The sequence below is a fragment of the Curtobacterium sp. Curtsp22 genome (assembly GCF_059492135.1).
This window is the reverse complement of the sequence record NZ_CP168519.1, coordinates 3,209,975-3,266,565: the sequence shown is the minus strand read 5'-3', so window position 1 is coordinate 3,266,565 and position 56,591 is coordinate 3,209,975. Positions and strand designations below refer to the sequence as shown.

The following is a 56,591-nucleotide window of genomic DNA, read 5'->3' as shown; positions in this document are numbered from 1 at the left end:
CCCTGGCTCCCGTCCGGGAGGCCCCCGCCACGCGTCCGACCGACGCGCTCGGCGTGCACCGAACCGCCGTCCGACGCCGGGCCCTGGTGATCGTCGCGCTCGTCGTGGTGCTCGCCCTGGTGGCGGTCGCGAGCCTGCTCCTCGGCAGCAACCGGATCGGCGCCGACCGCGTCCTCGACGGGCTCATGCGCACCGGCAGCAGCACGGACGAGGCGATCGTCTGGGGTTCCCGCATCCCCCGCACCCTCATCGGTGCCGCGGTCGGAGCGGCGCTCGGGATCGCGGGCCTGCTCATGCAGGGGCACACCCGGAACCCGCTCGCCGACCCCGGCCTGTTCGGTGTCTCGTCCGGTGCCGGCCTCGCGGTCGTGATCGGCGTCTACGTGTTCGGCATCACGAGCACGGGCGCCACGGTGTGGTTCGCGCTCGTCGGGGCCCTCGTGGCGAGCGTGGTCGTGTTCTCGGTGACGATCGCGGGCAGCGGGACCGCGAGCCCGGTGCCCCTCGCCCTCGCCGGCGCCGCGGTCTCGGCGCTGCTCGGTGCCCTGACGTCGTTCGTGGTGCTCACCGACCAGGACTCGCTCGACGCGTACCGGCTGTGGGTCGTCGGGTCGCTCGCGGCACGGCAGCTCGACGTGCTCGGAGCCGTCTGGCCGTTCCTCGTCGCCGGACTCGTGCTCGCCGTGCTGAACGTCCGGGCGCTCGACGCGCTCGGGCTCGGGACGGACCTGGCGAAGGGCCTCGGCGAGAACGTGCTCGTCGCGCGGCTCGTCGGACTCGGCGGCATCACGCTGCTCGCCGCCGGGGCGACCGCCGCCGCGGGGCCGATCGGGTTCGTCGGCCTCACGGTGCCGCACGTCGCCCGGGCGCTCGTCGGCACGGGGCACCGCTGGACCCTGCCGGTGTCCGCGCTCGTGGGTGCGGCGCTCGTCGTGCTCGCGGACGTGGTCGGTCGCCTGATCGGCGGCTTCGCCGAGGTGGAGGTCGGCATCGTCCTGGCCGTCATCGGCGGGCCCGTGTTCGTCGCGGTCGCACGTCGCCGATCGCTGGTGTCGCTGTGAGCGCGGCGGAGCAGGCGCGAACGCGCACGGAGGCGCAGGCGCGCACGGGAGCACACCCCCGTGCGCACGCCGCTGCCGGCCGTCGCGGCGTCGTGGTGGGTCCCGTCGGGCTCGCCTGGCGCCCCCGCGTCTTCTGGTACACGGTCGCAGCGCTCGGTGCCGTCGGCGTCCTGATCGTCCTCGGTGTCGCGATCGGCTCGACCTGGATCGCCCCGGTCACGGTCCTCCGCTCGCTGTTCGGGCTCGAGACGGGACCGGACGCCTTCATCGTCTCCACCCTGCGCCTCCCCCGCGTCCTCACCGGCGCACTCGTCGGCCTGACCCTCGGCGTCGCCGGCGCCCTCACCCAGACCTTCACGCGGAACCCCCTCGGGACGCCCGACATCATCGGGGTGACCTCTGGCGCGAGCGTCGGAGCGGTGGCCGCGATCGTGCTCGGCGGCGGGTCGTACTCGGTCTCGGCGATCGTCCTCGGCGGTGGCATCCCGGTGGCCGCGACGATCGGTGCGCTCCTCGCGGCCGCGGCGGTGTACGGGTTCGGGTGGCGCGGCGGCGTGCAGAGCTACCGGCTTATCCTCGTCGGCATCGGGGTGAGCGCCACGCTCGACGCCGTCACGAGCTACCTGCTCGTCCGCGCGAAGATCACGGCGGCAGCGGCGGCCTCGCAGTGGCTCGTCGGCAGCCTGTCGAGCACCTCGTGGTCGAGCGTCTGGCCGCTGCTCGTGGTCGCCGCGATCGCCGTCCCCCTGGCCCTGGCCACGAGCGCCGCCCTCGGCATCGGGCAGCTCGGCGACGAGGTCGCGACCGGGGTCGGCCTGGCCGTGCAGCGACACCGACTCGTCGTGATCGCGCTCGCGGTCGTCCTGACCGCCGCCGCCGTCGCCGCGGCCGGCCCGGTCGGCTTCGTCGCGTTCGTCGTCCCGCAGGTCGGGCTCCGGCTCGCCGGCACGAACCGTCCACCCCTGCTGCTCGCCGGAGCGCTCGGTGCCGCCCTCGTCCTCGCCGCGGACCTGCTCGCCCGATCGGCGTTCCCGTGGCAGGTGCCGGTCGGCATCATCACGACCGTGATCGGCGCCCCGTACCTGATCTGGCTCCTCATCCGTCACCGCAAGGAGATGTCCCGATGACCCCCACCCCGGACACCACGACCGCCGCCACCGTCCCCGTGCTCGAGGCCCGCGGGCTCGCGGTCGGCTACGACCGGCACCCCGTCCTCTCCGACCTCGACCTGCGGATCGAGCGGGGCACCGTCACGACGTTCCTCGGCGCGAACGGCTGCGGGAAGTCCACGCTCCTCAAGGCCTTCGGCCGGGTGCTCAAGCCCCAGGCCGGCGAGGTCCACCTCGACGGGACCCCGATCCGCCGGGAGTCGAACCGAGCGGTCGCGAAGAAGCTCGCGATCCTGCCGCAGTCCCCCGTGGCCCCGGCCGGCACGAGCGTCCTCGACCTGGTGATGCGCGGCCGGAACCCGCACCAGTCGTGGGCGAAGCCGTGGACCGCCGACGACGCCGACGTCGCCGAACAGGCCATCGCGGCGACCGGTCTGACCGAGGTCGCCCACCGGGACGTCGCGAGCCTGTCGGGCGGGCAGCGGCAGCGCGCGTGGATCGCGCTCGTGGTCGCGCAGCAGGCCGAGACGCTCCTGCTCGACGAACCGACGACCTACCTCGACCTGGCGCACCAGCTCGAGGTCCTCCGGCTCGTCCGGCGCCTCAACCGCGAACAGGGATCGACCGTGGTCATGGTCCTGCACGACCTGACGCTGGCGGCCCGGTACTCGGACCGGCTCGTGGTCCTGCACGAGGGCGGTGTCGCAGCGGACGGCACCCCGGCGGACGTCCTCACACCGGAGCTGCTGGAACGCGCGTTCGGGCTGCACGCCCGCGTCGTCGCCGACCCGGTGACCGGGGCCCCGATGATCGTCCCCGAAGCCGACGAGCACGACGTGGTCCGCCACGACGAACTGGCGGGCGCGCTCAACTTAGGTTAGCCTCTCCTAACGTGAAGACCTTCCGCCGCGGCTCCTTCCGCGCCGCCCTCGTGACCTCCGTGGCCGTCTCGGCCCTTCTCCTCGCCGGCTGCTCCAGCACGAACAGCTCCGACGACAGCGCCGGCAGCGGCAGCAGCGCCGCGGCCGACGGCGCCTGGTCGTACAAGGACGCCACCGGCACGACCGTCAAGGTCGACCACACCCCGAAGCGCGTCGTCGTGCTCAACGACATCGCGATCTCGTTCATCGAGTACGGGCTCAAGCCGGTCGGCACCTTCGGGCAGCTCACCATGGCGAAGGACGCCCGCTTCGACGACCTCGACACCGACGGCATCACGCAGCTCGGCGAGGCCTACGGCGACATCGACCTCGAGCAGCTCGCCGCGCTGAAGCCCGACCTCGTCGTCACCTCGGTCTACCCGACGGACGAGAAGGGCACGCTCGACACCACCCAGCCGGGCTACGGTTTCAAGGACAAGGAACAGCAGAAGCAGGTCCAGGCGATCGCTCCGGTCGTCCAGGTCAAGTGGGGCGGCAAGGGCGAGGACGTCATCACGACGATCGCCGACCTCGCCGAGTCGCTCGGTGCGAAGGAGTCCACGGTCGACGCGGCCGAGGACCGCTTCGAGACCGCAGCGGACGACCTCGAGAAGGCCGCGAAGGAGTCCGACCTCTCGGTCGTCTCGATGTACGCCGACGGCGACGGCGCCTACGTCACCCGCCCGAGCGACGAGCCGACGCTGCAGATGTACACGTCCTTCGGCGTCGACTTCGTGAACCCGAAGCCCAAGGGCTTCTACTGGGGCGTCTACTCGTGGGAGAACGCCGGGCAGATCACCGGTGACGTGATCCTGCTGTCACAGCAGGGCTACCAGGTCGCCGACCTCGAGAAGCAGCCGACGTTCGCCGACAACGCGGCGCTCGACGCCGGCCAGGTCCACAGCTGGACCTTCCCGGCGCTCGACTACGCGTCGCAGGCCGGCTACATGACGAAGCTCGCGGGCTGGCTCGAGGACAGCAAGAAGCTGTCCTAGTCGCCACCAGGTGGATGACGGGAGGCGCGGTGCCAGCTGGCACCGCGCCTCCCGTCCGTCACGCGTCGGCCCGGATGCGACCGAGCACCGCGCCCGCCGCCACCAGACGCTCGTCGTCCACGCCCGCCGTCGCGCGCGCGAGCACCTCGTGCTGCGCGTCCAGCGCTAGCGCGAGTGCTCCCGCTCCCCGCGGGGTGACCTCGATCAGCGACGAGCGCCGGTCGTCCGGGTTGGGGACACGACGGACGAACCCGTCGCGCTCCAGCCGGTCGACGATCTTGCTCGCCGCGCCGACTGTGATGACCACCGTGTCGGCGACGTCCTGCACCCGCGCCGCCCCGGCCAGCTCGTCGACCACTCGCAGTGCCGTCGCGAGCCCGAGCGACATGCCGCTCGCCGCGGTGACGGAACGGTCGACGGCGTTCCACAGCTCGATCTGGCTCCGCACCAGGGTGTCGAAGAAGCCGAGGCGGTCCGCCGGGGTCATCGCTGTGCCCCGTCGACGCGGACGACCAGCTTGCCGCGGACGGCTCCGGTCTCCATGTCGCGGTGCGCCTGGACGACGCCGTCCTCGGTGAAGTCGTGGACGCGCCCGATCGGGAACGACAGGGTCCCCACGGCCACGGCGTCCACCACGCGCTGCAGGACGGCCGCCGGCAGGTCCGCCGCGTCGCCCGAGTACGCCGTGAGCCGGACGCCGTTCGGGATGAAGTCGTTCGGGTAGAAGTCCGGAACGGTCCACTCGTCCGAGAGCATGCCCGTGAAGCACACGGTGCCGTGCACGGCGACGGACCGCAGCGTGTCCCGGAGCGCACCGGTGCCGACGAGTTCGACCGCGCCGTCCACACCGCCAGGCCGCACCGCGCGGACCTGGTCGGCCACGCTGCCGTCGTCGATGAGCACGTGGTCGACGCCGGCGGCGTGCAGGACGTCCGCGTTGGCCGCCGACCGCGTCGTCGAGAAGACCGTCGCACCGCGCTCCTTCGCGAGCACCGCGACCGCGAGCCCGACGGACGACGTGCCACCCCGGACGAGGAGCGACCCGCGGTCACGCAGGTCGACGCCCGTGGTGAGGGACCCGTACGCGGTCTGCACCATCTCGGGCAGCGCACCGAGCACCGCGGGGTCGAGGTCGCTGCGGAACGGGACGACGCTCGACACCGGGACGCAGGTGTACTCCGCGTAGCCGCCGTCGATCGTGCGCCCCATGCCGCCCATGAGCGCGGCGACCTGCTGCCCTTCGGCGAACTCGCCACCGGGTGCCCGGACGACCCGACCGACGGCTTCGATGCCGGGCACCCGCGGGAAGGAACCGAACGATCCGAGCCCCTGCCGGAAGTGCTGCTCCGACCGGTTCAGGCCGAACGCCTCGACCCGGACGAGGACCCAGCCCCGCTCGGGGTCAGGGATCGGCAGGGTCCGCATCCGCAGTGCCTCGGGCGAGCCGGGGGCGTCGAGGACGATCGCGCGCATCGTGTCTTCCATGCATCGAGATTAGCATTTCCTGGAAGATACTTCTAGCGATTCCTTCGGGTCATCCGGCGGGTACCGCCGCGTTGACCGCCGTCTGCACCTGCCGCCACACTGCCGCCCGGGTGCTCGCGTACGTGCCCTCGACGTTGTCGAAGTGCCGCAGGTTCGCCTTCCCGCCGTCGGTGTTCCCCTGCCAGTAGGCCGTCACCGCGCGGGTCGTCCCGCCGATGAGCCAGATCTGGTCGGCGTCGTCGGTGGTGCCGGTCTTGCCGAACAGGGTCGCACCGTCCGGGGTCTGGCCGCCGCTCGCGGTGCCGCCGCGGAACGCGCCCTGCATGACCTCGAACGCGGTGGTCGCGACGGCGGTCGGGACCGCCTGCCTGCACGAGCGCTGCTGGCCGCCGAGCTGCTCGCCGTCCCGCGAGGTCACCTGGTCGATGACGACCGGCGCGCAGTACACGCCGCCGTTCGCGACGCCGGCGTACGCGGCCGCCATGGTGAGCGGCGCGATGCTCGTCGTGCCGAGCACGGCTGCGGGGTTCGCCGGCAGGGCTCCCCCGGTCGCCGGGTGCACGCCGAGCGCCGCCGCGGTGTCGCGGATGTCGCACAGGTCGAGCTGCTCGGCCATCGATGCGTAGGCGGCGTTCACCGACTGCGCCGTCGCTGCGCGGACGGTGAAGGGGCCGGTCTGCCCCGTTGAGTCGTTCTTCGGGTTCCAGTACCGGTCGATCGGCTGCCCGCACTGCGTCCACGTGCTCCGTCCGTGCCGGGTACCGTCGACGACCGCGTCCGGGCTCTTGCCGGCGGCCAGCCACTGCAGGAGCGTGAACATCTTGTAGGTCGAGCCGACCTGGAACCCGGTCGAGTCGCCGTTCGCCTCGTCGGTCGCGTAGTTCAGCGAGGTCGCGCTCGCGGGCGCGTTCGACGAGCGGTCGTAGTCCTTGTTCTGCGCCATCGTCAGGACCCGACCGGTCCCGGCCTCGACCGTGTCCAGCGTGGCGCCGAGGGCGAACCGGGACTCAGTGGCCGGGTCGTAGCGGTCGAGCAGCGCCTTCTGCTGCCCGTTCAGGTCGAGGTCGAGGGTCGTCTGCACGCGGTAGCCGCCCTTCCGCCAGGCGTCGTCGCGGCGGTCCTGCGTCGGGCCGAGCTGCGGTAGTTCCCGCGCGGCCTCGACCGCGTACTGGCAGAAGAACTCGGCGCCGCGGGCGACGGCCTCGCACCCCTGCTGCGGGGGCGTCAGTCGGACGTACTCGGCCGGCTTCGACGCCAGTGCCTCGGTGAGCTCGGCACGGCTCAGGTGCCCCTGGTCGTGCATCGACCGGAGGATGACGTCGCGGCGGGCGACGTTGTCGGCGTAGTGGCTCGGGCGCGACAGGTCCCGCCGCTCCGGCCACTGCACGATCGCGATGAGCGACGCGGCCTCGGCCGGGGACAGGTCGGTGGCGTCCCTGCCGTAGTAGCGCTGCGCGGCGGCCTGCACCCCGTACGTCTGGTCGCCGAAGTACGCGATGTTGAGGTACGCCGACAGGATCTCCTGCTTCGAGTACTCCTTCGCGAGGCCGATCGCCAGCTTCATCTCGGCGAGCTTGCGCTGCGCGGAACGCTTCGTCGCCTCCTTGTAGGCGGCGTCGCGCTCCTCGGCCGTCGGGAGCTCGCTCGCCTGCTGGATCTTGATGTTCCGCACCAGCTGCATCGTGATGGTCGACCCGCCGGAGCCGCCCTTGCCGCCCGCGGCGACCACGCTCACGAGGGACCGGACCATGCTCGTCGCGTCGACGCCGCCGGTCTCGTAGAAGCGCTTGTCCTCGCCGTCGACGGCCGCGTGCTCGAGGGTGTCGCTGATCTGGTCGAGGCTGAGCTCCTGCCGGTTCTGCGCCCAGACGTTCGCCAGGTGCACCGGCTTCCCGCCGCGGTACGCCCAGACCTCGTTGCGCTGCGGCAGCTCGCCGATCTCGATGTACTCGGGCATCGAGTCGAAGACCCCGATCGCCGAGGTCGTCCCCACCCCGGCCACCGCCAGCACCGGCGTCACGCCGACCCCGACCAGCAACCCGGCGAGCACACTCCCGCCGACGAAGCCGAGCGCGGCTCCTCCTGCACGTCTGAACGTCATCCCCTGGGCCTCCCCCTCGTGTGGATCACCGCTGCTGCGGTTCCCGGAGCGTCCCAGCCGAGGTCGGACGACAGCCGGGACTTCCCCGGGGAAGTCCGTCACGGCGGCTGGGAAGGTCCCGAGGCGGTACGGATCGTTACAGGAGGCCGTGCTCGTACGCGAAGATGACCGCGTGCACGCGGTCCCGCAGGCCGAGCTTCGCGAGGACCCGGCCGACGTGCGTCTTCACCGTCGACTCGCTCGTGTGCAGCGACGACGCGATCTCCTGGTTCGACAGTCCCCGCGCCATCGCGAGCAGCACGTCCCGTTCCCGGGGTGTGAGCGCGGCCGCGGGGTCCGGGCCGCCGTCCCCCGGATCCGGCAGCCGGGTGCCGAACAGGTCGAGCATCCGCTGCGTGACGCGGGGTGAGACGACCGCCTCACCCGAGGCCAGGGCACGGATCGCGTCGAGCAGCTGCGCGGAGCTGATGTCCTTGAGGAGGAACCCGCTCGCTCCCGCTCGCAACCCGCCGAACGCGTACTCGTCGAGGTCGAACGTCGTGAGCACGAGTACGCGGGTGTCGGGGAGCTGCTCGACGATCGCGGCGGTCGCGGTGACCCCGTCGACGCGGGGCATGCGGACGTCCATCAGCACGACGTCCGGGTGGTGGGCGCGTGCCAGCTGGACGCCGGCGGCACCGTCCTCGGCCTCCCCGACCACCTCGATGTCGGGCTGGGCGTCGAGCAGGAGCCGGAACCCCGTGCGGATGAGCTGCTGGTCGTCGACGATCGCGACGCGGATCACTCAGGCCTCCTTCCGGACCGGGATCGTCGCCCGGACCTCCCAGCCGTCCGCGGGGCGCGGACCGGCGTGGACGCTGCCGCCGAGGGCGTGCACGCGCTCGCGGATGCCCACGAGCCCACGCCCGGCACCGATCTGCGGTGCGGGGGCGGTCCGTCGAGCGTCGTCCGTCACGGTGACGACGACCTCGTCGGACGAAGTGGTCACGGTGGCGGTCACCGCGCGGGCACGGGGGGCGTACCGCACGACGTTCGTGAGGGCCTCCTGGACGATGCGGTAGACCGCGAGCTGCAGGGCGTCGTCGTCCGGCGGACCACCGGCGACCTCGAGCGTGACGGGGGTGCCGAGCGCGCGGAAGCCGTCGACGAGTTGCGGGAGGTCACGGACGGCCGGCTGCGGGGCGAGGGAGTCCGCAGCGTCGGCGCCGCCGCTGCCGGCACCCGGCTCGGACAGCACACCGAGCATGCGCCGCATGTCGGTCATCGCGCTCCGGCCGACGTCCGCGACGCCGCGCATCGCCGTCGCGGACGGGTCGTCGTCCGGCAGCCCCGCCGCGGCGCCCTCGGCCAGTCGGACCATGACCGTGACCGAGTGCGACACGATGTCGTGCATCTCGCGGGCGATCCGTGCGCGTTCGGCTGCCGCGGCGAGCCGGGCCTGCTGATCGCGCTCGCGGGCGAGCTGGCGTGCCCGGTCGATGAGCGCCTCGGTGTAGCGGCGGCGGTCCCCGGTCGTCGTGCCGATCAGCACCGCGATGACCAGGAAGGCCGGCAGCGCGGGTGCGAACACCTCGCCGAGTCCACCCGATCCCGGGGCCACGACCCACACCCGGACCGCGGTGGCCGCCGCACCGAGCACGGACGCGACGGCGATGCTCCACCACCCCGCTGCCCGCGACCACCACACGCACGCGGCGAAGGCGGCGAACAGCATCGGCGAGTACCCCGCCTCGGTCCACGCCATCGCGACGACGGACACGAGCCCGGCCACGACCGTGACCTGCGGCCGGGTCCGACGGAACGGGATGCCCGCGACCGCGATGCCGACGAGGACCAGCACCACGACCGTGTTCGTGACCGAGGAGTCCGCGCGCCAGACACCGCCGATCGCGAAGGCGACCTCGGGGCCGCCCCAGAACAGGATGAGCAGGACGTCCGCCGCACGCGGGTGTCCGGCCCACCAGCGCCGGATCCGTCCGGGTGCGACGGGCAGCGTGAGGTCCCCGGCGCCGTCGTGCACGGCGTCGGGGACGGGTTCGGTCATCGTCACGCGTCCCGCTTGTGCGCCAGGACGAGTGCCGTCGCCGACGCCGCGACCACCCAGGCCGCCAGCACCGCGAATCCGCTCCACCCTCCCAAGGCTAGGACGCCGTCGTGCCAGCCCGAGGTGTCCTCGGTGCCGAACTGCATGAGCGGCTGCCCGGCGTTCTGCGGGAGCAGGTTGTTCAGCGTGCCGAGCCACGTCGCGTTCGTGAACCCCTGCACGAGCTGGACCACCACCGGGGCCACCAGCATGAGCCCGAGCACGGTGGCGATCGCCCCCGCGGTGGAGCGCAGCACGATGCCCACGGCGAAGGCGAGCAGCGCGATGAGGGTCAGGTACACCGACGCACCGAGCAGCGGCATCGCGACGCTGGCGTCGAGCGAGGCCTCGACCCCGTTCGCGTCGGCGATCGGCAGCGTCGTGAACGCCGTCGCCCACACGCTGACGGCGCTCGTGACGAACACGGTCGCGGCGAGCACGATGCCCTTCGCGGCGAGCGCCTCCCACCGCCGGGGCACCGCCGAGAACGTCGACCGGATCATGCCCGTGCCGTACTCGCCGGTCACGACGAGGGCGCCGATGACGGCCACGACCAGGACGGCGATCGTCGCACCGCTGGTGCTGTACTGCACGAGCGCGTTCCGGGCGGCGTCCCCGGTGACGGTCCGGCCCCCGTCGTCCGCCAGCGAGGCGAGCAGGACGCCGATGCCGATCGGCACGAGGACGAGGACGAGCAGGCTCCAGATCGTGGAGCGGAGGGACCGCAGCTTGATCCACTCGGAGTGCAGCACACCCGAGAACCGGATGCGTGCGGCGTCGTGATGGTGCAGCGTGCGGGGCCGGTCGGTCGTCATCGTGGCGCTCATCGTGCGACCTCCGACCGGTACTCGACCTCGTCGTGCGTGAGTTCGAGGTACGCCTGCTCGAGGCTCGCCTCGGTGGAGGCCAGCCGGTGCAGGACGATCCCGGACGCAGCGGCCGCCTCGCCGATCTGTTCTGCGCCGCGTCCGCGCACGTGCAGTGCACCGTCGTCCTCGTACGTGACCGTGACGTCCGGACCGGCGATGGCGGTCATGAGCCGGTCGGGCTCCGGCGTCCGGACGGAGACGGAGCGCTCGGTCGAGGACGCGACGAGGTCGGCGAGGTCCGTGTCGGCGAGGACCCGGCCACGGCCCATCACGACGATGCGGTCCGCGGTCAGCGCCATCTCGCTCATCAGGTGGCTCGAGATGAAGACCGCACGGCCCTCGGCGGCGAGGCTCCGGGCGAGCTGCCGGACCCACACGACGCCCTCGGGGTCGAGGCCGTTGACCGGTTCGTCGAAGATGAGCGTCTGCGGGTCGCCGAGGAGCGCCGCGGCGATGCCGAGCCGCTGTCCCATGCCGAGGGAGAACCCGCCGACGCGCTGCTTCGCGACCCGCTCGAGACCGGTCGTGCCGATGACCTCCTCGACCCGGGCCTTCGGGATCCGGTGCGTCGCGGCGAGGGCGCGCAGGTGGTCGTAGGCGCTGCGGCCCTTGTGCACGGCCTTCGCCTCGAGCAGCGCCCCGACGCGGCGGAGCGGGTCGCGGAGCTCGCGGTACGGGCGCCCGTCGACCACGGCGCTGCCCGAGGTCGGGCTGTCGAGGCCCATCACGGCCCGCATGGTCGTGGACTTGCCGGCGCCGTTCGGGCCGAGGAAGCCGGTGACCACCCCGGGGCGGACGGTGAACGACACGTCGTCGACGGCGACCTTCTCGCCGTAGCGCTTCGTCAGGTTCTGGATCTCGATCATGCGGCAACGGTACGGAGACCGCACCCGCCCGCACATCGACACCGGAACCGATCTCCGGGCGCGCTGCGTGGTACCCCGGTACCACGCGGAGGGGCTCCGGATACGCTCGACGGATGGCGGACCACGGGTGGCGCGAGGACGTCCTCGGGGCGCCGTTCGAGCGCCTCGAGCTCCCGCTCGGCGAGGACCACGAGGGACCGGTGGTGGCGACGCTCGTCCGACGACGCCGATCCGCCGCGGACCTCCTGCTGCACGCACGCGGTCCGCTGCACGGCGTCGACGTGCTGTACGTGCACGGCTGGTCGGACTACTTCTTCCAGGTCGAGCTCGCGGAACGCGTCGAGCGGCTCGGCGCCCGGTTCCACGCCCTCGACCTGCGCAAGTACGGGCGGAGCCTGCGACCGCGGCAGACCCCGGGGAACGTCGACGACCTCGCCACCTACGACGAGGACATCGCCGCCGCGCTCGACGCCATCGCCGCGGAGCACCACGGCGAGACCGGTCGTCGGCTCGTGCCGATGGGCCACTCGACCGGCGGTCTGACCCTGTCGCTGTGGGCTGCCCGGCACGCCGACCGGGTCGACGGTCTCATCCTGAACAGCCCGTGGCTCGAGTTCCAGGCGAGCGCGGTCGGCCGTGCGATCGTGGCGCCGGTCATCAAGCTCGGCGCCCGTCGGAACCCGCTCGCGCCGATGCCCGCCGTCGACCCCGGCTTCTACACCCGCACGGTGTCCGCCGCGGGCGAGGGCTCGTGGACGTACGACCAGCAGTGGCGACCCGACCGGGGCTTCCCCCTGCCCCCGAACTGGCTCGCCGCGGTGTTCGACGGCCAGGCCACGGTCGAGGCCGGACTCGACCTCGAGGTGCCCGTGCTCGTCCTCCTCAGCGACAAGAGCATGCTGCAACCCCGGTGGGACGACGGGATGGCGCGGGCGGACGTCGCGCTCAACGTGGACGTCGTCGCGCACCGCGCCCTGTCCCTGGGCAGCGAGGTCACGGTCCGACGCCTGCACGGCGCCGTGCACGACGTCGTGCTCTCCGCCCCCGAGGTCCGCGAGCGCGCCTACGACGCGATCGGCCGCTGGGCCGCCTCGCTCCCCCGCTGAACACGACGCAGCTGAGCACGACGCCGCTACCCTGATCGCCATGTCCTCCGTCTCACTCGTCCGGCTCGACCCGACCGGCGCCGACCGCGCCGACCTGATCGCGTTCCTCACCGGCGAGGAGTTCCCGTTCCACGTCCGGCGCACCATCCCCCGCGCCGACGCCGAGGCCGCCGTCGACGCCGGTGCGTACCGCGACGACGAGCACGACACCTCTTGGTTGGAGCACGACGAGCTCGGCCGCGTCGGGATCGTCCGGCTCGAGGACCTGGCCGACCCCGTCCCGCTCTTCGACCTCCGGATCGCCGGTCGGTTCCGCGGGCAGGGCCTCGGCGTCCCGGCACTCCGCGCGACGACCGACCACGTGTTCCGCACCCTGCCCGAGGTCACGCGCTTCGAGGGGCAGACGCGCGAGGACAACGTCGCGATGCGGCGCGTGTTCGTCCGCGCCGGCTGGGTGAAGGAGGCGCACTACCGCGAGGGCTGGCCCGTCGAGGGCGGACGCCCCGTCGCCTCGGTCGGCTACGGCGTGCTCCGCCGCGACTGGGAGACGGGCACGACCACGCCGGTGCCGTGGGACGACGACGAGCGCTGACCGTCGCGGTTCACGATCCCCGGGATCGACGAACCGGAACGGTCACGCGGGACGGCTGAACAGGTTCACCAGCGTGCCGTCCGGGTCCCGGAGGATCGCGGACCGGTTGCCCCACGGCATCGTCGTCGGCGGCAGCACCACGTCGGCGGGACCCACCTGCAGGCGGTCGAACGTCGTGTCGACGTCCGCCACGAGGAACTCGACGATCGCGCTGCCCGCCGCACCCGCCCGGGGCGCGTCGGCGCCGAGCACCACGACCGTCGCCGGCGTCCCGAGCGCGAGCACGAGGCCGCCGGTCACGATCTCCGCGAAGACCGGAGCCGGACGTCGGGCGGTGGTGCCGGTGACGCGCTCGTAGAACGCCACCATCCCGTCCAGGTCGTCGGTGATGATGCGGATCGATGCGAACTCCACGGTGTGCCTTCCCGGGTGACCACCGTGGCCACCCGGGGTCGAGCATCCTCGCCGTCCGCGACACCGTCCTGTCGGTGTTTCTGCCGAAGCGCACGCAACTCGTCTTCCGTGCGTGCAGCTCGTCGCGGTTCGCGCGAGGGGGGGGGGACGGTCCTTCGTGCGCCCCAGGACCTCGTGGCGCGCGACGCGTCCGCATGACGCACCTTCATTTCGAAGAACCGCGGACCACCTATGTGAGACAGGAGCTCCCGAGGGCCACTGTGAGAAGACGCCCAAGCGACGCACCGACCTCGCTTGCGGCAAGCCACTCCCTGCTCTCGATGCCGCCGAGTCCGGCAGTCGACCGGCTATCGAGACCGCCGCGACGCTCGATCAGGGCGCCGGACTTGCATCTCGCCATGGTTTCATCTGAGAGTGCCCGCCTCGAACATCCTGAGCCTCGTAGTCGGAGTGTTCTTCCTCATCTACGGCATCACAATCGTGATATTCCGCGTCCCGTTCACGCGATTCGCGAAGAAGATGGAGGCAACACTGTACGGAGCGTTGGGGCGTCGTGTCGCCGAGCGCTTCACGCCCGGCTTCATCGTCACTATCGGGTGCTTTTTCGTGCTGTTCGGTGGCGGCGGCCTCGTGAGTCTGGCGCTTGGATACCCGATGTTCCCCGTCTGATCGCGACGCAACCGTTGCATGAGAGCCGCCGCGAGGGCACCAACTTTCGTATCAGTCACCGATCGATCAACGGACGCGTTGGTTCTGCTGCGCACGGCGCTCCCGTTCCTGCTGTCGGGCGATGCGCGGCCCCAGCGCGATCAGAAACGTTCCGGCGACAGCGGCGGCGACAGTCGTAGCCAGCAGCGGTGGCCACGGCATGAAGTCCGTGGCTGCTGCCAGGACCGTCAGCACGATCAGGGCCGCCGTGAGCGGGCCGATGGTCCACGCCATCCAGATCCGGTACCGACGCATCATTGCCCCATAGTGCTCTGGTTTCTCGGAGACGGATCGGCCAGCGGACACTCGTGCCGGATAGCATCTCGCCGTGGGATCGATAAGACCTCTGCCTCGGGCGCTCGCTTGGTTGGTCACCATCGCTGCCACACTGATGCTTGCCCTGGCGCTCGAGAGCTTGGCCCTCAACACTGCTCGGATCGGCTCGTGGCTGCCGCTGATCGTGTTCATGCCTTGGGCTCTGTACCTCGGTGTGTGGAGTCTGCGCAATCAGGGCAAGCGCTGATGCCCTCCTCCGTTGGAGATCCGCCAATGAGGCAGCTCGGACCTGCCAAGCACCGAATGACGTAGGTTGCGGTCATGGCGAAGTTTTGGGTGTTCCTTCTTTGCGGACTGGCGCTTCTGCTCGCCGGCGTAGCGCAACTCGTCGCTAACGGCTCGGGTCACGCCGTGTTCGGAGTTCCGCTCGTGGTCATCGGCGTGCTCTGTGTAATCGCTTCCCTCGTGTCCCGCTTTCGAACGACCCGATGAGAGCCGGCCGACGATGCAACCCGTACACGTTCTGGCCTCAGTAACCAGCCTCGATAGCCGATCGGCTAACGAGACAGCGCGATGAAGAGCGCGATGGTGCGGTCTGCCGGGTCGTGCCGTACGGCGCCCGCCGACTACGTACCGGTGAGGGCTTTGAGAAGGACGTAGCTGACCGCGGTGAGCACGAGGAGACCGCCGAGGCCGGCGACCGGGTACAGGACGCCGCTCCTGCGGGTGTGGCTGCGGATGCCGATGGCTCCGCAGGTGATGACTGCTGCAAACCCTCCGAAGAGGGTGAGCCCCATGCTGCTGTACCACCCGACGTCTCCACCGTTGCAGCCGTCATCGCGTGGCCCGCAGATGGCGTACGAGGTCATGGCCTGGTCGAGGATGAACCCGACGCAGAAGATGGCGGCCAGCAGACCGACGACGATGACGACCCAGATGAGGACGAGGTTCCAGTCGGCGGCGCCGTTGCTGAGCGACGCGCGTCGGATGCGGTCTGTCAACGGCGGTCCCTTCGTCTACGCGCGCATTGCTGTAACCCTATCGACCAGATGGCGTCCGAAGACGGATCGGCTACCTGACGGCGGCGGCGTCAGACGTGCACTGGGTCAGTCCACGGGGACCGGACGACGTGAGATCCACACGATGAAACCAACGATGAGGAGCGCGTCGAGAGCGAGAGGGAAATAGCCCCATCCGTACCCGAAACCGGCTTCGAGAGATCCGATTCCGAGGATGACGGTGACCACTGCGAACAACACCAGAAAGACGGGCAGGATCAGGCTCAGGCGAGGTTGAGCATTGAGGCCGAGTTGCGCGTCCCGAACCCATCGCTTGTTCCGAGCGCGCCACACAATTCCTGCGGCGGTGAGCACGAGGACGGCCGCACTCAGGAACGGGAACAGAGCGTCTCGCACGTCACAAGGCTACAAGCGCGTTGGTCGACATCCATCTCGTTAGCCGATCGCTAACCGGATGCCGCGAGTTGCTCGTGTGTCAACGCGGCCTGGTCACCGATCAGGTGGCCGGCACCGGTTCGGAGCTCGACGACGGCCGCCGGGAAGAGGTTTCGGATCCGGTCGGCAGCAGCTCGAGCATCGAGCATCCTGTCGAGTTCCCCGTAGGCAGCGCTGACCCGTGCGCGGATCTGCTGCAGGTCAGCGCTGTCGTGCTCAGGGAGCGGGTCGGTGCGGGGCCTGAAGTGCTCGAACGTCCGGAGCGAGAAGGCATCGAGGTCTCGGTTCATCGGCGTGCGCTCCGACGGAGCGGCGTGGGGACCGGTGAGGTACGAAAGCGCAGATCGACGCCCCCGTTCGCCGAGCACCGTCAGGGCGCCGGCGAGGACGAGCGGAAGCACCCGACGGGGTCCGAGCCCGCTCGCGGATTGGAGCACGAGATGAGCCACCAGCTCAGGGTTGCGTGCTGCGAGCGCGGTCGCGATCCATCCGCCGATCGAGACTCCCACGACGGCAGCGGGACGATCGGCCACCGCGCGGACGACCTGGGCGGACCAGTCCGCCTGTTCTGCTGCCCGGAACGGGACACGGGTTGCTGTGCTCGGGCCAGGCTCCCCGGGGAGGTTGACGGCGTGGACGCGGTACTCGTCGGACAGGCGTCGGATCGTGGGCGCCCAGGAGAGTGCTGTTGCTCCGGAACCGTGCAGCAGAACGACGGGGTGGCCGTCACTCGGACCGGCACTGAGCACGGCAACAGGCCCAATCGTGGTCGCGATCGTTTGCCGGCCGACGTGGGGCAAGTGCTCGTCGACGAGGGCGTCGTACATCCGCGTGAGTTCGGCGGCACCGTCAGCGCTGCGGAACCGGCGATCCTCAGTCACGGGTTGCCTCCATCGCATTGCTGATGAACGTCAGGACGTCCAGCGCACCGGCGAGCTCTCCTGTCGCCACGACCTGGAGCGCACCATCCTTCGGTATGCGTGCGACCTGCAACGCGACCCCCGAGGTCCCGCCCACGACGTTCAACAACGTGAACACCCGTTCCTCCTGCCGGCTGTCTGCGGCCTCGATGCGAACCACCACCGTCGCCGAGACCTCGGCTTCACCGCCCGGCTGACTCGTCGACGGTGCAGCGGCGGACGACCCCTGCCTGCCGATCAGTTGGAGGTCCTCGACCCGGATCCGGTACTGCTTACCGATCCGCGTCGCCTGCAACCGCCCCGTCCGGATGTAGTCACGGATGGTCCGCGGGCGGAGCTTCAGACGTTCCGCCACATCTTCGACACTCAGCATCTCGCTCACGGCCCTATACTGACACAAACAACCATGAACGCACATACTGACCTACGACAGCGCGGCCTCGACGCCGCATCGCCCTCCGTTCGACTGCAAGCCGTGCTCGCTATCGGCACGGCAGCAGACCCGGTCGACCTCGACGCCCTCATCGTCCGGTGCGCGGTCGAGCCCGACTTCTTCGTCCGCGACATGCTCACGTGGGCGCTCACACGCCTCCCCGCACGCGCCGTGCTGCCGCGCCTCCTCGATGAGGTCGAACACGGCACCCCGCAGGCGCGGAGTCAGGCGTTGCACACGCTCTCGAAGATCGCCGACACGTCCACCCACCAGGTGGTGGTCGCATCCATCACCGACCCCGATGACGAGGTCGCGCGCGCCGCGTGGCGTGCCGCCGTCGCCACCGTGCCGGTCGGCGGAGCCCCAGCGTTGGGTGAGCTGCTTATCAGTCAGCTCGGGCGTGGAGACCGCGCCGTCCAGCTCAGTCTGAGCCAGGCGCTCGTCGCGCTCGGAGCAGACGTCATCACGCCCCTGCTCGAGTCACGCGCGGAGGAGCCACATGCCGCCGCGACCCTCAGGCTCCTCACGAATCCGGCTGCCGGCGGCCAGCTCGCGGTGGAGGCAGCGCGCCGCGAGGTCGCGAAGGGGAACACCCGGAACGCGAAGGGCTGAGGTGGCGTTTTGGACGGCCGCGCCGAAGGTCCCGGTAGCGTTCCTGCCGTGCTCGAGTTCCCCATCCTCACGGAACGATTCACCCTCAGCGTGCTCAGCCGGGCTGACCGAACGGCCTTCACGGCCTACCGCCGCGACCCCAACGTGGCACGGTTCCAGTCGTGGACACCGGGCTGGTCCGACGCCGACACCGACGCGCTCATCGCCGACCAGCCGACGAAGCTGCTCCCAGGCTCGGGCGACTGGCTCCAGATCGCAGTCCACCACCGAGATACCACATCACTCGTCGGCGACGCCGCCGTGCACGCCGTCGCGGATCAGCCAGACACGTACGAACTCGGCGTGACACTGGCACCCGAGTGGCAAGGTATCGGAGCGGGCCAGGAGTCACTCCGTCAGCTCATCGACGATCTGTTCCGCTTGCAGGAGGCTCACCGGATCATCGCGATGACGGATGCGCGCAACATCGCCGCGGCGCAACTCTTCAGGCGGCTCGGCCTGCGGCACGAGGGCCGCGCTGTGGATGCGGCTTGGTTCAAGGGTGAATGGACGAGCATCGACACCTGGGCGATGCTGCACGAGGAGCACGGCCGGCGAGCACTGCCTTCGACAAGGTAAACAACCGCAGGCGCAGATCCTCCGCCCAAGAACGCCGTCAACGTCCTTGACCGAACGGCCCCGGGTAGAACCACGACAGCAGCCGCAGCTCCAGGCCAACCGAACGCCAAGAGGAGCACCCCGGCCCCGTGCCAGCATGTTCATCCGCGGGACTCGCTTCGTGCCGAGCGTCCGGCTGCCGATCTGCTACCGGACGTTGCTACCGCAGCTCGCTTCCGAGGTCACCAAGGCTGACCGTGAGAATCTCCGTCAAGAGGCGGGCGTACGTGCCATTGGGATCGAGGTCCGGGTCGTAGACCGTGACCGAGGCGCCGACGGCGCGCGGTGCAAGGCCACGGAGCAGCTCGATCAGCTCCTCCGGCGTGCAACCACCAGGGTCCGGACTGTCGACCGCGGGCATCACCGACGGGTCGAGCACGTCGACGTCGACCTGCAACCAGTAGCCGGCAGCACCCGCTGTCGTCCGCAGGGCATCGACGACGGCAGCGGTGCCGCGACCGCGCCACTCCGAGGTCGGGACCACCGCACCGACCACGGTGCGGACCTCCGCGAGTTCGGCGTCGTCGTCACGGCAGCCGACGTGTGCAGTCCGTGCGGGCTCGAAGTACGGGCCGGCGCCGTCGATGTCGGACACGGCTGGCCAGTGGAGCCCGACAGCGGCGGCCAGGTCCTCCCCCGCGACGCTCGCGCACCCGTCGCTGTTGCCCGGGTGCCGGAAGTCGGTGTGTCCGTCCACGTGCACCAGCCCGACACCGCCACGTCGCTTCATCGCCAGGCCGGCCCCGAGGAGCACGCTGCAGTCTCCACCGATGACCAACGGCGCCGCCCCGGTGGCCAGGACCGCTTCGACACGGTCCGCGAGCCGCCGCGCGTGATCGACCATCGCGCCCTCGTTCCGCACGACACCCGGACTGCGGGTCGCGTCGTCGTCGACGTACCGGCCAGGGAGGACGACGCCGGCGTCGATGGCTCCCCGCTCGGTGAACCAGCGGAAGAGCCCGGCTTCTCGGAGCGCCTCAGGTGCTTTCGCCGCGCCGGGGACCGCACCGGGCTCGGGTGGCCGCAGGCCGAGGTTGGTCGGGGCCGAGACAAGCGCGATCACCCAACCGAGTCTGACAGAACGGCTCCGCGCCTCCTCCCGAAGCTAAGTGGATACGACGGCACACCGCGGCAAGAGGCGTCCGATTGGCGATCGTTGAGGGAGACGGATCGGGGCATCAGGCGGATGCCCGTCCCCGTCGACGCAGCGCGCGAAGAACGATGAACAGCAGCAGGAACCCGAGGGAACTGCTGATCAGGAAGCTGAGACCGACCCACACCGTGACGAACGTCCGATGTCCGAGCAGTGCGTCGAGCAGGAGACCAAGACCGACCGCGAATCCGGCGAGCAATGCAGCGGAGACCGGTTCGAGCCACGGCGGAGACAGCAACGATGCTCGGTCTACCGGGAGACCCTGATCCAGACGTACTCGTGCGGCTTGCTCTCGATCCCGGATGGCGACACCGATCGTTGGCCCCCACACGGCGATCGCGGCCTGGCTGCCCTCAGGGTTGAGCAGGATCAGGATTCCCATCGTCGCCACCACGCCGGCTAGCTACCACCAAGGGAAGACACGGCGCAGCGGGACTGCCCAGCGTCCGTCCCGCCCCGTGCCGTCGTTCCCCACAACAGAATGTTCACACGCGGCACCCACGCTGACGAGGGCAGAATCGAAGACGGACCACACCGTCCGATGGCCGATCGGGAGCCGGACGGGGCGATAGACTGTCAGCAACGAAACCTCCGCCGACCACGGCGGAGGTTTTCTTGTATGAGCACCCCAACGCCCCTGACCATCACCACCGCCGACGAACGACACCGCTCTCAGCTCGAACAGCTCTGGACCATGTTCCGGCACGAGATGTCCGCGTTCACCGGCATGCTCCCCGACGAGCGCGGCCGCTTCCGCCAAGAACGACTCGACGCCGGCCTTGTGGAGCCGGGCTGGTCGGCACACGTCTTCCACCTCGGACCGCACCCGGTCGGACTCGCGGTCCTCCGCGGGCTGGACGCAGAGGAGCACGTCATCAGCAGCTTCTTCATCGCGCACGGAGCACGACGCTCTCGCATCGGACGCGCCGCCGTGAGGGAACTGACCGCGGCGCACCCGGGAAGATGGGCCGTGGCCCACCAGGACCGCAACGAAGTAGCAGCGAAGTTCTGGCGCACGGTCGCGACCGAGAGCGACCCGACGTGCACGTTCGAGCACCGCGCCGTCCCGGGCCAGCCCCATCTTCCTGCCGACACCTGGGCCCGATTCGCTGTCAGATGACCGATCCTCTCCGGGCGCCTGGCCGCCTCAGGACCCTGGTGTCGGGTGCCGGCGGGGATTGATGAGATCGCCGTCCCAGCTCAGGTCGTCATCGTGGTGCACCTCGAAGGCCTCGAAGCGGTCGTCCGCGAGGATGCTGTCGACGAGTGCGCGGGAGCCAGCGACGATGGTCGAGTCCCAGTCTTCCTCCGACGCGACGACCCAGGCGCGATCCTCTGGCCAGATCATCGACGTGTACGGCCCCTCCTGGTTGGAGCGACTGCATTCCCACCCAGGCACGGTGCGGTGTGCCCACGTCGGCTCCGCAAGCTCGCCCAGGCTCGAACCGAACAACCACATGTCACGGCCCGGCCAGTGCAACTGCATGCGGTCGCGCGCGAGAGCGTTTCGACCCCCCTCTGCCCATGGCGGGTTGCCTGTGCCTTCCCACGATCCGACGACCAGGTCATCCGGGGTCGACGTCGCGGCGCGCAGGTGCGTCGTCAGGACCGCGAGATCCTCCGGGTCGAACCACCCGTCATCGGACTGGCCGACACTCCACCCGTCCGCCCAGCTCCTGGTCTGCTCTTCGTCAGTGATGCGCCACCACTGCACCAGGGGATGCATCACCCGGCCATTGCGACGCGCGACCTCAGCCCACCGCCAACGCGCGTGCTCAACATCGACGGGATCACCCCACTCATCCACCGTGTCCGGATCGGTCCGGTCTGCATCCACCGGGTGCAGCAGCCTCGCGTACGCCTCGAAGCCCGTGCCAGCGACACCTCCGACGGTCGCCCAGCGGCCGGCGCGCTCGACGATCCACGCACCGCATCCGGCTTCGGTCAGCAAGATCACCCCGTCAGCATGGCACCGGAGTCGGCCCGCTCACCGTTTCCGCGGATCGGTCCGTCAGTCCCCGAGGACGGGTCGGAGCACCCCGTGCGGGATGTCGAGCTCATCGGTCTGGACGACCCGCGGCGGCGCGACCTCGTCCGTCTCCTCGACGGCCAGCACCCGGTCGCCGCGGAACGCCCGGACCCCGTCGCGCAGCCGGCACCAGGCGACGAGGTACCAGTCCTCCCCCTTGCCGACGTACCCGAGCGGCTCGACCGTGCGGTCGGTCTCGGTGGCGGTCGCGTCCCGGTACCGCATCCGCACCACGCGTCCGCCGGTGAGCGCCCCCGCGAGAGCGACGGGTGCCGGGGCCAGGTCCCCCGCCTCGAGCAGGAGCACCCGTGCCGCGAGTCGGGCCGTCCGTCGGGCGTCGTCCTCGGCGAGCACCGCGGTGACCTTGCGCGCCGCGCTCCTGGCGGCGTCGCGGAAGGGGCTCGCGCCGAGGGTCCCGAGGCCGATCGCCACGGCGAGCGCCTCGTCCACCGTGAGCCCGAGGGGCGGGAGCGTCGCGCGAGCGTCGATGGTGTACCCGCCGGTGCGTCCGGGCTCGGACCAGATCGGGAGGCCGGCCTCCTGCAGCGCGCGCAGGTCCCGTTCGACGGTGCGGACACTCACCCGGAAGTGCTCGGCCAGGCGACGAGCGCTCCGTCGGCCGGGTGCCGCCGCGCGCAGCTCCTCGACGAGCGCGTACAGGCGATCGGTCCGGTTCACGACGCGACCCTAGCGCCCTGGACGCACCACGGGACGGGCCAGGAGGCGCGGTGCGGCCTGGCACCGCGCCTCCTGGACCGTCTCCGGTCGCGTCTCAGGAACGCGACAGGCGCGTCACCGTCGCGTGGGCACCGTCCGCGATCAGCCCGTCGAGGGCGTCGCGGTAGGCCGTGACGAACCGGTCGTCGTCCAGGAGGTCCCCGAAGACCTGGCGGTTCCGGATGAAGGCGAGCCGGTCGTCCCGCTGCGTGAGCGCGATGCGGTGCAGCGGCTCGGCCAGCCGGTCGACGATCTGGATCGGCTCGCCGGACTCGTCGGTGCCCTCGTCGTAGCGCGCCCACGAGGCCACGATGCCCGCGGACAGGGTGACGGGTCGGTCGGCGGCGAGGTTCTCGCGCACCACCGGCAGCAGCCACTTCGGGATGCGGTCGCTCGACTCGGCGCAGAGCCGGGCGAGGGTGTCGCGGACCTCGGGGTTCTGGAAGCGCTCGATGAGTGTGGACTTGTAGTCCTCGAGGTCGATGCCGGGCACCGGGTGCAGGGTCGGCGTGCCCTCCTCGTCCATGTACCGGCGCAGGAAGGTCGCGATCGCCGGGTCCTGCGTGGCCTCGTGCGCGTAGCGGTACCCGGAGAGGTACCCGAAGTAGCACAGGCCCTGGTGGCTCGCGTTCAACAGCCGCAACTTCATGAGCTCGTACGGCTCGACGTCGTCGACGATCTGGACGTCGGCCTGCTCGTACGGCGGGCGGCCCGCGGGGTGGTCGTCCTCGAGCACCCACTGGAAGAACGGTTCGGCGACGACGGGCCAGGCATCCTCGATGCCGAGCTCGTCACGGACCCAGGCGCGGTCCTCGTCGGCGGTGACCGGGGTGATCCGGTCGACCATCGAGTTCGGGAACGAGACGTGCTCGTCCATCCAGTCGGCGAACGCCGGGTCCTGCAGCCGGGCGTAGGCGGTGAACATCTCGCGGGCGACGTGCCCGTTCCCCTGGATGTTGTCGCAGGACATCACGGTGAAGGGCTCCAGCCCGCGGTCCCGCCGGCGCCGCAGGGCCTCGACGACGAGTCCGAACACGGTGTGCGGCGGGCCGTCGCCGCGCAGGTCGGCCGCGACGCCCGGCTCGTCGGCGACGAACTCGCCGGTGACGTGGTCGAAGTTGTAGCCACCCTCGGTGATGGTCAGGCTGACGATCCGGGTGTCCGGGTGCGCCATCTTCTCGACGACGGCGTCGGGGTCGTCGACGGCGAGCAGGTAGTCGACGATGCTGCCGATCACGCGGGACTCGCGGGTGCCGTCGGCGTGCTTGAGGACGAGCGTGTACAGCCCGCCCTGCTCGGCCATCGCCGTGGCCATCCGACGGTCCTGCTCGAGCACGCCGACGCCGCAGATGCCGTACTCGCGGGCCTCGCCCTGCTGGAGCAGCCGGTCGATCACCATCGCCTGGTGCGCCCGGTGGAAGCCGCCGACGCCGAAGTGCACGATGCCGGCGGTGATCCCGTCGCGGTCGTAGGTCGGGACGGCGACACCGCTCGCGGCGATCTCGTCGAGGTGCTGCGGGGACAGACGGACGGGCATCGGGTACTCCTTCGTACGGCGGACGTGCTCGCCCAGTCAACCACGTGCACATCTGTTCAGAACCACGGTTCCCGCCGGGGTACGTACCTGAAGATGCTCTCCACGTCGTTGCACCGAGTGCATCGATGCACCTAGTGTCGTGGCCGTGACCCTGTCGATCGACCGCCGTGCTGCCCTCAAGGCGAAGCACCGTGCGGCGATCCTGCAGGCCGCCCGCGACCTCGTCGAGGAGCGCGGGGGCCGCGGGTTCAGCGTCGAGGACCTCGCCTCACGGGCCGACATCGCCCGCCGGACGGTGTTCAACCACTTCGGGTCCCTCGACGAGGTCCTGCTGGCCGTCTGCGAGCAGGAGCTCTCGGTCATCATCGACCGCTTCCTCGCCGACATGGCGAAGACCCCGGTCGGCGACGGCAGCCGGTCGTCGATGTTCGACGAGCTCGAGTCCGCCGCCCGCGGTGCCGACCTGGCGCCCGCGATCGCCGGGATGTACCGGATCCTCGGCGACCCCGGCAAGGACGACCCCAAGGCCGCGGTGCTCACCCAGACCGCCTTCGCACGGGTCACCGAACGGCTCCGTGACGAGGTCGCCCGACGCCACCCGGCCGCCGACGCCCTCGACGCCGCACTCCTCGTCGAGTCCCTGATGAGCGGGATCGTCGTGATCGCCGAGCACTGGCTCACGACGACCGGACCCCGCCTCGACCAGGACGCGCTCGACGACTGGGACGCCCTGCTCGCACGACTCGTGCACAGCGTCCGCAGCGGCTACATGGCCGACGACTGACACTTCCCTCCCAGGGGTCCACCGGCGCACCCCGCTCCACAGCAGCTGACAACGAAAGGATCGGGGCAACCGCATGGCCGGTCTCCTCTACCGTCTCGGACGGTTCTCCGCACGACGCCACTGGCTCGTGATCATCGCGTGGGTGGTGATCATGGGCATCGCGGGTGTCACGTACTCGCTCTTCGCCGGCACCATCTCGTCGTCGATCACGATCCCGAACACCAAGACGAGCCAGGTGCAGGACGAGCTCGCCGACAAGTTCCCGTCCGCGAACGGCGGCACCGGCACGATCGTCTTCGAGACGACGAACGGCAAGGCCTTCAGCGACGCCCAGAAGTCCGACGTCGCCGACTTCCTGCAGAAGGTCGAGAAGCTCGACGGCGTCAAGGGCGCCACGAGCGGGTTCGACACCCAGCAGCAGCTCGACGACCAGCGGCAGAAGATCGTCGACGGCCGCGAGCAGATCACCGACGGCCGTGCGCAGATCGAGAGCGGTCAGGAGGAGCTCGACGCGCAGAAGCTGCAGTTGGCGTCCGGCAAGGAGCAGATCGCCAGCGCGCAGGCCCAGCTGAACGCGCAGAAGGCCCAGGCCGAGGCAGCGGGAGGTGCCGCGGCGGCGGCCGCCCAGACCCAGCTCGCCCAGGCGCAGGCCCAGATCGACGCGCAGCAGCAGCAGATCACCTCGGGCGAGCAGCAGATCGAGGCCGCACAGCAGAAGATCGACGACAACACGAAGAAGCTCGACGACAGCGAGCAGGAGCTCGAGCAGGGCTCCAAGCTGCTGGACCTGTCGAAGGACATCCGCTTCGTGTCGTCGAACGGCAGCGCCGTCATCGGCACCGTGCAGTTCACGAAGTCGACCTACGAGGTCCCGGCCGACACGAAGACCCAGATCGCGGACGACGCCGAGGCGGCCGACATCAGCGGCGTCGACGTGTACGTCTCGAACGACATCGCCCAGGGCGTCCCGTCGATCCTCGGCCCCGGTGAGATCGGCGGCGTGATCATCGCCGCGATCGTGCTGTTCCTCATGCTCCGCACGATCATCGGCGCCGCCGTCCCGCTCGTCTCCGCCGTGCTCGGCGTCGGCGTCGCGTCCCTCGCGGCCCTGTCGTTCTCGAGCCTCGTCGAGTTCATCTCGGTCACGCCGGTGCTGGGGGTGATGCTGGGCCTGGCGGTCGGCATCGACTACTCGCTCTTCATCCTCAACCGACACCGGACCCAGCTGAAGCAGGGCATGGGCGTGCACGAGTCCATCGGGCTCGCGAACGGCACCTCCGGCAACGCCGTGGTCTTCGCCGGCGCGACCGTCATCGTCGCGCTGCTCGCCCTGAACATCACGGGCATCCCGTTCCTCGGACTGATGGGCACGGTCGGTGCCGTCGCGGTGTTCTTCGCGATCCTCATCGCGACGTCCTTCACCCCGGCGCTGCTGTCGCTCATCGGGATGCGGATCCTCCGGAAGAAGGAGCGCGCGAAGATCGGCAACACCGACTCGACGCGCGTCCCGAACAAGCCGATGTCGACCTGGCGCGCGGTCATCACGCTCGTCGCCGGCGTCGCGGTGCTCGGCACCATCGCCCTCCCCGCCACGCAGATGCGCCTCGGCCTGCCGACGGGCGCGTCCGAGTCCGTGGAGTCCAGCCAGTACAAGGCGTACAAGGCCCTCGACGACGAGTTCGGTGCCGGCCAGAACGGGCCACTCCTCGTGGTCGCCACCCTGCCGGACTCGGTCAGCGAGGACGACGTCACCGCGACCGAGGTCACCATCGGTGAAGCGATCGCGAAGAACGACGACGTCAAGGCCGTTCTCCCGATCGGCGCCTCGAAGGACCGCGACATCATCGCGTTCCAGGTGAAGCCCGCCGGTGGCCCGGACAGCGTCTCGACCGAGACCCTCGTGAAGGACCTCCGCGAGCAGACCGTCTCCACCGACGACGGGAAGGTCACGCTCGGGGTCGCCGGCAACGCGTCCGCCAACATCGACGTGTCCGAGAAGCTCTCGAACGTGCTGCCGCTCTACCTCGTGGTGGTCGTCGGCCTGTCGCTGATCATCCTCATCATCGTGTTCCGGTCGTTCCTCGTGCCGATCACCGCGACGGCCGGCTTCATCCTGTCCGTCCTGGCGTCGTTCGGTGGCCTGACCGCGATCTACCAGTGGGGCTGGCTCGGCAGCGTGTTCGGGGTGCACGACCCCGCACCGATCCTGAGCTTCCTGCCCATCATCGAGATCGGCATCCTGTTCGGGCTCGCGATGGACTACCAGCTCTTCCTGGTGTCGGGCATGCGCGAGGCGTACGCCCACGGAGCCTCGGCGAAGGTCGCGGTCCAGCGAGGCCTGCACGCCGGTCGCGCAGTGGTCACGGCGGCCGCGATCATCATGATCTCGGTGTTCGCGGGCTTCATCTTCTCGGACTCCTCCACCATCAAGCCGATCGGCTTCGGCCTGGCGTTCGGTGTGCTGGTCGACGCGTTCGTCGTCCGGATGCTGCTCATCCCGGCCGCGATGCACCTGCTCGGCGAGAGCGCGTGGTGGTTCCCGAAGTGGCTCGACCGGATCGTGCCGGACGTCGACGTCGAGGGCGCCAAGCTCGAGCGGTCGCACCCGGCCGGTGGGCACGAGAGCACCCACACCGGGTGGCACGCGCTCCCCGTGGAGCCGGACGCGAACGCGCACGAGTCGGGGCACCCGCCGGCGCACCGCGCGTAGGCACGACGCGACCACCCAGGAGGCGCGGGTCGACCCACACGGGTCGGCCCGCGCCTCCCGTGCGTCGCGGCCGGCTTGCCCGCTGCCCAGGTCCCGCTGCCCAGGTCCCGCTGCCGACTCGGAACGACATCGCCGACGTCGTACGACAGCGACGGTGTCGCAGCCCCGCGCCCGCAACCGTTGCACGCGCGCTCCAGCGACATCGCCGATGTCGTACGACCGCGACAATGTCGCAACCCCGCGCCCGCAACCGCTCGACCGAGCACCGCGCGCAGACCCCGCCCGCTCGTTCGTACACGAACGGTAGGGTGGGCGGATGACCGAGACCGACGTCGACCCGCTCGCCCTCGACCGACAGCTCTGCTTCGCGCTCGCGGCGACGAGCCGGAGCGTCATCGGGCTCTACCGCGACCTGCTCGAACCCATGGGCCTGACGCACCCGCAGTACCTCGTCATGCTGGCCCTCTGGGAGCAGGACCCGCGCTCCGTCCGCGAGATCGCCCGCGAACTCCGGCTCGACTCTGCCACCCTCAGCCCGCTGCTCAAGCGCCTCGAGGCTTCCGGCTACGTCCGCCGCACCCGGAGCACCACGGACGAACGCCAGCTCGAGGTCTCCCTCACCGTCGCCGGGCGCTCCCTGCGCGAACAGGCCCAGGCGGTCCCGATCGCCGTCGCCGACCGCCTCGGCTGGCCGCTGGAACGCCTCGAAGCGCTGAAGGACGAGCTCACCGAACTGCTCGAACGCGTCGACGCCGTGTGATCGGCCGTGTGCTGCGAAGCCGTTCGTGGCACAATGGTTCGTGTACGAACGAAAGGACGGACCGTGGGTCGCTTCGGACAGTGGTACGAACGGTGGAACAGCACGCTCATCGCCAAGATGGGCCCGTCGCAGATCGGCGCCGGCCACCCCGAGGGCATCGACGACCGCACGATCGACCGGGGCTGCCCGATCTGCGGGCAGCCCCTCTCGCAGCACCAGGTGATCCGTCCCGAGGGGCAGGTGCGCTCCTCGACGTTGGTGTGCCCCCGAGCCTGACGATCCGCCGGAACGGGGAATTGCATCCGGCAACACGTCGTTCCCCCCAGACGTGAAGCTCTTCGAACCCGCCGACTTCGGCGCACTCCCCCTGTCGAACCGCATCGTGATGGCGCCCCTCACCCGCACGCGCGCCGGTGAGCACGGCATCCCGAACGACCTGCTCGTCGAGCACTACGCCCAGCGCGCCGGCCTCGGGCTCATCGTCACCGAGGGCACCTGGCCCGTGCAGGAGGGCCGCTCCTACCCCGGGCAGCCCGGCATCGAGACCGACGAGCAGATCGCCGGGTGGCGCCGCGTCGCCGACGCCGTGCACGCCGAGGGCGGTCGAATCGTGATGCAGCTCATGCACGGTGGCCGGGTGTCCCACACCGCCATCTCCGGCACGCCGCGCATCGTCGCCCCGTCCGCGATCGCCGCTCCTGGGCAGACCCACCTCCCCGACGGCTCGAAGGCGGACATGCCCGTCCCCCACGCCCTGACCACCGACGAGGTGCGCGAGGCCGTCCAGGGCTTCGTCCGCGCCGCCCGCAACGCGATCGCCGCCGGACTCGACGGCGTCGAGGTGCACGGGGCGAACGGCTACCTCGTGCACGAGTTCATGTCGGCAGCGTCGAACACGCGCACCGACGAGTACGGCGGTTCGTCAGAGAACCGCGCCCGCTTCGCGATCGAGGTCACCACGGCCGTCGCCGAGGCCATCGGCGCCGACCGCACCGGCATCCGCCTCTCCCCCGAGCACGGCATCCAGGGTGTCCTCGAGAGCGACCCGGCGGACGTCCACGCGGTCTACACCGCCGTCGCCGAGGGCCTCGCGCCGCTCGGACTCGCCTTCGTCGACATCCTGCACGCCGAGCCGACCGGCGACCTCGTGCAGCACATCCGCCGGACCGCGGGCGCCCCGTTCATCGCCAACTCCGGCTTCAGCGCGCTGACCACCCGTGACGAGGCCATCGCCCTCGTCACGCAGGGCCACGCGGACGCCGTGGGCGTCGGTCGCGCTGCGATCGCGAACCCGGACCTCGCGTACCGCTGGGAGCAGGACACCGAGTTGAACGAGCCGCGCCCGGAGCTGTTCTACGGCAACGGCGCAGAGGGCTACACCGACTACCCGACGCTGGCCGAGGTGCGCGCGCAGGTCGCGTAGTCGACGCGACCGGGTCACGGACGGGAGGCGCGGTGCCAGCTGGCACCGCGCCTCCCGTCCGTCCGCCCACCCGGTAGGGTCGTGAGGTCACGAACCGGGGGGAACCGTGCAGGCACTGCGTACACCGATCGACACCACCGCGCTCACCGAGCCGGTCCGCCGCCGCGACGCGCGACGGACCTGGAAGGCCCTCGTCGCCGAGCACCCCGAGGCGCGCGACCTGGTCGGACTCGTCCGACGGATCGTCCTCGGCGCCGGAGCACTCTGCCTGCCGATCGGCCTGCTCGCGTTCACCCTCGTCATCACCGCCACCGTCGCCGAGGGCGGCGAGGACGTGGCGACCGCGGTCCTCGTGCAGAGCGTGATCGGCGCCTTCCTCGGCCTGGCCGGGGTCCTCTGCACCTGGGCGTGGATCCGGGTGCGGCGCCGGCGCCCGCAGAAGCGGGTGCACCACCGCCTCGCCCGGTTCGCGGCAGCCAACGGCATGACCTACAGCCCGGGGCCGACCGGGACCCGTCGTGACGTCCCGCTCGGTCGACGTGGCGCGCTGCACTGCTACCGGGTGCTCCGGACCCCCGGGCCCCGAGGCCTGGAGTTCGCGAACCACGAGCTCGTCCGGTCGACCATGACGAACACCTCGCCGGCGTTCGGCGGGTACTGCGCGATGCGTCTGCCGGTGGCGTTGCCGAACATCCTGCTGCGGTCCGAGGAGGGCCCTCGACGCCCGCTGCACACCTCGTCGGTCGTTCGTGGCTCGCAGGTGCTGTCGTTGGAGGGCGACTTCGACCGCTACTTCCGTCTGTACTGCCCCGCCGGGTACGAACGAGACGCGCTGTACCTGTTCACGCCGGACGTGATGGCGCGGCTCGTCGACCACCTGCGGGGGCTCGACGTCGAGATCGTGGACGACTGGATGTACCTGATCAGCGCCCGCGACCTGATCACGGACCGACCCGAGCGGTGGGAGGCCCTCGCGGCGGCGGTCGACGCCCTCGACGACCGGGTCGAGCGCTGGGCGCGGTGGCGGGACGAACGCTCGGAGGCAGTTGTCGCCGCCGATGACGGCCCGGTCGTGCGGGTGCGGGAGGTCGCGAAGCCCGGACGGCGGCTCCGGACGACCTGGGGTGCCGGGACGGTGCTCATCGTCGGGACGGTGTCGCTCGGGTTCGTCGCGCTGATCGTGGCGATCAACCTGTCCTGACCGGGCGGGTCGGTGTCCGGCGTCCGGCGTCCGGTGTCCGCGGCGTCCGCGGCGTTCCTGTGCGAACGCTCCGGTACGGTGGTCCCGTGGACAACGGGTGGCGCGACGGTCTCTTGGTCGTGTGGATCATCTCCCTGCTGGCGGCGATCGGGCTCTGGGTCTCGGCGATCGTCATCTTCGGCAAGGGACCGGACTCGGTCGAGCTCGTGCCGCTCGCGGCGTCGCTCGCCGGCGCTGCTGCCGTGGTGAGCTTCTGGTGGTTCGTGTCGCTGCTCCTGTGGCTCGCGGTGAGCGCGGTGGTGCGGGAGCACGAGAAGGACCGGCAGCAGGCGGCGCGCCTGCGCTGACGCGGCTCCGCCCCGGGCCCGGCCAGGAACGACGAAGGCCCCGTCGCAGTGCGGCGGGGCCTTCGATCGGTTCGGTGGTGCAGTGCGCTCGAAGGGACTCGAACCCCCAACCTTCTGATCCGTAGTCAGATGCTCTATCCATTGAGCTACGAGCGCGTGGCCTTGCGGCCGTGGAAGACTCTACAACAGCTGCGGCCCCGAACGCCAATCGAGGCCACCCCGAGCCCACCCTCGGCGTGTCGGCCCTCAGAGCGCGGCGAGCTCCTCGTCGAAGACCTCGGCGAGGAACACCTCGAGCGCCCGCCACGACCGACGGTCGGCACGTGCCTGGTACTGGGCGCCGTGGTCCGGTGCGTCGGTGCCGGGGACCGCGAAGGCGTGCATCGCGCCCGCGTAGGTCACGACCTGCCAGTCGACGGTCGGCGCCACCCGCATCTCGTCCTGCCACGCGTGGACCTTCTCGTCCGGCACGACCGGGTCCGCGGCGCCGGTCAGGACGAGCAGCTTCGCCCGGACGTCGGCCGCGTCGGAGGGGTCGTGCGTGAGCAGCCCGCCGTGGAACGAGACTGCGCCGACGAGGTCGGCCCCGGTGCGCGCGAGTTCGAGCGCGGCGGATCCACCGAAGCAGTAGCCCATCACGACGACCCGGGCCGGGTCGACGTCGGGGTCCTCGAGCAGGCGGTCGAGGCCGGCGCGGACGCGGGCCCGCATGAGCGCGAGGTCCTGGTAGAACGACCCGGCGACCTGGGCGGCGGTGTCGTCGCCCGGGCGGACGCCCTCGCCGTAGACGTCGGCACCGAAGGCCACGTACCCGAGGCGGGCGAGCATCGTGACGCGCGCCTCGACGTGCTCGTTGACGCCGTGCCAGTCGTGGACGACGAGCACGGCCGGGCGACGACCGGCGATCGCCGCGTCCTTCGCCAGCACGCCGAGCAGCGGGGTGCCCTCGTGGTCGTAGCGGACGGGGTCGACGCGCACGTCGGCTCCGGCGGGTTCGGGAACGGTCTGCAGGACGTCGTCGATCGTGGTCACGCGTCGGAACCTACGCCGTGGGGTCCGTCAGCAGTCGATGTTGTCCCAGGAACGGGGTCCCTCGGAGCCTGCCGGGTACTCGTCGAGCGGGGCCTTCCCGCTGCGCCAGGCCTGCAGGAACGGCTCGACGACCTTCCAGCCCTGCACGGCGCTGTCCCCGCGGACGGACAGGGTGGCGTCGCCCTCGAGCACCCCGGCGAGCACCTCGCCGTAAGCACTGAGGCGTCCGGGGTTGAACGTGACGTCCAGGCTCGTGTGGTCGATCGTGTACGGGTCGCCGGCGCCGTTGACGTTGAGCTCGAGCTGCATCTCGTCCGGTGCGATCCAGATCCGGAGCCGATCGGGCAGTTCCGCACCGTGCAGGCCGACCGGCACGTGCGGCGAGTCCTTGAAGGTGATCACGATCTCGCGGCGCTGCTCGGCGAGGGCCTTGCCGGACCGCAGCGTGAAGGGCACCCCGGCCCAGCGCCAGTTCGCGATCTCGAGGGTGAGCTGTGCGAGCGTCTCGGTCCCGAGGGACGGGTCCACGCCGTCCTCGTCGGTGTACGACGGCAGCGAGCGGTCGCCGATCGTGCCCGCGGTGTACCGGGCGCGCTTGCCCGCCGCGACGACGTCGCCACCCCACGGCCGGACGGCACGGAGCACGAGCTCCTTCTGGGTGCGCAGGTCGTCCGCGTCGATCGACGCCGGCGCCTCCATCGCGACCACGGCCATCACCTGGAGCAGGTGGCTCTGGATCATGTCGACGAGCGCGCCCGCCTTGTCGTAGTAGCGCGCACGCCCCTCGAGTCCGAGCGTCTCGTCGTAGACGATGTCGACGCGGGCGACGTGTGCGGACGACAGCAGCGGCTCGATGATGCGGTTCGCGAAGCGGAGGCCGAGCAGGTTCAGCACGGTGGACCGGCCGAGGAAGTGGTCGACCCGGTGGATGCGCTCCTCGGGGAGGAACGAGTGCAGCACGTCGTTGAGGTGCTCGGCACTCTCGGCGTCGGTGCCGAACGGCTTCTCCAGCGCCAGGCGCGTCCCGGACGGCAGGTCCAGGTCCTTGAGCACCTCGCAGCTCTTCTCGGTGACGGCGGGCGGCAGGGCGAAGTAGATCGCGGGGTCGTACCGGCAGTCGCCGAGCAGGGTCCGGAGGTCGTCGGCGTCGGTGACGTCGGCCTTGCGGTAGGTCGAGGCGTCGATGACACCGAGGAGCCGCTTGCTGAGGCGCTCACCGCCGTCGGCAGCCCCCTCGTCCTCCTCGTTCTTCGACGCCTGCGCGTTCTCGAAGGACTCGCGGACCTGCGCCTTCCAGTCGGCGTCCGAGATGTCCTCCACGCCGGCTCCGACGAGCTGGACGTCCCAGTCGTCCTTCACCTCGAGGAGGGTGGCCAGGCCCGGCAGGAGGAGTCGCTTGGACAGGTCGCCGCTGGCACCGAGGATGAGCAGGGAGGTCTGGAGGCTCGACATGCCCCAGAACGTACTCACGCGTTCCGGCGTGTGGCCGGGAGACGTCGGTACGGTGGGGTCCAGTCCGGCGCGAGGGAGCACCATGAGCAGTGGGTACGGAGGGCGACGCCTGCGCGTCGCTGTGGTCGGCACCGGCATGATCGCCGGCGTCCACGCGCGAGCCGCCCGCGCGGCCGGGGCCGAGGTCCTCGGGGTGCTCGGTCGGAGTCCGTCCCGTTCCGAGCAGGTCGCCGCCCAGCTCGACCTCCCCCGCGGGTACGCCTCGCTCGACGAGGTGATCGCGGACGCTCCCGACGTCGTGCACGTCTGCACGCCGAACGACCAGCACCACCCGCAGGCCCTCGCGGTCATCCGCGCCGGGATCAGCGTCGTGTGCGAGAAGCCGCTCGCCATCGACGCCGCCGAGGCCGACGAGCTGGTCGAGGCCGCACGGCTGGCCGGCGTCGTGGCCACCGTGCCGTTCGTGTACCGGTACCACCCGATCATCCGGGAGATCCGCGGACGCATGGCCGACGGCGACCTGGGGCGCGTGCTCGCCGTCCACGGCCACTACCTGCAGGACTGGATGCTCGACGAGGACGCCTCGTCGTGGCGGGTCGACGCGGGCTCTGGGGGCCTCTCGCGGGCGTTCGCCGACATCGGCTCGCACTGGTGCGACCTGGTCGAGTTCGTCACGGGTGAGCGCTTCGCCTCGGTCTCGGCCGCGACCGACATCGTCTACCCGACGCGTCCGGCGGCGTCCGGTCCGTCGTTCTCCGGCTCCCCCGACCCCGACCCGGTGGCCGACGCCTCGCAGCGCGCCGAGGTCACCACCGAGGACACCGCGGTCGCTACCTTCCGGACCGACACCGGCCGCATCGGCAACGTGGTCATCTCGCAGGTGGCCTCGGGACGGAAGAACCGGCTGTGGTTCGAGGTCGACGGCACCCGTGGGTCCGCCGCCTTCGACCAGGAGCAGCCGGAGTCGGCCTGGTTCGGGAACGAACGCGGCGCGCAGATCGTCGTCCGAGACCCGTCGCTCGGCGTGCCGGACCAGCGGCGCCTGGCCGTGGTGCCGTCGGGGCACCCGCAGGGCTACCTCGACGCGTTCGCCGCGTTCGTCGCCGACACCTACGACGCGGTCCGGAGCGGACCCGACCCGGACGGGTGGCCCGAGGGTCTGCCGACGTTCGTGGACGGCGCCCGGTCGGCGCACATCATCGACGCCGTGGTCGGCAGCGCAGCCGGCGGCACGTGGCAGGAGATCGGCTGACGGGCACGAACGCGCGTCCCCCTCGTCGCTGAGCGCGTACAGGAACCGCCGAGCACGGTGGGCGCATGAGCACGACCGTGAGCGACTTCGTCATCGACCGCATCAAGGCATGGGGGGTCTCCCGCGTCTTCGGCTACCCAGGCGACGGGATCGGCGCCTTCGACGGTGCCCTCGGCAAGGCGGACGGCGGCGAACGAGCACTCGGGTACGTCCGTCCGACGCACGAGGAGATCGCCGCCCTCATGGCGACCGCGCACGCGAAGTTCACCGGCGAGGTCGGGGTCTGCGTCGCGACGTCGAGCCCGGGCGCGTTCCACATGCTCAACGGGCTGTACGACGCACAGATGGACAACCAGCCGGTGGTCGCGATCGTCGGTCAGCAGGGACTGGCCTCGATCGGGACGTTCACGCAGCAGGAGTCGAACCTCGAGCGGGTGTTCGCCGACGTCGCGTGCTACGTCGAGACCGTGACGACGCCGGACGCCGTCGGGGTCGTCGTCGACACCGCGTTCCGGACGGCGATGCTCCGCAAGCAGCCGGCCGTGGTCGTCCTCCCGCATGACGTGCAGGCGATGGCGTACGAGGAGCCGGGCGTCGAGCACTGGGTCTCCCGCTCGAGCGACGTCCCCGCGTCGACCCGGATCACCCCACCCGCCGAGGACGTCCGGCGCTTCGCCGAGATCCTCAACGCCGGCGAGAAGATCACCTTCCTCGTCGGGGCCGGTGCCCGCGGTGCGACGGACCAGGTCCTCGCCGCGGCGGAGAAGACCGGTGCCGGCATCATCACGGCGCTCCGCGGCAAGGACGTCGTCCCGTCGGACGTGCCCTACCACACGCAGCAGGTCGGGCTCCTCGGGTCGCGACCGAGCCTCACGCAGATCAAGGAGTGCGACACGATCGTGCTCCTCGGGACGAACTACCCCTACGGCGAGTACCTGCCGGAGTCCGGCCAGGCACGCGGTGTGCAGGTGGACATCAAGCCCGAGCAGCTCGGCCTGCGGTACCCGACCGAGCTCAACCTCTGGGGCGACGTCGGTGCGACGCTCGAGGCAGTCCTGCCCCTCCTCGAGCAGACGTCGGACCGCAGCTGGCAGGAGCGGCTCGCCGACGAGATGCGCGAGTGGGAGGCGGAGATGGCCCGCCAGGCCGAGGTCGCCTACGACGACGGGGTGAACCCCCGACGCGTCATCCGCGCGGTGAACGACCACCTGCCCGAGGGCGTCACGGTGACCTGCGACGCCGGGACGACCGCCGACTGGTACGGGCACCACATCCGCCTGCGTCGCGGCATGCACGGCGACATGTCCGGCCGGCTCGCGACCATGCTCGCCGCGATGCCCTACGCGGTGACGGCCAAGTTCGCCTTCCCGGACAAGCCCGCCGTGTGCACCATCGGTGACGGGGCCTTCCAGATGCTCGGTATGAACGAGCTCATCACCGTGAAGAAGTACATGGCCCAGTGGCCGAACCAGCAGCTCGTCATCGTGATCATGCACAACGACGACCTCGGTCAGGTCTCGTGGGAGATGCGCACGGAGGACGGCAACCCGATGTGGCGGGGGTCGCAGGACGTCGAGACGATGGACTACGCGGGGTACGCCGAGCTCCTCGGGTTCACGGGCATCGCGGTGCACCGCGACGACGAGGTCGAGGCTGCCGTCCAGCGGGCGTTCGACAACCCGGGCGTGACCGTCATCGACGCGTACGTGAGCCGGAACGTGCCTCCGCTCCCGCCGCACATCACCGCCGAGTACGCGATGAACACCGCGAAGAGCCTGCTCAAGGGCGACCCGGTCGAGCTGGACGTCGTCAAGGACTCCGCGAAGGCGATGGCGGCGGAGGCGGTCGAACGGGTGAAGGGCGTGTTCGGCCGGGACTGACGGCACGCTGGGCATCACCGATGTGAACATCGTGTGACGCGTCCGGGGGGCAGCTGGCGTGTCGCCTGTGCGTTCTCCTAGGTTCGACGCCGATGAACACTTCCCACCACTCACGAACGCGTCGCGGGCGCTTCGTCGCGGGCGCTGCGCTCGCGACCGCCGGTGTCCTCGTCGCACTGTCCGTCCCGTCCGTCGCCGGCGCAGCCGAGGGCGACACGACGATCGACCTCTACGACGTCAACGACTTCCACGGCCGCATCGCACAGTCGATCTCGCAGACCGACGGCAAGCCGACCCCGCGCGACGGCGACGCCGCCGGTGCCGCGACCCTGGCGGGTGCGCTCGAGCAGCTCCGCGGGCCGGACCCGACGACGTCCGCGTTCGTCAGCTCCGGCGACAACATCGGCGGATCGACGTTCGAGTCCTTCATCCAGGACGACCAGCCGACGATCGACGTCCTCAACCAGATGGACCTCTCCGTCAGTGCCATCGGGAACCACGAGCTCGACAAGGGCCAGGACGACCTGCGCGACCGCGTCATCGGACCCCAGGGCGACCGGAACGCGCAGTGGGACTACGTCTCGGCGAACATCCTCGACACCGCGACGGGCAAGCCCGCGTTCGACCCGTACGCGATCGAGGAGATCAGCGGCAAGCGCGTCGGGTTCATCGGCGCCACGGTCGACCTCGTCGGACAGGGCCTCGTGAGCCCGGCCGGCATCGAGGGCCTCGAGATGGGCGACATCACGACCGAGGTGAACAAGGTCGCAGCGGACCTCACCGACGGCGTCGAGGGCAACGGCGAGGCCGACGTCCTCGTCCTGCTCGTGCACGACGGTGCCGAGTCCGCTGCTGCGACGGACCTCGACGGCGACTCCGACTTCGCCCGTGCCGTCCGCGACGTGGACCCCCGTGTCTCGGCGATCCTCTCCGCGCACACCCACCAGACGTACGTGCACCAGGCGAAGATCGGCGACGGTCCGGCCACCCGCCCGGTGATCCAGACCGGCTCGTACGGCTTCAACCTCGGACACGTGCAGCTCACCGTCGCGGCGGACGGCACCGTCACGTCGACCGTCGCGGAGAACATCCGGCTCGTCGACGGGACCTTCACGCCCGACGCCGACGTGCAGGCCACCGTCGACGACGCGGTGGCCGAGGCCGAGGTCCTCGGTGCGGTCGAGCTCGGCACGGTCGACCGCGACCTGGGCCGTGCGAAGCAGCGCAACGGTTCCGAGAACCGCGGCGGCGAGTCCACGCTGGGGAACTTCGTCGCCGAGGTGCAGCGCGCAGCGACGACCCGCCAGGGCTCGCAGATCGCGTTCATGAACCCCGGCGGGCTCCGGGCCGACATCGCGTCGGGCACGGTCACCTACAAGGAGGCCGCGGTCGTCCAGCCCTTCGCCAACACGCTCGTCGTCCTCGACCTGACCGGCGCGCAGATCCGGCAGGCGCTCGAACAGCAGTGGCAGCCCTCCGGGTCGAGCCGGCCGTTCCTCAAGCTCGGCGCCTCAGACGGCTTCGGGTACACCTACGACCCTGGTGCTCCGGCCGGCTCGCGCATCACCACGATGACCCTCGACGGAACGGCGATCGACGCGGACACGACCTACAAGGTCACCGTCAACTCGTTCCTCGCGGGCGGCGGCGACAACTTCGCCGCGTTCAAGCAGGCGGCGGCGAAGCAGGACAGCGGCAAGGTCGACCTCGAGGCGCAGGTCGAGTACTTCCGCGCGGACCCCACGGTGACGGTCGCCCACGACCAGCGCTCCACCGGCATCCGCACGACGGCGACCCCGGACGGCGGCTTCCAGCCCGGGGACCGGGTCACCATCGAGCTCTCCTCGCTGACGTTCAGCAACGAACCCGACCAGGGCGGCACGGTCACGGTCAGCGCCGGTGGGAAGGAACTCGACCGCGCGACGATCGACACGACGATCGTCGACACGACGGACGAGCAGGGACAGGCGACGCTGTCCTTCCTCGTCCCCGGCGCAACCACGGACCCCGCGACCGCACTGGGCCGAGCAGCCGGCACGACGACCCTCGCGGCAGCCGTGGCCCCGGCCGCCACGACCGACGAGCCCCTCGTCGTCACGCTGCCGAACGGGCAGACGATCACGCTCGCGGTGACGATCCCCGTCGCCGCGGCCGTGGACCCGACCGATCCGACCGACCCCGCTGACCCCACGGACCCGACCGACCCGGGCACGCCTGGTACCCCGGGCGCCGGCGGCGGTGACGACGGTGCGGTCGGTGTCGACACCGACGGTGACGGCGTCGTCGACGGCACGGTCCCGGCGAACGCCGGCGGAGCGCTCGCGTACACCGGTGCCGACATCGCGGCCCCGGCCGTCGCAGCCGGCCTCCTGGTCCTCGCGGGCCTCGTGGCGCTGGTGCTCGCGCGTCGGAAGCGCGCCGAGCGCGAGGCGACGGACCTGACGGACTGACGCCGCGCCTCCAGGCAGGAGAACGGGCCGTCCCACCCAGGTGGGACGGCCCGTTCTCGTGGGTCCAGGAGGCGCGGTGCCGGTCCGCAGCGTCGGCGCCCGTCCGCGGGTGGCCCGCGACGCTTGTCCCATCACGGTACCTCCCTGCTGTACCGGCGATCGGCGGGGTACGCTCAGCCCTGTCGCATCGCGACGCGTCGCGCTGGGTCGCCTCTCATCCCGGACGGTGGTTCCGCCCGGGGGACTCCGCGACGCGGGTGCTCTCCGTCTCCAGGGAAACGACGGAGGGCACCCATCTCACTGCCTCAGCGGAAGAGCTGCTCGCCGATGTACGAGCCCTTGCGCGGAGCCGGCGGGACGGCGAACACGCCGCTCCCGATGTGCGAGACGTACTCGTTGAGCCGGTCGGAGGCGCCGAGCTTCCGCTGGAGCGTCGTGAAGTGCTCCGGGTCGTTCATGTACGCCGCGAAGAGCAGCCCCGCGTCGAGCTGACCGTACTGGTTGAGCCCGTCGGTGTAGTTGTACGGCCGCCGCAGGATCTTCACGCCGCCGTTCGCCTCGTGGGCCGCGAGCGCGATGTGCGACGTCGGGTCGATCTTCGTCGTGCCGTCCGAGCCCTTCGCGTGGAAGTCCGGTGTGGTGTGCTCCGAGCCGCCGGAGAGCGGTCCGCCCTCGATCTTCGTGCGGCCGAACACGCGCTGCTGGTCGCTGACGACGTCCGCGTCCCAGATCTCGATGTTCATCCGGATCTTCCGCACGACCTGGTACGTGCCGCCGCGCATCCAGCCGGCCCCGGACCCCGGTTCGTCGACCCAGACGAAGCGTTCGTAGTCCTCGTCGGTGGTGATGTTCCGGGTGCCGTCCTTGAACCCCATGAGGTTCCGGGGCGTGGACTGGTCGGGCCCGGCCGAGGCGCGACCGAAGCCGAGCACCGTCCACCGCACGGTCGCGGTGCCGCGGGCCATCCGGGCGAGGTCGCGGACCGCGTGGTACGCCACCTGCGGGTCGTCCGCACACGCTTGCAGGGACAGGTCGCCGCCGGTGAGGGCACGGTCGAGGTTGTCGCTCGGCAGCGTCGGGATCGCGGCGAGGTGCGCCGGCTTCTTCGACGCGAGACCGAAGCGCTCGTCGAAGAGCCCCGGGCCGAGGCCGACGGTGACCGTCAGGGACGCGGGACCGAGGTCGAGCGCCTCCCCCGTGTCCGCACCGACGCCGTCGCCGTGGGCGGGTTCGACGCTGCCGACGGTCTTCCCGGCCTGCAGCTGCGCGATCGACGCCGACCAGCGGGCGAGGAGCACCTGCAGGTCGGTCCGGACCGTCGAGGACATGTCGAACGTCATGAACACGCAGTACCGCTGCGGAGCGGTCTGCACCCCGCCCTGCGGCTGCCGCGCGGCGGTCGCGTAGAACGGGTGGCTCCGCGAGAGGTCGATCGACTCGTCGCCGTTCGTCGCCGCGGTGAACGGGTTCACCCCGGTCGCGGCCGTGGCACCGGCGACGCCGGCAGCGGCTCCGAGGCCGGCTCCGGCCGCCGCGACGCCGGCGGTCACACCGGCGGTCAGGCCGGCGCCGAAGAGCCCGCGGCGGGACAGGGGCGGGGCGCTCGTCCCGTCGCGGGCCGGCTCGTCGTGCGGGGTCGTCACGCGGTGGCGACCTTCTCGGCGAGGCGGGACAGCGGGTCCTGCAGCGCCTGGACCTGCTGCGAGATCGTGTTCGCGTCCGAGGCCTTGGTCGCGGCGTCCCACGTGTCGAAGCCGCCGAGGTCGTCGGCGTTGCGGTAGCCGTCCATGAGCGTGTTCGTGCGGTCGAACTGCGTCGCGATCTGCTTCGTCAGCGTCGGGTCGAGCTTCGTCAGGCCCGGCTTGAGGTACGCGAAGGCCTGGCGGGCGCCCTCCACGTTCGCGGCGAGGTCGACGAGGTCGATGTGGCTGTACGCCTCCTCCTCGCCGGTGATCTTGTTCGACTGGACCTCCTCGAGCAGGCCCGCGGCACCGTTGGCGAGGTCCTCGGGCTTGTAGTCGAGGGTCGGCACGAGCTTCGCGAGCAGCTGCACGTTCTCGGTCAGGTCGGCGGCGGTCTGCTTGGTCGAGGCGGTGATCGCCCCCGCCTCGAACAGGTCCTTCTCGACCGCGTGGAACCCGCTCCAGCCGACGGCCGGGTCGAGGTTCGAGGCGCGCATGTCGATGAGGTAGTCGAGGTTGCCGGCGTTGTCGGTCGCCTTGAAGCCCTTCTTCACGAAGCCGTCGACGTCGCTCTCGACGTGCTCGTAGAACGGACGGGCGTTCGCGTAGTCGGTCTTCGCGGCGGCGAGGTCACCCGCGTCGACGTCCTTCTGCAGCTGCTCGACCGCGGCGACCATGTCGGTGACCTGGCCGTCGACGTACTCGGCGTAGCCCTTCGTGCCCTCGTCGAGGAGGGTCGCGGCGCTGCTGTTCGCCGTCGAGGTCACCTTGCCGGTGACGGTGAAGTCCGCGAGCTCCTGGTCGGCGCCGGGGCAGTACACCTGGTACTTGCCGCCGGTGAGCGTGGCGGTGAACGTGACCGCGGCGAGCCCGGGCGCGAGGTTCTCCTTCTCGCCGAGGATGCGCTGGTCCTGCAGCAGCTCGACCTCGGTGATCGCGGTCGACGACTCGTTCTTCACGGTGAACGTGACCGGACCGGCGGGGACCTTCGTGGTCGACACGGCGCACTTGTCGGAGCCGTCGTTCGTCAGTGTGACCGAGACGCGGGAGACCTTGCCGGAGCTGCTCGCGGTGTCACCCGCCGACGTGGACGAGTTCGCGCAGCCGGTCAGGGCGAGGGCGGTGACGACGCCGAGGGCGCCGAGGGTGGTCAGGGGGCGGGCAGTCCTACCGAACGGCATACTCAGGGCTCCTCGTGGGGTCGTCCGCGGGTGGGCCGCGTGACGGGTCGGTTTCGGGGGTGGTGGTCGTGGGCTCCGGCCGCCGACGGCGGTCGCGGAGGGCGAGCAACGCCTGGGCAGCGGCGGCGACGCCCAGGGCGATCGGCAGCCAGGCCTTCCAGAGCAGCAGCTCGGCGGAGCGGGTGTCCGCGGCCGCCACCGCGGTGGCGGCCTGCTGGACGCGGGCGTCCGGCACGGACCAGACGGTGCGGTCGAGGGTCGTGGTGCGAGCGGACGGGAGGCCCCCACCGCTCAACGTGAGCACGGTGCGTTCCGCGCGGCTCGCGTCCAGGACGCCACCCCGGACGGTCCAGAGGCTGACAGTGTCGCGGACGGCCCAGCGCGCCGAGAACGGCCCGGGGTTCGTGCTCGGTGAGATGCCGACGGGGACGCGGCCGAACAGGTCGACGAGGTCGTCGAGCGTCAGGGTCGACGGCCGCTGCGCGGCCGACCCGTCCTCGGTCCGCCGCCAGCGGTCGGCGGTCACGCCCGCGCGGGTGACGCGCCGGTGGGTCGACGCCGGGAAGGCGAACCGCGCCTCCTGGCCCGTGCCGCTGGTGCGCATGCTCGCGGCCGTCCCGTCGACGGACGCGGTGACGGAGCCGCCGCCGGTCACGGCGGTCGTGGACGGGAGGTCGACGCCCCCGGTCGGGACCGCGATCGCCAGGGTCGCAGCGGCGACGGCGAGGACACCGGCGATGCCGAGCCGCACGGCCGGGACCCGTTCGCGCGACGGGCGCCAAGCACGCGGCCAGAGGGAGATCGCGAGGACGGGGACGACGTAGAGCACCCAGCCGAGCACCTCGATGACCCGGGGGTCCGGCGGGATGCCGAGGACGCCGGTGACGAGGGCGCCCTGCACGGAGCCGTTCGGCGCGAGCCAGCTGAGGTCGACCGTGCGCTGCTGCCCGATCACGATCCACCCGGCCTCGTGCGCGCGACGGAGCACGGTCAGCACGAGCCCGCCGGCGACGAACACGAGGAAGATCCCGGTCCCGGTGAAGAACTTCGACAGGTTCAGCCGGACGCCGCCGGTGTAGATGCCGTACCCGACGACCACGGCGCCCGCGATGCCGATGACCGCACCGAGTGCCGCGAGCCCGGTGTCCGACGACGCCTGGAACGTGGCGAGCAGGAAGACCGCGGTCTCGAAGCCCTCCTTGAGGACGGCGAGGAAGGCCATGCCGGCGAGCGCCCAGGCGGTGCCGCGGCCGAGGGCCTCGGTCGCGCTCGCCTCGAGCTCGGTCGTGAGCGTCCGCGCGTGGGTGCGCATCCAGACGATCATGCCCGTCACGAAGACGACGGCGACGATGCCGATGATCGCCTCCATGCCCTCCTGCTGGGCCTGCGGGAGCGCCTGCTCGACGACCTGCAGGCCGAAGCCCACGGCGATGCTGAGCACCACGGCGACCCCGACGCCGAACCACATGGGGGCGAGGGGGACGCGGTAGCGACGGAGGAACGCGGCGATGATGCCGACGATGAGCGTCGCTTCGAGGCCTTCACGGAGGCCGATGACGAGGGTGGCGAGCATGGCAAAGGTGAGGCTAACCTAACCAGCGCGCGACCCGCCACCTCCCGCCGGTGATGTTTGATGGTTCTCATGAACCTGCTGTCCGTCGATGGCCTGGCGTCGGTCACGAACGTGCTCGACCTGGCCGGGGTGTTCGCGTCGGCGCTCCTCGGCGGATCGCTCGCGCGGACGATGGACTTCGACCTCTTCGGGTTCCTCGTCGTCGGGTTCGTGTCCGGCCTCGGCGGCGGCATGCTCCGCGACACCCTGTTGCAGAACGGACCGCCCGTCGCGCTCGTCGACCCGCTGTACGTGCCGGTCGCGATCGCCGGTGCGCTCATCGCCTTCTTCGTGTCGTTCTCCGAGCTGACCTGGGACCGGTTGTTCACCGTGCTCGACGCTGCGGTCATCGGCTTCTGGTCGGTCGTCGGGGTGCAGCGGACGTTCGACGCCGGTCTCGACTGGCCGGCCGCGATCATCATGGGCACGATCACGGCCGTCGGCGGTGGTGCGATGCGGGACCTGCTGCTCCGCCGGGTCCCCGCGGTGTTCGGCGGCAACGCGCTCTACGCCACGGTCGCCGTCGCCGCGTCCGCCGTGATGGTCGTCGCGTCGCACCTCGGGTCGCCGTCGATCGGCATCGTCGCCGCGATCGTGCTCTCCCTCGGGCTGCGGTGGGGCGCGGTCCGGCGCGGATGGGGGCTGCCGAACGGTCGTGAGTGGCAGCCGAAGTCCACGCTCGGATCCCTGCTCCAGCGCGGCCGGAAGCTCCGACCGGACGCGATCCGGTTGCTGCGTCGGCCGGGGCGACGGTCCGGCGCGGGGAGCGTGCACCACGAGAACGAGTCGGGGCCCGCGGACGCGTCGGACGGCTGAATCCGCGAAGGGGCTGTCATCTGTCGGTGCTCGGTCGTACAATCAGTACCGCCGGGTATCGGCCCGGCATCCATGGTCCGCTGGCGCACCGACGCGACCCGAACGCGCCGGTTCCGTACGGACCTGTGGTTGGGGGCTTCGCTGATGCCGCGCGGGATCAGACGCGCGGCGCGGCAGGTCTCCCGACGCACCCTGCCTCCAGCACAATGGTCGTGACCCACCACCACGCCAGCCCGACGAAGCCGGACCCGACGGATCACGGCGGGCCCGTCGAATCAGGAACCATGAGCGACGACGCCTCCGACCCCAGCCCCTCCGTCACCGGCTCGCCCACGCCCCGGACCCCGCGGGCCGAGGTGCGGGAACGACTCCTCACCGCCGGGGCCCAGGTCTTCGCCGAGCAGGGCGTGCACGAGGCTCGGCTCGACGAGGTCGCCGCCCGCGCCGGGTTCAGCAAGGGCGCCGTCTACTCGAACTTCTCGTCGAAGGAGGACCTCGTCGCGCAGGTCATGCAGCGCGCGACGAACCTGGTGCTCGGGTCGCTGCGGGAACTCGTCCGCGCCGACATCGCCGCGGTGGACATCGGCGACGTCGTCCGGGCAGCGTTCGGGCGGCACGACCAGAGCGGCCAGTTCGCCCTGCTGTCGGAGTTCCGGGGGTACGCCACGCGCCACCCCGAGTTCCTGCCCGAGTTCGTGCGCCAGCGGCGGGAGCTGCAGGACGGCGTGTTCGAGCTCGTGGAGCTGTGGTTCGGGGCGCACCCGGAGATCGATGCGGGGATGTCGCTCGAGGACTTCTCCCGGGTGCTCATCGGGGCGAACGTGGGGATCGTGTTCGATGCGGCGGCGCTGCCCGGGGTGAACCCGGGCGAGGTCGTCGCGGCCCTCGTCGAGGCGGTCATCCGCCGGCGCTGACGCGCGGCGGCGGGTGACGCAGTGTGCGAGGTTCCGCGCGCGGTGGGACCCTGCGGGCCCGGCACCACGCGCGGAACCTCGCACGCTACGAGCGCGCGGCGCGCTACGCCGCGCTGCGGCGCGCGCGCCGTCCTTCGTGCGACCACGCGGACGAGGGCAGCAGGCTCGGCGGCGCCAGGCGCGACCGGAGCACCCGCGCACCGGAGGCCGAGGCGTCCAGGGCGACCCGCGCCTCCTGGACCGCCACGAGCAACGCCGCAGCGTCCACCGAGGCCGCACCGCCCGCGGCGAACCGCTCCCGGTCGACCGCATCGACGATCGTCTCGAGGTGCGGCAGCACCGTCGCCGGCACCGACGGCCGGAGCCGCCCGAGCACCGCACGTGCCGTCCGCGCTGCGGCAGCGGCGTCACCCGGCGGCGCGAGGCCCGGCGCGTAGCCGTGGTCGGCGACGTCGTCGAGCGCCTCACGCCAGGCGTTCACCGCCGGCGACCTGCCCGATCGCACCGCGCCGAGTCGTGTCCGACGGCGGAGTGCCCGGACGAGCGCCGGGGACACCAGCAGCGCCACGGCGATCACCAGTCCCACCGCGAGCCCGAGCGGTCCGTTGCCCCCGCCACCGGTCGACCCGGCGGCTCCCGGTGCGGCGGACGCGCTCGGCGTCGGCGTCTCGGACGCGGCGGGAGCGGATTCGCCCGGGGCGGGCAGCGGTGTCTCCGGGGCGGCCGCCGAGGGGGTGGAGGTGGCCTCGGTCGAGGGCGTCGCGGCGGCGTCGGAGTCGGGGGTCGGCTCGAACGCGACCCAGCCGGCGCCCTTGATGTAGAGCTCCGGCCACGAGTGCAGCTGCCGGTTCGACACCGTGTACTCGCCGTCGGCCTGCGTGGAGCCCGCCCGGTAGCCGACCGCGATGCGCGACGGGATGCCGAGCGTGCGGGCCATCACCGCCATCGCCGAGGAGAAGTGGACGCAGTAGCCCTCGCGGACCTGCAGGAACTTCGCGACGACGTCCATGCTGTCGCCGTCGTAGCCCTGTTCGACCGGCGCGGTCTCGGAGTACGTGAACAGGTCGCTGCGGAACCACTGCTCGAGCGCGCGGCCCTTCTCGTAGTCGGTGGCCGCGCTGCCCGCGACGCGCTGCGCCGTCCGCGCGATGCTGACCGGCAGCTTGTCGGGGAGCTCTCGGTCGGTCCGGAGCTGGTTCGCCGAGGGGGTCGCGAACCCCCGGCCGTCGGCACGTCCGAGCAGGCCGGAGCCGGCGATCGCGTCGAGGTACTCGCCGGACCACGTCGAGGCGCCGTACACCTCGTAGGTGGCACCGCGCGGGGTGGCCGGGCCGGTGGAACGCACCGTGCTCGACTCCCCCATCCAGCGCCACTGCGACAGGTCGAGGTTCGTCGAGCGGGACTCGATCGAGACCGCGCCGGCGGGGACGGGCAGGTAGTTGCTCGACAGCCCGGTGACCCGGATCGTGACGTCGCCGCGGCTGGAGAGCCGCGGGTTGATGCCGACCGCCCACTGCTGCTGGTCGGCGGTCTCGGACTTCGCGGCGTCGGTGGTGGTCGGCACCCAGTCGCCGGTGCCGAACTCGTCGAGGTTCGCGAGCTTCAGGTACTCCGGCCGACCGTCGGACGAGCGGTAGCGGAACACCTCGAGCTCGTTCGGCTGTCGGAGGTCCTGCCCGAGGTTGAGCAGCGTGCCGGGACGTCCGGGCTGCACGGGCGACTGGATCGCCCCGGTGACGCCGGACAACCAGCTGGCGTTGAGCGGCACGATCGCGGGCAGTCCCACGGCGACGACGAGTCCGATCGCCCCGACGACGGCGGCGGGGAACGCCCGTTGGACCGGCCGCACCGAGAGCCAGAGCAGGACGAGGAAGGCGATGCCGGTGGCGATCACGAGCCCGGGTGCCGCGGGGGCTCCGGTGACGACGCCCGGCACGATGAGGATCACGAGCGCGGGGACGGCGGCGAGTGCGGCGGTCGGGGCGACGGCCGCGAGGAACAGCGAGACGCCGGCGACCCAGCCGATCGCGACCGTGACGATGAGCCGGATCGCGTCGGACTGCGGCAGCGGTGCGGGGTTCAGCCGGATCGCCGCGAGCGTCTCGCCGAGCGCACCGTTCCGGTCGAGCCACCCGAGTGGCTGGACGTCGTTCACGACCGCGGCGGCGCACGAGCAGACCACGAGCGCCGCGACGAGTGCCACGAACCGCACCCCGGGCGCCCGACGACGGACGGCGAGCATCGTGCCGACGAGGACGGCGGCGACGAGGACGCCGGACACCCACCACGCGACGCCCTGCACGAGGGGCTGCATGGCGAGGGCGGCGATGAGCACGGGCACCGGTGCGAGTGCGACGACCCACGGGCTCGGCGAGTCCGGTCGGTCGACCCGTCGGTCGGGTTCGCGCCGCGCCTCGCCCCGGGGCGGGGCCGGACGGGTGGCGACGCCGCTCACCGGATGCTCCCGGGCGCGTGGGCACCGGCGACCGGGACCACCAGGGTCCGCCACCCGCCGCGGTCGAGGATGCCGCGCACCACCGGGTCCGGCGGGACGATCGTCGCGAGGATCCCCCGGCTCGAACCGGTCGTCGCCGAGACGAGCTCGGCGGCCTGCTCTGCCGTGCAGTTGCCGGTGACGACGGCAGTCATGCCGTGCACGTCGCGGCCGCGGACGTCCGGGAGGACCTCGGTGACCTCGCGGGCGTCGGAGCGGACCCGGACGTCGGCGAGCCCCACGAGCACGTCGGTCAGTCCGCCTGCGTCCCCCGCGTGCCGGGTGCTGCCGGACGGTCCGTCGCTGACGAGCACGACGCGCGAGGTCCGTGCGGCCAGTGCCCGTGCGACGCTCGCGGCGACGACGACCGCGTGCTCGAACGCGGCGTCGCCGCCGAGGTCCGAGAGCTCCGCCAGGTCGTCGCGGCCGAGGCGCTGGTACGACTCGCGTCGGACGTCGAGCGCGATGACGGCCTCCGGCGGCTGCGCCTGCGTGGTCTGACGGACGTGGAGTTCCCCGCGGCGGGCGCTCTGGGCCCAGTGCACACGGCGGATCGGGTCGCCCGGGCGGTAGGGACGCAGTTCGCTGTCGTCCGCCGACCCGCCCTGCCCCACCCGGCCTTCGTCGGCGGAGACGGCTCCGGCGAGCGCACCCGCGTCGAGCGACGCGAGCGGGGTCGATGCCGGGACGACGACGACCTCTTCGGCGGCGACCACCGGCCGGTCGATGCGGAGCAGGCCGAACGGGTCCTCGACGCGGATCGTCACCGGGCCGACCACGCTGCGCCCGCGGTGCATCGCCAGGGCCTCGACGTCGAGCACCGCTGGCGGGAGGTTCGGCCCGACGGCGGCGTACGTCTCGGCGGTGGACATGCTGACGAGGGCGTCGTCGAGCTGTTCGCGCACGAGGAGCATCGACCGCGGGCCGATCGGCAGGCTCGTCCCGCCGAGGGTGATCCGCTCGCGGTACACCTCGCCGACCTGGACGATCGCGCGCGCCGTGCTCCGGCTGCCGCGCAGCGGTGCGGCGACGACGAACGCCATGACGATGCCGAGGACCACGAGCACGAGGAGCAGCAGCCCCGCGGACACCGCGACGCTCGTCGTCCCCACGAGCCCGCCGCCGATCAGCCCGATGCCGACCGCGATCACGGTCCAGCCGCGCACGGTCGGTCGGGGGAACGGCGTGCGACGCAGCAGCGCGAGGCCACGCCGCCCGTACCGGAGCGCCCCGGAGCGCAGGGCGCCGGCACGCAGCGCGAGCGACGTCGGCGCCGGGGACCCGGACATCAGGAGCGGACGGGGGTCGCCGTGAACGGCACGGCCGTGTCGGACACGATGCGCACGACGATGTCGCGGACGGTGTCGTCGCCCGTCCCGCCGAGGCCGCGGGCGACCGGCACGAGCCGGTGCGCGAGGATGACCGGCGCCAGCGTGGCGACGTCGTCCGGCGTGACGAAGGGACGGCCGAGCAGCGCGGCGTGGGCACGGGCGGCCGAGGCGAGGTGCAGCGTCGCCCGCGGGCTGGCACCGAGCACGATGTCGGGGTGGCTGCGGGTGGCCCGGACGATCGCGACGATGTACGCCTCGACGTCGGGCGCGACGTGGACCGTGCGCACCGACTGGATGAGGTCGCGGAGGGTGTCCACGTCGACGATCGGTCGGAGGTGCGCCAACGGGTCGCCCCCACCGCGGTTGGTCAGCATCTGCCGTTCGGCGTCGGCACTCGGGTACCCCATCGTCAGGCGGGCCATGAAGCGGTCGCGCTGGGCCTCGGGCAGCGGGTACGTGCCCTCCATGTCGATCGGGTTCTGCGTCGCGACGATCATGAACGGGCTGTCCAGCTTGCGCGTCACGCCGTCCACGGTCACCTGTGCCTCGGCCATGGCCTCGAGCAGCGCCGACTGGGTCTTCGGGCTCGTGCGGTTGATCTCGTCGCCGATCACGACGTTCGCGAACACCGGCCCCGGCGAGAACCGGAAGGCACCGGAGGACTGGTCGAAGATGTTCACGCCGGTGACGTCCGACGGCAGCATGTCCGAGGTGAACTGGATGCGGTTCACGGACCCGCCGACCGATGCGCCGAGCGCCTTGGCCAGCACCGTCTTGCCGACGCCGGGGACGTCCTCGACGAGCAGGTGTCCCTCTGCCAGCATCACCGTCAGGGCGGTGCGGATGGGCTCGGTCTTGCCGTCGACGACGGTGGAGACGGCGGCGGTGATGTCGTCACCGACGTCCCGGATGCGCTCGATCGGGAAGGCGGGGTCGGTCGGTTCCGGCACGCAGGCCTCCTCGGCTCAGGACAGGTGTCGTGCATGCTACAACGGCCCGGTGACAGGGACCGGGGGATGCGTCACCGACCGGGCCGCCGGACGCACGGCGACGGACTCGAGGCGCGGGTCACGTGCGCCGATCAGCGCACGTGATCCGCGCCTCCAGTCCGGATCCCGCTGCACCTCAGACGCGAGCCGTCAGCGACGCGTCGGCGGCCAGCAGGACCTGCGCCGCCACGGCGACGCCCTCCTCGCGGCCGAGCTCGGTGTCCTCGTGCTCGATGTTCACCCACATGCCCGGGTCCACCTCGCGCAGGGCCTCGAGGAACGCCGACCAGTACGCCTCGTCGTGCCCCTTGCCGAGCGCGACGAAGTCCCACGCGGACGGCTTCGGCCACTCGTTCGCCCACTCGTCCCCGCCGAGGTTCGTGCGCGGCTCGTCCGGCGAGAGCCGACGGAACGAGTTGTCGAGCACGCCGTTGATCGCGGCCTGCGGGTTGATCCGGACGTCCTTCGCGGCGGCGTGGAACACGAGCGGACCGAGGTCGCGGACGACCGCCACCGGGTCCATCTGCTGCCAGAACAGGTGCGACGCGTCGAGTTCGACGCCGACGTTGGTCAGCCCGCCGCGCTCGACGAGCTCGCGGATCGTCGCCGGGTTGAAGACGACGTTCTGCGGGTGCAGCTCGAGCGCGACCTTGACCCCGTGCTCGCGCGCGAGGGCGTCGATCTCCTGCCAGAACGGCACCGCGACGCTCCACTGGTACTCGATCACGTCGAGCGCGGCAGAGTTCCAGGCGTTCACGATCCAGTTCGGCCGGGTGCCGCCGGGTTCCCCCGCGGGGAGGCCCGACATCGTCACGACCCGGTCCTGGCCGAGACGGGCCGCGAGCCGGATGCTGCGGCGGACGTCCTCCGCGTGCTTCGGCCCGATCGCCGGGTCCGGGTGCAGCGGGTTGCCGTTGCAGTTCAGGCCGGCGATCGAGACGCCGGTCTCGTCGAACTGCGCGAGGAAGGCGTCGCGCGCCGCGTCGTCGTCGAGGATCTCGTCGACGTTCGGCACGTGCACCGGCGGCAGGAACCCGCCGGTGTTCAGCTCGATGCCGGTGAGGCCGTTGCCCGCGATGGCCTCGAGCGCCGCGGCGAGCGGGCGGTCGTGGAAGATCGCGTTGTAGAGACCGAGCTTCATGCGTGTGCTCCTCCGGTGACGGACGCTGCGGTGAGGTCGACGGTTGCTCCTCCGTCGGCGGCGGACCGGGCCACCGCGTCGAGGATCTCCATGTTGTGGACGCCGTCGTCGAAGGTGGCGTTCGCCGGCAGCGGGTCGGCCGTGTTGCCCACGACCTCGTCGAGGAAGGCACGCGCCTGGTACTCGAACATCTGGTTCTGGCCCCAGCCGACACCGGGAGCGTCCATCGCCATGCCGCCGGCGACGTACGGGTGGTCCGGGCCGAGGACGACCTGACGGTAGCCGCCGAGACGGGAGCCGTCGGACTGCAGCGCGAGTCCGATCTCGGATGCGCGCTCCTGGTCCCAGCGTGCGGCGCCGTGCTCGCAGAACACCTCGACGACGAGGCCGTTCGGGTGGGAGGTCGCGACCCGGGAGACCTCGAGCGAACCGACCACCGAGCCGTCGCCGAAGCGCGCGGTGAACGTGGCGTAGTCGTCGTTCTCGACGTCGGCGAACTCCCCGGTCAACGGTACGGCCTGGCCACGGAGGGCGAACCCGGCGGCGATCGGCCGCTTCGTGATGGCCGTGGTGAACATGCCGCCGTTGACGCTCTGCACCTCGCCGGCCAGGAACTCGGCGACGTACGCGAGGTGCGACCCGACGTCGGCGAGGGCGCCGGTCCCCGGGGCCCCCGCGAAGCGCCACGAGAACGGGACGTCGGGCGACGAGCCGTAGTCGGTCCAGTACCGCGCGGAGACGTGCAGGACGCGACCGAGGGTGCCGTCCTCGACGAGCTGCTTGATCGCCGCGAGGCCGGGAGCGCGGCGGTAGGTGAAGCCGACGCGAGCGGTGAGACCACGACCGGCCGCGAGCGATGCGGCGGACGCCATCGCGCGGGCGTCGTCGAGCGAGTCCGAGAGCGGCTTCTCGCACAGCACGTGTTTGCCGGCGGCGAGGAGCCCCTCGACGATCTCGCGGTGCAGCGTGTTCGCGACGACGACGCTCACCACGTCGATGTCGTCGGCCTCGGCGATCGCTCGCCAGTCGGTGTCGTGCCGGTCGTACCCGAAGCGCGTCGCAGCCTCGGCCGCGAGCGGTTCGTAGACGTCGCCGACCGACACGAGCCGGACGGGCGGCAGCGTGTGACCGAACAGGGACGGTGCGTTCCGCCACGCGGCCATGTGGGCCTTGCCGGCCATGCCGGCGCCGATGACGGCGACGCCGATGCTGTCGCTCATGTTCTCTCCCTCGAGAAGTCGGTGATGGCTCTGGAACGTTCCAGAGAGCGTCGGTAGACTGTAGACGCACCCACCCATGTCCTGTCAAGGAGCCGCGTGTCCCGACCACCGACGATCATCGACGTCGCGACCCGTGCCGGTGTCTCGAAGTCGCTCGTCTCGATGGTGATGCGCGACGACCCCGGCGTCTCGGACACCCGCCGGGCAGCCGTCCTCGCCGCGGCCGCCGAGCTCGGCTACCGCCCCAACCGTGCCGCCGCGATCCTCGCCGGCACGCGGACGCGCACGATCGGCGTCGTCGTCGACGACTTCCGGAACCCCTGGTACGTCCCGATGCTCGACGGCATCCGCGACGCGCTCGCCCCGCACGGCCTGCGCCTCACGCTCGCGGACAGCCGCGCGAACGCCCACCTCGACTCCTCGCCGTTCGACGACCTCGTCTCGCTCCGTGTCGACGGCGTCGTGCTCGCCGCCGAGGGCTTCCCCGACCTCGTCGTCCCCGCGGACACCCCGGTCGTCATCGCCGGCGCACGCGCCGACGTCCCGGGAGGACTCGACGTCGTCGCCTCCGACGAAGCCGCCGGCGGACGCCTGGCCGCGGACCACCTGGTCGGACTCGGTCACCGCCGCATCGCCCACGTCACCGGCGCAGGAGGCCCGGCTGCCGTCCGCCGCGAGGCCACCGTCGCCCGGATGGTCGCCTCCGGCATCGAGCCACTGGTGTACGGCGACGGACCGACCTCGGAGCAGACCGGCTACCGGGGCACCGTCCGCGCACTGGAGGACCGCCCGGACCTGACCGCGGTGTTCGCGGCGAACGACGTGATGGCGATGGGCGCGATCGCCGCCGTGCACGAGGCCGGGCTCCGGGTACCGCAGGACGTGTCGGTCATGGGCAACGACGAGACCCCGCTCGCCGCGTCACCCCTGCTGCGCCTGACGACGGTGGACCCGCACAACGACGAGGTCGGGCGACTCGCGGCGGACCGGCTCGTCGAGCTGATCGGTGCAGCCGAGCGGCCGGAGCCGACCCGGGTCCTCGTGCCGCCGTCGCTCGTCGTCCGGTCGACGACCGCTCCCCCGCGCGCCCGCTGACCGCGGCGGCCCGGCGGCTGGCGGCCCGCGGCCCGGCGGCCGGCAGCCCCGCGGTTCGCAGTGCGGGCGCACAACCGGAGTACGCCGAACCGCGCATCCGCGCGGTTCGGAAGGACTTGCGTTGTGCGCAGCACCGCCGCGGCCGAGGACGGACGGGAGGCGCGGGTCGCCCGGACCGTTCGGCAAGCGCCCGGCGCGGGCTCAGCCCGGCAGGGCGAGCGTGTTCAGGGACCAGAGCGCCACGCCGTGCAGTCCGAGGTCCTCGGCGAGCGTGACCCGCGCCCGGTAGGAGCGCGCGTCGGACCAGTGCAGCTCGCGGCCGTCGTCCAGCGTCGCCGACCACTCGCCGGTCCGGGCCGACCACCGCGCATCGGCGCCCGCGAGTTCCCGTGCCCGCGCCGGGCTCACCTGCGCGTCACCCGAGCCGCCCCACACGTACCCGTACCCCGCGATGCCGAGGTCGATCCGGTCGGCCGGGACGCCCGAGCGCTCGGCCGCATGGACCACCCGCTCCGCCCACGGCAGGGACCCGATGGTGCCGGCACCGCTCCAGGGCCCGTGCTGGTCGTACGTCATCAGGACGAACCGGTCGACGTGGTCCGCGAGCGCGCCGAGGTCGTACCCGGTGTCGCGGTAGCCCCGCTCGTCCGTCGAGGCCATGACCGCCATCGACACCTCGGCGTCCGACCCGAGCCGCTCGTGCACGGCGTCCTCGAGCGTCGCGGCGAACGCCACCAGCCCGGCACGGTCGCGGCTCCGGAGCGACTCGAGGTCGATCTGCACGCCTCGCATGTGCGCATCGGACGCGCGTTCCGCCAGGCGCTCGGCGACCCGCGAGCGGTTCCCCGCGTCCGACAGCAGCGCGGTGCCGACCTCGGGTGAGAAGTCCCCGATCGACTCGGAGAAGTTGCTGACGAGCAGTTCGGGTGCGGCTCCACCGGCCCGCGCCGTGCGAGCGAGTGCCGCCACGCCGCCGGGCAGGTCGTTCAGCCCGGCGCCGTCGTCCGCCACCGTGACGCCGTCGATCCCGATCGTCGCCGCACGACCGGACGCGTCCGAGACCGTCGCCGCCGATCCGCCACCCGGTTCGACGTACGCCTCGACAGCGAGGTCGGCGTCGGGACGCTGCGTGGCGACGCAGCCACCGAGGGCCAGCGCGACCACGACCGCGACGCCGACCACGAGTCCTGTCCGCCGCACCACCCGCTCACCGTAGCGTGCGGGGCGGGGTCGAGCCGCGCCTCCTGGACCTCAGACGGTGACGCCCTCGAGCCGGTCGACCGCGACGGCGAGCTCCTCGAGCTCGGGGACCTCGCGCGCCTCGGCGAGCGCTTCCTCGAGCGCGGCGGCGTGCACGGGCGTGGCCTCGTCGAGCAGTCGTTGGCCCGCGTGCGTGAGCTCCGTGTAGAGCCCGCGGCGGTCGTCGGCGCAGAGCACGCGGGTGAGGAGGGCGCGCTCCTCCAGGCGGTTCACGAGCCGGGTCGTCGCACTCGGGCTGAGCGCTGCCGCCCGGGCGAGCTGCTGCATGCGCATGTGGAAGCCGTCCTGGCGGCGGAGGGCGTCGAGCACCGTGAACTCGACGACCGACAGGTCGACCGCGCGCAGCGCCCGCTCGAGCCGCGTCTCGATGAGGCCGTGCAGGGCCGCGAGCGTGCGCCAGCCGTGGGCGCGGACGGCGACGGAGGAGTCGTCGACGGACATGAGGGGCCTCCTGGTGTGCTTCCGGGCAGGATTGGTTGCTTGCGCGGATACCCCGCGTGTGCAACTATCGATATCCCGCGTCTGCAACAACCAGCGTACGCGGCCCAGCTGCACCGCACAACGGAAGGACATCCATGCCCGCGGGACTCATCGCCCTCGCACTCGGCGGATTCGGCATCGGCCTGACCGAGTTCGTCATCACCGGGCTCCTGCCCGAGGTCGCCGCCGACTACGGCGTGACCGAGACCACCGCCGGGTGGCTCGTGACCGGGTACGCCCTCGCCGTCATCGTCGGCGCGCTCGGACTCACCGCCGCGACCACCCGGCTCCCCCGCAAGCCGGTGCTCATCGGGTTGCTCGTGCTGTTCGTGATCGGCAACACCCTGTCCGCCCTCGCGCCGGTGTACGGCGTGATGATGCTCGGCCGTGTCATCGCCGCCCTCTGCCACGGGGCGTTCTTCGGTATCGGCTCCGTGGTCGCGTCGAACATGGTCGCGAAGGAGAAGCGGGCGTCCGCGGTCGCCCTGATGTTCACCGGGCTCACGGCGTCGAACGTGCTCGGCGTCCCGTTCGGCACCTTCCTCGGCCAGGCGCTCGGCTGGCGCGCCACGTTCTGGACCATCGCGGCGATCGGTGTCGTCGCCCTCGTCGGGGTCGCCCTGCTCGTCCCCACCGTCCGCTCGGCCGACGCAGCCGTCCCCTCGCTCCGCCGGGAGCTCGGCGCCTTCCGCTCCGGACAGGTGTGGCTCTCGCTCGGCATCACCGTGCTCGGCTACGGCGGGATGTTCGGCGCCTTCACCTACATCGCGTACACGCTGACCTCGGTGTCCGGGTTCTCGTCGGGCGCCGTGCCGTGGCTGCTCATCGTGTTCGGCGTCGGGCTGTTCGTCGGCAACTTCGCGGGCGGCAAGCTCGCGTCCCGGTCGATCGACGGCACGCTGCTCGTGGTGCTCGTCGTCCTCACGGTGGTGCTCGCCGTGTTCGCGGCAGTGGCGGCCTCGCCCGTGCTCACCGTGATCGCGCTCGT

Annotated in this window: 54 protein-coding genes and 1 tRNA gene (2 of these 55 running past the window's edge); 24 read left to right on the top strand and 31 right to left on the bottom strand. The window is 71.5% G+C overall.

Features of this window, described 5'->3' with window-relative positions:
* From ACEN8D_RS15855 to ACEN8D_RS15840, 4 genes are all read left to right on the top strand, one after another.
* Positions 1-1,061, top strand: the 3' portion of a protein-coding gene (locus ACEN8D_RS15855) for a FecCD family ABC transporter permease (protein ID WP_254790889.1). It extends 19 nt beyond the left edge of the window; the window shows 1,061 of its 1,080 coding nt (coding positions 20-1,080); its start codon lies beyond the left edge, outside the window; it ends in the stop codon at positions 1,059-1,061.
* A gap of 92 nt (positions 1,062-1,153) precedes the next feature.
* Positions 1,154-2,188, top strand: coding sequence for a FecCD family ABC transporter permease (locus ACEN8D_RS15850; protein ID WP_309780222.1), 1,035 nt, complete (start codon positions 1,154-1,156; stop codon positions 2,186-2,188).
* Positions 2,185-3,051, top strand: a complete 867-nt coding sequence (locus ACEN8D_RS15845; RefSeq protein WP_413399483.1) for an ABC transporter ATP-binding protein — start codon at positions 2,185-2,187, stop codon at positions 3,049-3,051. Before ACEN8D_RS15850 ends, ACEN8D_RS15845 begins: the two co-directional genes overlap by 4 nt.
* Before the next feature lie 11 nt (positions 3,052-3,062).
* A complete protein-coding gene (locus tag ACEN8D_RS15840; protein ID WP_309886236.1) occupies positions 3,063-4,085 on the top strand; it encodes an ABC transporter substrate-binding protein in 1,023 nt (340 codons plus the stop codon).
* A 58-nt stretch (positions 4,086-4,143) separates the two neighbouring features.
* Here ACEN8D_RS15840 and ACEN8D_RS15835 read toward each other — a convergent pair whose 3' ends face one another.
* The 7 genes from ACEN8D_RS15835 to ACEN8D_RS15805 form a co-directional block, all read right to left on the bottom strand.
* Positions 4,144-4,572: a MarR family winged helix-turn-helix transcriptional regulator gene (locus tag ACEN8D_RS15835; RefSeq protein WP_413399541.1), complete on the bottom strand. Its 429-nt coding sequence runs from the start codon at positions 4,570-4,572 to the stop codon at positions 4,144-4,146.
* Positions 4,569-5,570 (bottom strand): zinc-binding dehydrogenase, encoded by a 1,002-nt coding sequence (locus tag ACEN8D_RS15830; RefSeq protein ID WP_413399542.1) that lies wholly within the window; start codon positions 5,568-5,570, stop codon positions 4,569-4,571. Before ACEN8D_RS15830 ends, ACEN8D_RS15835 begins: the two co-directional genes overlap by 4 nt.
* Before the next feature lie 49 nt (positions 5,571-5,619).
* Positions 5,620-7,671, bottom strand: coding sequence for a transglycosylase domain-containing protein (locus tag ACEN8D_RS15825; RefSeq protein WP_413399543.1), 2,052 nt, complete (start codon positions 7,669-7,671; stop codon positions 5,620-5,622).
* A gap of 136 nt (positions 7,672-7,807) precedes the next feature.
* Complete coding sequence (locus ACEN8D_RS15820; protein WP_413399544.1) at positions 7,808-8,455, bottom strand: response regulator; 648 nt, start codon at positions 8,453-8,455, stop codon at positions 7,808-7,810.
* Positions 8,456-9,715: a sensor histidine kinase gene (locus ACEN8D_RS15815; protein WP_413461608.1), complete on the bottom strand. Its 1,260-nt coding sequence runs from the start codon at positions 9,713-9,715 to the stop codon at positions 8,456-8,458.
* 2 nt (positions 9,716-9,717) lie between these two features.
* Positions 9,718-10,581, bottom strand: a complete 864-nt coding sequence (locus ACEN8D_RS15810) for an ABC transporter permease subunit (protein ID WP_413461609.1) — start codon at positions 10,579-10,581, stop codon at positions 9,718-9,720.
* On the bottom strand, positions 10,578-11,489 hold the full coding sequence (locus ACEN8D_RS15805; protein WP_413399730.1) for an ABC transporter ATP-binding protein: 912 nt from the start codon (positions 11,487-11,489) through the stop codon (positions 10,578-10,580). The genes ACEN8D_RS15810 and ACEN8D_RS15805 overlap by 4 nt, the downstream gene beginning before the upstream one ends.
* A gap of 113 nt (positions 11,490-11,602) precedes the next feature.
* Between ACEN8D_RS15805 and ACEN8D_RS15800 the strand changes: the two genes are divergently transcribed.
* Together ACEN8D_RS15800 and ACEN8D_RS15795 are read left to right on the top strand one after the other, a co-directional pair.
* Positions 11,603-12,595 carry an alpha/beta hydrolase gene (locus ACEN8D_RS15800; RefSeq protein WP_413399731.1) on the top strand — a complete coding sequence of 331 codons (993 nt, stop codon included), beginning with the start codon at positions 11,603-11,605 and terminating at the stop codon, positions 12,593-12,595.
* 40 nt (positions 12,596-12,635) lie between these two features.
* The gene (locus ACEN8D_RS15795; RefSeq protein WP_229086039.1) at positions 12,636-13,187 is read left to right on the top strand and encodes a GNAT family N-acetyltransferase; all 552 of its coding nucleotides are present in this window, start codon (positions 12,636-12,638) and stop codon (positions 13,185-13,187) included.
* Positions 13,188-13,229: 42 nt separating this feature from the next.
* Here ACEN8D_RS15795 and ACEN8D_RS15790 read toward each other — a convergent pair whose 3' ends face one another.
* Positions 13,230-13,601, bottom strand: a complete 372-nt coding sequence (locus ACEN8D_RS15790) for a VOC family protein (RefSeq protein ID WP_413399732.1) — start codon at positions 13,599-13,601, stop codon at positions 13,230-13,232.
* 414 nt (positions 13,602-14,015) lie between these two features.
* Here ACEN8D_RS15790 and ACEN8D_RS15785 point away from each other — a divergent pair, with 414 nt between their 5' ends.
* On the top strand, positions 14,016-14,270 hold the full coding sequence (locus ACEN8D_RS15785; RefSeq protein ID WP_413398058.1) for a hypothetical protein: 255 nt from the start codon (positions 14,016-14,018) through the stop codon (positions 14,268-14,270).
* 66 nt (positions 14,271-14,336) lie between these two features.
* On the opposite strand, the gene ACEN8D_RS15780 is transcribed toward ACEN8D_RS15785, so the two are convergent.
* From ACEN8D_RS15780 to ACEN8D_RS15760, 5 genes are all read right to left on the bottom strand, one after another.
* Complete coding sequence (locus tag ACEN8D_RS15780) at positions 14,337-14,543, bottom strand: hypothetical protein (RefSeq protein ID WP_413398059.1); 207 nt, start codon at positions 14,541-14,543, stop codon at positions 14,337-14,339.
* Positions 14,544-15,211: 668 nt separating this feature from the next.
* Positions 15,212-15,586: a hypothetical protein gene (locus tag ACEN8D_RS15775; RefSeq protein ID WP_413398060.1), complete on the bottom strand. Its 375-nt coding sequence runs from the start codon at positions 15,584-15,586 to the stop codon at positions 15,212-15,214.
* Between the two features lie 105 nt (positions 15,587-15,691).
* Positions 15,692-16,000 carry a hypothetical protein gene (locus tag ACEN8D_RS15770; protein ID WP_413398061.1) on the bottom strand — a complete coding sequence of 103 codons (309 nt, stop codon included), beginning with the start codon at positions 15,998-16,000 and terminating at the stop codon, positions 15,692-15,694.
* A gap of 50 nt (positions 16,001-16,050) precedes the next feature.
* Positions 16,051-16,920, bottom strand: a complete 870-nt coding sequence (locus tag ACEN8D_RS15765; protein ID WP_309886224.1) for an alpha/beta fold hydrolase — start codon at positions 16,918-16,920, stop codon at positions 16,051-16,053.
* Complete coding sequence (locus tag ACEN8D_RS15760) at positions 16,913-17,332, bottom strand: helix-turn-helix domain-containing protein (protein WP_413398079.1); 420 nt, start codon at positions 17,330-17,332, stop codon at positions 16,913-16,915. Before ACEN8D_RS15760 ends, ACEN8D_RS15765 begins: the two co-directional genes overlap by 8 nt.
* 102 nt (positions 17,333-17,434) lie before the next feature.
* Here ACEN8D_RS15760 and ACEN8D_RS15755 point away from each other — a divergent pair, with 102 nt between their 5' ends.
* Both ACEN8D_RS15755 and ACEN8D_RS15750 read left to right on the top strand, forming a co-directional pair.
* A complete protein-coding gene (locus ACEN8D_RS15755) occupies positions 17,435-18,004 on the top strand; it encodes a HEAT repeat domain-containing protein (protein WP_413398062.1) in 570 nt (189 codons plus the stop codon).
* 48 nt (positions 18,005-18,052) lie between these two features.
* Positions 18,053-18,622, top strand: coding sequence for a GNAT family N-acetyltransferase (locus ACEN8D_RS15750; protein ID WP_413398063.1), 570 nt, complete (start codon positions 18,053-18,055; stop codon positions 18,620-18,622).
* 199 nt (positions 18,623-18,821) lie between these two features.
* On the opposite strand, the gene ACEN8D_RS15745 is transcribed toward ACEN8D_RS15750, so the two are convergent.
* Entirely contained in the window at positions 18,822-19,724 is a 903-nt protein-coding gene (locus ACEN8D_RS15745; protein ID WP_309780244.1) for an arginase family protein, read from the bottom strand.
* A gap of 115 nt (positions 19,725-19,839) precedes the next feature.
* A complete protein-coding gene (locus ACEN8D_RS15740; RefSeq protein WP_309886220.1) occupies positions 19,840-20,208 on the bottom strand; it encodes a hypothetical protein in 369 nt (122 codons plus the stop codon).
* A gap of 225 nt (positions 20,209-20,433) precedes the next feature.
* On the opposite strand from ACEN8D_RS15740, the gene ACEN8D_RS15735 reads away from it, so the two are divergent.
* A complete protein-coding gene (locus ACEN8D_RS15735) occupies positions 20,434-20,934 on the top strand; it encodes a GNAT family N-acetyltransferase (protein WP_413398064.1) in 501 nt (166 codons plus the stop codon).
* Between the two features lie 27 nt (positions 20,935-20,961).
* On the opposite strand, the gene ACEN8D_RS15730 is transcribed toward ACEN8D_RS15735, so the two are convergent.
* From ACEN8D_RS15730 to ACEN8D_RS15720, 3 genes are all read right to left on the bottom strand, one after another.
* Positions 20,962-21,771 (bottom strand): hypothetical protein, encoded by an 810-nt coding sequence (locus ACEN8D_RS15730; RefSeq protein ID WP_413398065.1) that lies wholly within the window; start codon positions 21,769-21,771, stop codon positions 20,962-20,964.
* A gap of 54 nt (positions 21,772-21,825) precedes the next feature.
* Positions 21,826-22,521 carry a helix-turn-helix transcriptional regulator gene (locus tag ACEN8D_RS15725; RefSeq protein WP_413398066.1) on the bottom strand — a complete coding sequence of 232 codons (696 nt, stop codon included), beginning with the start codon at positions 22,519-22,521 and terminating at the stop codon, positions 21,826-21,828.
* Positions 22,522-22,615: 94 nt separating this feature from the next.
* Positions 22,616-24,097, bottom strand: a complete 1,482-nt coding sequence (locus ACEN8D_RS15720) for a mannitol dehydrogenase family protein (RefSeq protein WP_413398067.1) — start codon at positions 24,095-24,097, stop codon at positions 22,616-22,618.
* A 145-nt stretch (positions 24,098-24,242) separates the two neighbouring features.
* Between ACEN8D_RS15720 and ACEN8D_RS15715 the strand changes: the two genes are divergently transcribed.
* The 7 genes from ACEN8D_RS15715 (at position 24,243) to ACEN8D_RS15685 (ending at position 31,322) form a co-directional block, all read left to right on the top strand.
* A complete protein-coding gene (locus ACEN8D_RS15715) occupies positions 24,243-24,881 on the top strand; it encodes a TetR/AcrR family transcriptional regulator (RefSeq protein WP_139219791.1) in 639 nt (212 codons plus the stop codon).
* Positions 24,882-24,954: 73 nt separating this feature from the next.
* Complete coding sequence (locus tag ACEN8D_RS15710; RefSeq protein WP_413398068.1) at positions 24,955-27,591, top strand: MMPL family transporter; 2,637 nt, start codon at positions 24,955-24,957, stop codon at positions 27,589-27,591.
* Positions 27,592-27,907: 316 nt separating this feature from the next.
* Positions 27,908-28,351, top strand: a complete 444-nt coding sequence (locus ACEN8D_RS15705; protein WP_413398069.1) for a MarR family winged helix-turn-helix transcriptional regulator — start codon at positions 27,908-27,910, stop codon at positions 28,349-28,351.
* Between the two features lie 63 nt (positions 28,352-28,414).
* Positions 28,415-28,627 carry a hypothetical protein gene (locus ACEN8D_RS15700; RefSeq protein WP_175473687.1) on the top strand — a complete coding sequence of 71 codons (213 nt, stop codon included), beginning with the start codon at positions 28,415-28,417 and terminating at the stop codon, positions 28,625-28,627.
* A 52-nt stretch (positions 28,628-28,679) separates the two neighbouring features.
* Positions 28,680-29,774: an alkene reductase gene (locus ACEN8D_RS15695; RefSeq protein WP_413398070.1), complete on the top strand. Its 1,095-nt coding sequence runs from the start codon at positions 28,680-28,682 to the stop codon at positions 29,772-29,774.
* A 106-nt stretch (positions 29,775-29,880) separates the two neighbouring features.
* Positions 29,881-30,975: a hypothetical protein gene (locus ACEN8D_RS15690; RefSeq protein WP_413398071.1), complete on the top strand. Its 1,095-nt coding sequence runs from the start codon at positions 29,881-29,883 to the stop codon at positions 30,973-30,975.
* Between the two features lie 86 nt (positions 30,976-31,061).
* Positions 31,062-31,322, top strand: coding sequence for a hypothetical protein (locus tag ACEN8D_RS15685; protein ID WP_413398072.1), 261 nt, complete (start codon positions 31,062-31,064; stop codon positions 31,320-31,322).
* Between the two features lie 83 nt (positions 31,323-31,405).
* On the opposite strand, the gene ACEN8D_RS15680 is transcribed toward ACEN8D_RS15685, so the two are convergent.
* The 3 genes from ACEN8D_RS15680 to ACEN8D_RS15670 form a co-directional block, all read right to left on the bottom strand.
* Positions 31,406-31,478: transfer RNA gene (locus ACEN8D_RS15680), tRNA-Arg, on the bottom strand.
* A 90-nt stretch (positions 31,479-31,568) separates the two neighbouring features.
* Entirely contained in the window at positions 31,569-32,354 is a 786-nt protein-coding gene (locus tag ACEN8D_RS15675; RefSeq protein ID WP_413398073.1) for a dienelactone hydrolase family protein, read from the bottom strand.
* Positions 32,355-32,381: 27 nt separating this feature from the next.
* Positions 32,382-33,806 (bottom strand): glucose-6-phosphate dehydrogenase, encoded by a 1,425-nt coding sequence (locus ACEN8D_RS15670; RefSeq protein ID WP_413398074.1) that lies wholly within the window; start codon positions 33,804-33,806, stop codon positions 32,382-32,384.
* Positions 33,807-33,888: 82 nt separating this feature from the next.
* Between ACEN8D_RS15670 and ACEN8D_RS15665 the strand changes: the two genes are divergently transcribed.
* The 3 genes from ACEN8D_RS15665 (at position 33,889) to ACEN8D_RS15655 (ending at position 39,388) form a co-directional block, all read left to right on the top strand.
* Positions 33,889-35,058 carry a Gfo/Idh/MocA family protein gene (locus ACEN8D_RS15665; RefSeq protein WP_413398075.1) on the top strand — a complete coding sequence of 390 codons (1,170 nt, stop codon included), beginning with the start codon at positions 33,889-33,891 and terminating at the stop codon, positions 35,056-35,058.
* A 65-nt stretch (positions 35,059-35,123) separates the two neighbouring features.
* Positions 35,124-36,938: a thiamine pyrophosphate-requiring protein gene (locus tag ACEN8D_RS15660; RefSeq protein WP_413398076.1), complete on the top strand. Its 1,815-nt coding sequence runs from the start codon at positions 35,124-35,126 to the stop codon at positions 36,936-36,938.
* A gap of 92 nt (positions 36,939-37,030) precedes the next feature.
* On the top strand, positions 37,031-39,388 hold the full coding sequence (locus ACEN8D_RS15655; protein WP_413398077.1) for a bifunctional metallophosphatase/5'-nucleotidase: 2,358 nt from the start codon (positions 37,031-37,033) through the stop codon (positions 39,386-39,388).
* Between the two features lie 305 nt (positions 39,389-39,693).
* On the opposite strand, the gene ACEN8D_RS15650 is transcribed toward ACEN8D_RS15655, so the two are convergent.
* From ACEN8D_RS15650 to efeU, 3 genes are read right to left on the bottom strand one after another with little or no spacing between them, the layout of a single operon-like run.
* Positions 39,694-41,031, bottom strand: coding sequence for a Dyp-type peroxidase (locus ACEN8D_RS15650; protein WP_309780332.1), 1,338 nt, complete (start codon positions 41,029-41,031; stop codon positions 39,694-39,696).
* A complete protein-coding gene (gene efeO / locus ACEN8D_RS15645) occupies positions 41,028-42,251 on the bottom strand; it encodes an iron uptake system protein EfeO (RefSeq protein ID WP_413400290.1) in 1,224 nt (407 codons plus the stop codon). The genes ACEN8D_RS15650 and efeO overlap by 4 nt, the downstream gene beginning before the upstream one ends.
* Complete coding sequence (efeU, locus tag ACEN8D_RS15640; protein ID WP_413461808.1) at positions 42,238-43,824, bottom strand: iron uptake transporter permease EfeU; 1,587 nt, start codon at positions 43,822-43,824, stop codon at positions 42,238-42,240. The genes efeO and efeU overlap by 14 nt, the downstream gene beginning before the upstream one ends.
* 69 nt (positions 43,825-43,893) lie before the next feature.
* On the opposite strand from efeU, the gene ACEN8D_RS15635 reads away from it, so the two are divergent.
* Both ACEN8D_RS15635 and ACEN8D_RS15630 read left to right on the top strand, forming a co-directional pair.
* Positions 43,894-44,679, top strand: coding sequence for a trimeric intracellular cation channel family protein (locus ACEN8D_RS15635; protein ID WP_070418153.1), 786 nt, complete (start codon positions 43,894-43,896; stop codon positions 44,677-44,679).
* 284 nt (positions 44,680-44,963) lie between these two features.
* A complete protein-coding gene (locus ACEN8D_RS15630; protein WP_070418152.1) occupies positions 44,964-45,593 on the top strand; it encodes a TetR/AcrR family transcriptional regulator in 630 nt (209 codons plus the stop codon).
* 103 nt (positions 45,594-45,696) lie between these two features.
* On the opposite strand, the gene ACEN8D_RS15625 is transcribed toward ACEN8D_RS15630, so the two are convergent.
* The 5 genes from ACEN8D_RS15625 to ACEN8D_RS15605 form a co-directional block, all read right to left on the bottom strand.
* Positions 45,697-48,048: a transglutaminase TgpA family protein gene (locus ACEN8D_RS15625; RefSeq protein ID WP_495601067.1), complete on the bottom strand. Its 2,352-nt coding sequence runs from the start codon at positions 48,046-48,048 to the stop codon at positions 45,697-45,699.
* The gene (locus ACEN8D_RS15620) at positions 48,045-49,376 is read right to left on the bottom strand and encodes a DUF58 domain-containing protein (protein ID WP_071302792.1); all 1,332 of its coding nucleotides are present in this window, start codon (positions 49,374-49,376) and stop codon (positions 48,045-48,047) included. Before ACEN8D_RS15620 ends, ACEN8D_RS15625 begins: the two co-directional genes overlap by 4 nt.
* Positions 49,376-50,368: an AAA family ATPase gene (locus ACEN8D_RS15615; protein WP_413461697.1), complete on the bottom strand. Its 993-nt coding sequence runs from the start codon at positions 50,366-50,368 to the stop codon at positions 49,376-49,378. The genes ACEN8D_RS15620 and ACEN8D_RS15615 overlap by 1 nt, the downstream gene beginning before the upstream one ends.
* 175 nt (positions 50,369-50,543) lie before the next feature.
* Positions 50,544-51,548 (bottom strand): sugar phosphate isomerase/epimerase family protein, encoded by a 1,005-nt coding sequence (locus ACEN8D_RS15610; protein WP_413399128.1) that lies wholly within the window; start codon positions 51,546-51,548, stop codon positions 50,544-50,546.
* Positions 51,545-52,768, bottom strand: coding sequence for a Gfo/Idh/MocA family protein (locus ACEN8D_RS15605; protein WP_309886175.1), 1,224 nt, complete (start codon positions 52,766-52,768; stop codon positions 51,545-51,547). The genes ACEN8D_RS15610 and ACEN8D_RS15605 overlap by 4 nt, the downstream gene beginning before the upstream one ends.
* 96 nt (positions 52,769-52,864) lie before the next feature.
* On the opposite strand from ACEN8D_RS15605, the gene ACEN8D_RS15600 reads away from it, so the two are divergent.
* Positions 52,865-53,863 (top strand): LacI family DNA-binding transcriptional regulator, encoded by a 999-nt coding sequence (locus ACEN8D_RS15600; protein WP_413399129.1) that lies wholly within the window; start codon positions 52,865-52,867, stop codon positions 53,861-53,863.
* 201 nt (positions 53,864-54,064) lie between these two features.
* Here the strand turns inward: ACEN8D_RS15600 and ACEN8D_RS15595 are convergent, their stop codons facing one another.
* Entirely contained in the window at positions 54,065-55,066 is a 1,002-nt protein-coding gene (locus tag ACEN8D_RS15595) for a glycosyl hydrolase family 18 protein (RefSeq protein WP_413461866.1), read from the bottom strand.
* Positions 55,067-55,114: 48 nt separating this feature from the next.
* Entirely contained in the window at positions 55,115-55,564 is a 450-nt protein-coding gene (locus ACEN8D_RS15590; RefSeq protein ID WP_413400034.1) for a MarR family winged helix-turn-helix transcriptional regulator, read from the bottom strand.
* A gap of 134 nt (positions 55,565-55,698) precedes the next feature.
* Here ACEN8D_RS15590 and ACEN8D_RS15585 point away from each other — a divergent pair, with 134 nt between their 5' ends.
* Positions 55,699-56,591 carry the 5' portion of an MFS transporter gene (locus ACEN8D_RS15585; RefSeq protein WP_495601066.1) on the top strand. 301 nt of this gene lie beyond the right edge of the window, so 893 of the gene's 1,194 nt are visible here — the first part of the coding sequence; the start codon lies at positions 55,699-55,701; its stop codon lies off the right edge, out of view.

Excerpts from the sequence above, each read along its gene's own strand:
- ACEN8D_RS15845 (WP_413399483.1), top strand. The coding sequence starts at position 2,185 with ATGACCCCCACCCCGGACACCACGACCGCCGCCACCGTCCCCGTGCTC.
- ACEN8D_RS15835 (WP_413399541.1), bottom strand. The coding sequence starts at position 4,572 with ATGACCCCGGCGGACCGCCTCGGCTTCTTCGACACCCTGGTGCGGAGC.
- ACEN8D_RS15830 (WP_413399542.1), bottom strand. The coding sequence starts at position 5,570 with ATGGAAGACACGATGCGCGCGATCGTCCTCGACGCCCCCGGCTCGCCC.
- ACEN8D_RS15825 (WP_413399543.1), bottom strand. The coding sequence starts at position 7,671 with ATGACGTTCAGACGTGCAGGAGGAGCCGCGCTCGGCTTCGTCGGCGGG.
- ACEN8D_RS15815 (WP_413461608.1), bottom strand. The coding sequence starts at position 9,715 with ATGACCGAACCCGTCCCCGACGCCGTGCACGACGGCGCCGGGGACCTC.
- ACEN8D_RS15810 (WP_413461609.1), bottom strand. The coding sequence starts at position 10,581 with ATGAGCGCCACGATGACGACCGACCGGCCCCGCACGCTGCACCATCAC.
- ACEN8D_RS15805 (WP_413399730.1), bottom strand. The coding sequence starts at position 11,489 with ATGATCGAGATCCAGAACCTGACGAAGCGCTACGGCGAGAAGGTCGCC.
- ACEN8D_RS15800 (WP_413399731.1), top strand. The coding sequence starts at position 11,603 with ATGGCGGACCACGGGTGGCGCGAGGACGTCCTCGGGGCGCCGTTCGAG.
- ACEN8D_RS15795 (WP_229086039.1), top strand. The coding sequence starts at position 12,636 with ATGTCCTCCGTCTCACTCGTCCGGCTCGACCCGACCGGCGCCGACCGC.
- ACEN8D_RS15780 (WP_413398059.1), bottom strand. The coding sequence starts at position 14,543 with ATGGCGTGGACCATCGGCCCGCTCACGGCGGCCCTGATCGTGCTGACG.
- ACEN8D_RS15760 (WP_413398079.1), bottom strand. The coding sequence starts at position 17,332 with ATGCTGAGTGTCGAAGATGTGGCGGAACGTCTGAAGCTCCGCCCGCGG.
- ACEN8D_RS15735 (WP_413398064.1), top strand. The coding sequence starts at position 20,434 with ATGAGCACCCCAACGCCCCTGACCATCACCACCGCCGACGAACGACAC.
- ACEN8D_RS15720 (WP_413398067.1), bottom strand. The coding sequence starts at position 24,097 with ATGCCCGTCCGTCTGTCCCCGCAGCACCTCGACGAGATCGCCGCGAGC.
- ACEN8D_RS15710 (WP_413398068.1), top strand. The coding sequence starts at position 24,955 with ATGGCCGGTCTCCTCTACCGTCTCGGACGGTTCTCCGCACGACGCCAC.
- ACEN8D_RS15705 (WP_413398069.1), top strand. The coding sequence starts at position 27,908 with ATGACCGAGACCGACGTCGACCCGCTCGCCCTCGACCGACAGCTCTGC.
- ACEN8D_RS15670 (WP_413398074.1), bottom strand. The coding sequence starts at position 33,806 with ATGTCGAGCCTCCAGACCTCCCTGCTCATCCTCGGTGCCAGCGGCGAC.
- ACEN8D_RS15665 (WP_413398075.1), top strand. The coding sequence starts at position 33,889 with ATGAGCAGTGGGTACGGAGGGCGACGCCTGCGCGTCGCTGTGGTCGGC.
- ACEN8D_RS15660 (WP_413398076.1), top strand. The coding sequence starts at position 35,124 with ATGAGCACGACCGTGAGCGACTTCGTCATCGACCGCATCAAGGCATGG.
- ACEN8D_RS15655 (WP_413398077.1), top strand. The coding sequence starts at position 37,031 with ATGAACACTTCCCACCACTCACGAACGCGTCGCGGGCGCTTCGTCGCG.
- efeO (WP_413400290.1), bottom strand. The coding sequence starts at position 42,251 with ATGCCGTTCGGTAGGACTGCCCGCCCCCTGACCACCCTCGGCGCCCTC.
- efeU (WP_413461808.1), bottom strand. The coding sequence starts at position 43,824 with ATGCTCGCCACCCTCGTCATCGGCCTCCGTGAAGGCCTCGAAGCGACG.
- ACEN8D_RS15635 (WP_070418153.1), top strand. The coding sequence starts at position 43,894 with ATGAACCTGCTGTCCGTCGATGGCCTGGCGTCGGTCACGAACGTGCTC.
- ACEN8D_RS15630 (WP_070418152.1), top strand. The coding sequence starts at position 44,964 with ATGAGCGACGACGCCTCCGACCCCAGCCCCTCCGTCACCGGCTCGCCC.
- ACEN8D_RS15620 (WP_071302792.1), bottom strand. The coding sequence starts at position 49,376 with ATGTCCGGGTCCCCGGCGCCGACGTCGCTCGCGCTGCGTGCCGGCGCC.
- ACEN8D_RS15610 (WP_413399128.1), bottom strand. The coding sequence starts at position 51,548 with ATGAAGCTCGGTCTCTACAACGCGATCTTCCACGACCGCCCGCTCGCC.
- ACEN8D_RS15605 (WP_309886175.1), bottom strand. The coding sequence starts at position 52,768 with ATGAGCGACAGCATCGGCGTCGCCGTCATCGGCGCCGGCATGGCCGGC.
- ACEN8D_RS15590 (WP_413400034.1), bottom strand. The coding sequence starts at position 55,564 with ATGTCCGTCGACGACTCCTCCGTCGCCGTCCGCGCCCACGGCTGGCGC.